Origin of the sequence: Azohydromonas australica DSM 1124 (genome assembly GCF_000430725.1) — a bacterium.
Lineage (GTDB): Bacteria > Pseudomonadota > Gammaproteobacteria > Burkholderiales > Burkholderiaceae_C > Azohydromonas > Azohydromonas australica.
This window is the reverse complement of record NZ_KE387206.1, coordinates 5,613-63,283: the sequence shown is the minus strand read 5'-3', so window position 1 is coordinate 63,283 and position 57,671 is coordinate 5,613. Positions and strand designations below refer to the sequence as shown.

The 57,671-nt window shown below is 69.2% G+C and carries 48 protein-coding genes (1 of these 48 only partly in view); 12 read left to right on the top strand and 36 right to left on the bottom strand.

Going from position 1 to position 57,671, the window contains the following annotated elements; translation table 11 throughout:
* The 7 genes from H537_RS0126105 to H537_RS53405 all read left to right on the top strand — a co-directional run.
* Positions 1-207, top strand: the 3' portion of a protein-coding gene (locus H537_RS0126105; RefSeq protein WP_029000206.1) for an acyl carrier protein. It extends 45 nt beyond the left edge of the window; the window shows 207 of its 252 coding nt (coding positions 46-252); the start codon falls outside the window, past its left edge; it ends in the stop codon at positions 205-207.
* Positions 208-227: 20 nt separating this feature from the next.
* Positions 228-1,088 (top strand): hydrolase 2, exosortase A system-associated, encoded by an 861-nt coding sequence (locus H537_RS0126100; protein WP_238446800.1) that lies wholly within the window; start codon positions 228-230, stop codon positions 1,086-1,088.
* Positions 1,085-2,116: a hydrolase 1, exosortase A system-associated gene (locus H537_RS45600; RefSeq protein WP_064736050.1), complete on the top strand. Its 1,032-nt coding sequence runs from the start codon at positions 1,085-1,087 to the stop codon at positions 2,114-2,116. The genes H537_RS0126100 and H537_RS45600 overlap by 4 nt, the downstream gene beginning before the upstream one ends.
* Positions 2,113-3,093, top strand: coding sequence for a glycosyltransferase (locus H537_RS49710; RefSeq protein ID WP_051243277.1), 981 nt, complete (start codon positions 2,113-2,115; stop codon positions 3,091-3,093). The genes H537_RS45600 and H537_RS49710 overlap by 4 nt, the downstream gene beginning before the upstream one ends.
* Positions 3,090-4,583 carry a lipopolysaccharide biosynthesis protein gene (locus H537_RS45590; RefSeq protein WP_051243276.1) on the top strand — a complete coding sequence of 498 codons (1,494 nt, stop codon included), beginning with the start codon at positions 3,090-3,092 and terminating at the stop codon, positions 4,581-4,583. The genes H537_RS49710 and H537_RS45590 overlap by 4 nt, the downstream gene beginning before the upstream one ends.
* A 20-nt stretch (positions 4,584-4,603) precedes the next feature.
* Entirely contained in the window at positions 4,604-5,536 is a 933-nt protein-coding gene (locus H537_RS45585) for a polysaccharide pyruvyl transferase family protein (protein ID WP_051243275.1), read from the top strand.
* Positions 5,537-5,667: 131 nt separating this feature from the next.
* Positions 5,668-6,681, top strand: a complete 1,014-nt coding sequence (locus H537_RS53405; protein WP_156901947.1) for a hypothetical protein — start codon at positions 5,668-5,670, stop codon at positions 6,679-6,681.
* Positions 6,682-6,788: 107 nt separating this feature from the next.
* Here the strand turns inward: H537_RS53405 and H537_RS53400 are convergent, their stop codons facing one another.
* The 23 genes from H537_RS53400 to H537_RS0125965 all read right to left on the bottom strand — a co-directional run bounded on the left by H537_RS53400 (position 6,789) and on the right by H537_RS0125965 (position 37,321).
* On the bottom strand, positions 6,789-8,900 hold the full coding sequence (locus tag H537_RS53400) for a hypothetical protein (protein WP_156901946.1): 2,112 nt from the start codon (positions 8,898-8,900) through the stop codon (positions 6,789-6,791).
* A gap of 83 nt (positions 8,901-8,983) precedes the next feature.
* The gene (locus tag H537_RS45575; RefSeq protein WP_064736049.1) at positions 8,984-9,997 is read right to left on the bottom strand and encodes a polysaccharide deacetylase family protein; all 1,014 of its coding nucleotides are present in this window, start codon (positions 9,995-9,997) and stop codon (positions 8,984-8,986) included.
* 2 nt (positions 9,998-9,999) lie between these two features.
* Complete coding sequence (locus tag H537_RS0126065) at positions 10,000-11,337, bottom strand: putative O-glycosylation ligase, exosortase A system-associated (protein WP_029000204.1); 1,338 nt, start codon at positions 11,335-11,337, stop codon at positions 10,000-10,002.
* A 12-nt stretch (positions 11,338-11,349) separates the two neighbouring features.
* Complete coding sequence (locus H537_RS0126060; RefSeq protein WP_029000203.1) at positions 11,350-12,696, bottom strand: phenylacetate--CoA ligase family protein; 1,347 nt, start codon at positions 12,694-12,696, stop codon at positions 11,350-11,352.
* Between the two features lie 13 nt (positions 12,697-12,709).
* Complete coding sequence (locus H537_RS0126055) at positions 12,710-13,963, bottom strand: glycosyltransferase (RefSeq protein WP_029000202.1); 1,254 nt, start codon at positions 13,961-13,963, stop codon at positions 12,710-12,712.
* Positions 13,960-15,306, bottom strand: coding sequence for a UDP-glucose dehydrogenase family protein (locus H537_RS0126050; RefSeq protein WP_029000201.1), 1,347 nt, complete (start codon positions 15,304-15,306; stop codon positions 13,960-13,962). The genes H537_RS0126055 and H537_RS0126050 overlap by 4 nt, the downstream gene beginning before the upstream one ends.
* 47 nt (positions 15,307-15,353) lie before the next feature.
* Positions 15,354-16,571, bottom strand: a complete 1,218-nt coding sequence (locus tag H537_RS0126045; RefSeq protein ID WP_029000200.1) for a TIGR04063 family PEP-CTERM/XrtA system glycosyltransferase — start codon at positions 16,569-16,571, stop codon at positions 15,354-15,356.
* 63 nt (positions 16,572-16,634) lie between these two features.
* The gene (locus H537_RS0126040) at positions 16,635-17,915 is read right to left on the bottom strand and encodes a nucleotide sugar dehydrogenase (RefSeq protein ID WP_029000199.1); all 1,281 of its coding nucleotides are present in this window, start codon (positions 17,913-17,915) and stop codon (positions 16,635-16,637) included.
* Between the two features lie 110 nt (positions 17,916-18,025).
* Complete coding sequence (locus H537_RS0126035; protein ID WP_029000198.1) at positions 18,026-19,969, bottom strand: XrtA/PEP-CTERM system amidotransferase; 1,944 nt, start codon at positions 19,967-19,969, stop codon at positions 18,026-18,028.
* A 3-nt stretch (positions 19,970-19,972) separates the two neighbouring features.
* A complete protein-coding gene (locus tag H537_RS0126030; protein WP_310733029.1) occupies positions 19,973-21,172 on the bottom strand; it encodes a TIGR03088 family PEP-CTERM/XrtA system glycosyltransferase in 1,200 nt (399 codons plus the stop codon).
* Between the two features lie 319 nt (positions 21,173-21,491).
* Positions 21,492-22,637, bottom strand: coding sequence for a GNAT family N-acetyltransferase (locus tag H537_RS49705; protein WP_156901945.1), 1,146 nt, complete (start codon positions 22,635-22,637; stop codon positions 21,492-21,494).
* Positions 22,627-23,658, bottom strand: a complete 1,032-nt coding sequence (locus H537_RS0126020; RefSeq protein WP_156901944.1) for a hypothetical protein — start codon at positions 23,656-23,658, stop codon at positions 22,627-22,629. The genes H537_RS49705 and H537_RS0126020 overlap by 11 nt, the downstream gene beginning before the upstream one ends.
* Positions 23,659-23,671: 13 nt before the next feature.
* Positions 23,672-25,156, bottom strand: coding sequence for an MBOAT family O-acyltransferase (locus H537_RS0126015; RefSeq protein ID WP_029000195.1), 1,485 nt, complete (start codon positions 25,154-25,156; stop codon positions 23,672-23,674).
* Positions 25,157-25,339: 183 nt separating this feature from the next.
* Positions 25,340-26,902 carry an exosortase A gene (gene xrtA / locus H537_RS0126010; protein ID WP_051243272.1) on the bottom strand — a complete coding sequence of 521 codons (1,563 nt, stop codon included), beginning with the start codon at positions 26,900-26,902 and terminating at the stop codon, positions 25,340-25,342.
* 8 nt (positions 26,903-26,910) lie between these two features.
* Complete coding sequence (locus H537_RS0126005; RefSeq protein ID WP_029000193.1) at positions 26,911-28,137, bottom strand: TIGR03087 family PEP-CTERM/XrtA system glycosyltransferase; 1,227 nt, start codon at positions 28,135-28,137, stop codon at positions 26,911-26,913.
* 4 nt (positions 28,138-28,141) lie between these two features.
* Complete coding sequence (locus tag H537_RS0126000; RefSeq protein WP_051243271.1) at positions 28,142-29,179, bottom strand: FemAB family XrtA/PEP-CTERM system-associated protein; 1,038 nt, start codon at positions 29,177-29,179, stop codon at positions 28,142-28,144.
* Entirely contained in the window at positions 29,176-30,036 is an 861-nt protein-coding gene (locus H537_RS0125995; RefSeq protein ID WP_029000191.1) for an XrtA system polysaccharide deacetylase, read from the bottom strand. The genes H537_RS0126000 and H537_RS0125995 overlap by 4 nt, the downstream gene beginning before the upstream one ends.
* A 14-nt stretch (positions 30,037-30,050) precedes the next feature.
* Positions 30,051-31,178 carry a non-hydrolyzing UDP-N-acetylglucosamine 2-epimerase gene (gene wecB, locus H537_RS0125990; protein WP_029000190.1) on the bottom strand — a complete coding sequence of 376 codons (1,128 nt, stop codon included), beginning with the start codon at positions 31,176-31,178 and terminating at the stop codon, positions 30,051-30,053.
* Positions 31,178-32,233, bottom strand: a complete 1,056-nt coding sequence (locus H537_RS0125985) for an XrtA/PEP-CTERM system-associated ATPase (protein WP_029000189.1) — start codon at positions 32,231-32,233, stop codon at positions 31,178-31,180. Before H537_RS0125985 ends, wecB begins: the two co-directional genes overlap by 1 nt.
* 9 nt (positions 32,234-32,242) lie before the next feature.
* Positions 32,243-33,820, bottom strand: coding sequence for a TIGR03016 family PEP-CTERM system-associated outer membrane protein (locus tag H537_RS0125980; protein WP_029000188.1), 1,578 nt, complete (start codon positions 33,818-33,820; stop codon positions 32,243-32,245).
* Between the two features lie 30 nt (positions 33,821-33,850).
* Positions 33,851-35,101, bottom strand: coding sequence for an XrtA-associated tyrosine autokinase (locus tag H537_RS56580; RefSeq protein WP_051243270.1), 1,251 nt, complete (start codon positions 35,099-35,101; stop codon positions 33,851-33,853).
* 4 nt (positions 35,102-35,105) lie between these two features.
* Entirely contained in the window at positions 35,106-36,677 is a 1,572-nt protein-coding gene (locus tag H537_RS0125970; protein ID WP_029000187.1) for an XrtA system polysaccharide chain length determinant, read from the bottom strand.
* A 77-nt stretch (positions 36,678-36,754) separates the two neighbouring features.
* Positions 36,755-37,321: an XrtA/PEP-CTERM system exopolysaccharide export protein gene (locus H537_RS0125965; RefSeq protein ID WP_375136338.1), complete on the bottom strand. Its 567-nt coding sequence runs from the start codon at positions 37,319-37,321 to the stop codon at positions 36,755-36,757.
* A 129-nt stretch (positions 37,322-37,450) separates the two neighbouring features.
* Here H537_RS0125965 and H537_RS53395 point away from each other — a divergent pair, with 129 nt between their 5' ends.
* On the top strand, positions 37,451-37,624 hold the full coding sequence (locus tag H537_RS53395; RefSeq protein WP_156901943.1) for a hypothetical protein: 174 nt from the start codon (positions 37,451-37,453) through the stop codon (positions 37,622-37,624).
* Positions 37,625-37,943: 319 nt separating this feature from the next.
* Complete coding sequence (locus H537_RS0125960) at positions 37,944-38,951, top strand: NAD-dependent epimerase (RefSeq protein ID WP_029000185.1); 1,008 nt, start codon at positions 37,944-37,946, stop codon at positions 38,949-38,951.
* Between the two features lie 36 nt (positions 38,952-38,987).
* On the opposite strand, the gene prsR is transcribed toward H537_RS0125960, so the two are convergent.
* The 13 genes from prsR to H537_RS0125895 all read right to left on the bottom strand — a co-directional run bounded on the left by prsR (position 38,988) and on the right by H537_RS0125895 (position 54,797).
* Entirely contained in the window at positions 38,988-40,340 is a 1,353-nt protein-coding gene (prsR, locus tag H537_RS0125955; protein ID WP_029000184.1) for a PEP-CTERM-box response regulator transcription factor, read from the bottom strand.
* The gene (prsK, locus tag H537_RS0125950; RefSeq protein ID WP_029000183.1) at positions 40,337-42,409 is read right to left on the bottom strand and encodes an XrtA/PEP-CTERM system histidine kinase PrsK; all 2,073 of its coding nucleotides are present in this window, start codon (positions 42,407-42,409) and stop codon (positions 40,337-40,339) included. Before prsK ends, prsR begins: the two co-directional genes overlap by 4 nt.
* Before the next feature lie 52 nt (positions 42,410-42,461).
* The gene (locus H537_RS0125945; RefSeq protein WP_156901942.1) at positions 42,462-43,853 is read right to left on the bottom strand and encodes a TIGR03013 family XrtA/PEP-CTERM system glycosyltransferase; all 1,392 of its coding nucleotides are present in this window, start codon (positions 43,851-43,853) and stop codon (positions 42,462-42,464) included.
* Positions 43,854-44,394: 541 nt separating this feature from the next.
* On the bottom strand, positions 44,395-45,891 hold the full coding sequence (ntrC, locus tag H537_RS0125940; protein ID WP_029000181.1) for a nitrogen regulation protein NR(I): 1,497 nt from the start codon (positions 45,889-45,891) through the stop codon (positions 44,395-44,397).
* Between the two features lie 19 nt (positions 45,892-45,910).
* Positions 45,911-46,990: a nitrogen regulation protein NR(II) gene (gene glnL, locus H537_RS0125935; protein WP_029000180.1), complete on the bottom strand. Its 1,080-nt coding sequence runs from the start codon at positions 46,988-46,990 to the stop codon at positions 45,911-45,913.
* Positions 46,987-47,541: a hypothetical protein gene (locus H537_RS0125930; protein ID WP_029000179.1), complete on the bottom strand. Its 555-nt coding sequence runs from the start codon at positions 47,539-47,541 to the stop codon at positions 46,987-46,989. Before H537_RS0125930 ends, glnL begins: the two co-directional genes overlap by 4 nt.
* A 125-nt stretch (positions 47,542-47,666) precedes the next feature.
* Entirely contained in the window at positions 47,667-49,082 is a 1,416-nt protein-coding gene (gene glnA / locus H537_RS0125925; protein ID WP_029000178.1) for a type I glutamate--ammonia ligase, read from the bottom strand.
* Positions 49,083-49,326: 244 nt separating this feature from the next.
* On the bottom strand, positions 49,327-50,121 hold the full coding sequence (locus H537_RS0125920) for a competence/damage-inducible protein A (protein WP_029000177.1): 795 nt from the start codon (positions 50,119-50,121) through the stop codon (positions 49,327-49,329).
* Positions 50,118-51,011, bottom strand: coding sequence for an EI24 domain-containing protein (locus tag H537_RS0125915; RefSeq protein WP_029000176.1), 894 nt, complete (start codon positions 51,009-51,011; stop codon positions 50,118-50,120). The genes H537_RS0125920 and H537_RS0125915 overlap by 4 nt, the downstream gene beginning before the upstream one ends.
* Positions 51,012-51,104: 93 nt before the next feature.
* Positions 51,105-52,049, bottom strand: coding sequence for a sterol desaturase family protein (locus H537_RS0125910; RefSeq protein ID WP_029000175.1), 945 nt, complete (start codon positions 52,047-52,049; stop codon positions 51,105-51,107).
* A gap of 6 nt (positions 52,050-52,055) precedes the next feature.
* Entirely contained in the window at positions 52,056-52,826 is a 771-nt protein-coding gene (locus tag H537_RS0125905) for a polysaccharide deacetylase family protein (protein ID WP_029000174.1), read from the bottom strand.
* The gene (locus H537_RS0125900) at positions 52,810-53,829 is read right to left on the bottom strand and encodes a YncE family protein (protein WP_029000173.1); all 1,020 of its coding nucleotides are present in this window, start codon (positions 53,827-53,829) and stop codon (positions 52,810-52,812) included. Before H537_RS0125900 ends, H537_RS0125905 begins: the two co-directional genes overlap by 17 nt.
* A gap of 143 nt (positions 53,830-53,972) precedes the next feature.
* Positions 53,973-54,797 carry a TIGR00266 family protein gene (locus H537_RS0125895; protein ID WP_029000172.1) on the bottom strand — a complete coding sequence of 275 codons (825 nt, stop codon included), beginning with the start codon at positions 54,795-54,797 and terminating at the stop codon, positions 53,973-53,975.
* A gap of 185 nt (positions 54,798-54,982) precedes the next feature.
* On the opposite strand from H537_RS0125895, the gene H537_RS0125890 reads away from it, so the two are divergent.
* From H537_RS0125890 to H537_RS51550, 3 genes are all read left to right on the top strand, one after another.
* Positions 54,983-56,200, top strand: coding sequence for a diguanylate cyclase domain-containing protein (locus tag H537_RS0125890; RefSeq protein ID WP_029000171.1), 1,218 nt, complete (start codon positions 54,983-54,985; stop codon positions 56,198-56,200).
* A 61-nt stretch (positions 56,201-56,261) separates the two neighbouring features.
* Entirely contained in the window at positions 56,262-57,272 is a 1,011-nt protein-coding gene (locus H537_RS0125885) for a metal-dependent hydrolase (protein ID WP_029000170.1), read from the top strand.
* Positions 57,273-57,380: 108 nt separating this feature from the next.
* The coding region (locus H537_RS51550) for a thiolase family protein (RefSeq protein WP_502527949.1) at positions 57,381-57,671 on the top strand (291 nt) is incomplete at its 3' end.

Genomic DNA, 57,671 nt, shown 5'->3' with positions numbered 1-57,671 from the left:
GGTCTGGGCGGACGCACGGCCGAATTCGCCCGCGACACCCCGCTGCTGGGCGCGCTGCCCGAGCTCGACTCGATGGGCGTGGTGGCGCTGCTGGGCGGCCTGGAGGAGCGCTTCGGGCTGGTCCTGGCGGACGACGAGATCGAAGGCGCCGCCTTCGCCACCGTGGGGACGCTGACGGACTTCGTCGCCGCCCGCCTCGCCGCCTGAGTGTCGACCGCCACGCCGCCTTGTCCTCCTCCCGTCTCGTGACCACGCCGTTGCACGAAGCCGCTCACCCGTTCTTCATGGGCCGCGACGAGGGCCGGCGCTTCTGTCTGCACCACCGCGCCGCAGGCGGGCAGCCGCGCGCGCGCGTGCTGTACCTGCACCCGCTGGCCGAGGAGATGAACCGCAGCCGCCGCATGGCCGCGCTGCAGGCGCGGGCCCTGGCCAGCGCGGGCTTTGAAGTGCTGCAGATCGACCTGCACGGCTGCGGCGACAGCGCGGGCGACTTCGGCGACGCCTCCTGGCAGGGCTGGCTCGATGACGCGCTGCTGGCATGCGAATGGCTGCGTGCTCAACCCGGCGAGGTGCCGCTGTGGATTTGGGGCCTGCGCGCGGGCGCGTTGCTGGCCGTGGAGGCCGCGCACGCGCTGCCGAAGCCGTGCAACCTGCTGCTGTGGCAGCCCCCGGCCAGTGGCGCGGCGGTGCTGCAGCAGTTCCTGCGCCTGCGGCTGGCCGAGGGCCTGGTCCAGGGCCAGGCCGGCGCGCTGATGAAGTCGCTACGCGAGCGGCTGGAGGCCGGCCAGCCCGTAGAAGCCGCGGGCTACACGATGTCCCCCGCGCTGGCGTACGGGCTGCAGTCGGCCCTTCTCGTGCTCCCGCCCCCGCGCGCGGGCTGCCTGGCTTGGCTGGAGCTCGGCGGCACCGAGCCGGGAGCGCCCTCCCCGGGTGCGCAGCCCGTGCTCGAGGCTTGGCGCCGCGGCGGCTGGCAGGTGCACGCGCAACGTATGCCCGGCCCGGCCTTCTGGACCACCGCCGAAACCGAGACCGCGCCCGCGCTGCTGCAGGCCACGCTGCAGGCGCTGGGTGGCGAGGTGCTCGCGTGAGCACAACGCCGTGGCACGAGCACGTCCTGGCCTTTGAATGCCAGGGCGTGCAGCTTGTAGGCGTGCTGGCAGAGCCGGCACAGGTCCCACTCTCCGACACCGGCGTGGTGATCGTCACCGGCGGGCCGCAGTACCGCGCCGGCGCGCACCGCTTGTTCGTGCGCCTGGCCCGCGCACTGGCCGGCGCGGGGCATCCGGCGCTGCGCTTCGACCTGCGCGGCATGGGCGACAGCGAGGGCGAATCCCCCGGCTTCGAGCACACCGCGCCCGACATCGGTGCGGCCATCGCAGCGCTGCTCGCGCGCTGTGCGAACTTGCGCCACATCATGCTCTGGGGGCTGTGCGACGGTGCGTCCGCGGCGCTGCTGTACCTGCATGCCACGCACGACGCGCGCGTGCGCGGCCTGTGCCTGGCCAACCCCTGGGTGCGCTCGGCGCGCGGCTTGGCGCGCACCCGTGTCAAGCATTACTACACGCGGCGGCTGCTGCAGCGCGAGTTCTGGCTCAAGCTGCTGCGCGGTGGCGTCGGCCTGGGCGCCGTGCGCGGCCTGCTCACCAACCTTGGCACGGTGCTGTGCAGGCGCCGCGCCCAGGCCGGGTCGCCCCTTGGCTTCGAGCAGCGCATGGCCCAAGCCTGGCAGATCTTCGACGGCGAGCTGTTGCTGCTGCTCAGCGGCAACGACTTGGCGGCCAAGGAGTTCCTGGACCGCTGCGCCGACGATGCCGCTTGGCACGCGGCGCTGCAGCATCCGCAGCTACGCCAAGCCGGGTTCGCACAGGCCGACCACACCTTCTCGGGCCACGCCGCCAGTGCCTGGGTATTGGCGCAAACCGTCCAGTGGCTGCAAGGCCTGCCGACGCCCCGCACCGCCCCGGAATCCGACCTCATCTTGCGCACATCTCCACCCATGAACAACCGTCCTGATCATCAGCGGCCGCGCAACGCGACGACACACCCCCGACCCGATCTCCCGGGGCTGCGAGCATCCCGCCCAGGCCAGACGCGTGCAGCGGAGCAGCAGCCATGACAGGCACCAGCAACACGGCACGGCGCCCGCTTGTGAGCGCCATCATCCCCGCCTACAACAGCGAGCGCTTCCTGCCGCTGGCCATCACCAGCGTGCTGGCCCAGACCTACGCGCCCATGGAGTGCATCGTGGTGGACGACGGCTCCAGCGACGGCACAGCCCGCGTCGTGGCCTCGTTCGGCGACCGCGTGCGCTACATCCACCAAACCAATGCCGGCGCGTCGGCCGCGCGCAACACCGGCATCGCCGCTGCCCGCGGCGAGTACATCGCCTTCCTCGACAGCGATGACTACTGGGTTGCCACCAGGGTCGAGAACCAGATGGAGGCGATCGCCCGCGAGCCCGGGTTGGTGCTGTTGGCGAGCAGCTTCGTCGCGGAGCCGCTGGTGGAACAGGACAGCCTGCACGTCCCGCACGGCGAAGCTTTTCGCGCCGATGCGCTGGAGGTGTTCAACGGCCTCACGGAGCTGCTGCGCGACTCTTACCTGGGCACCTCGACCGTCATCGCGCGCACCGATGCGTTGTGCGCCATCGGGGGTTTCGACGTCACGTTGCCCATCGCCGAAGACCTGGACTTGTACTTCCGGCTGTGTAGGAACAGTCGATATGGACTGCTGCGCCAGCCGCTGGTGGGCAAGCGGCTGCGCGCGGACAGCCTGAGCACCAATCTGCGAGGCTACAGCGACAACCTGTGCGTGATGGACAGGGTGGAGCAGCTGTTGCAGCCCGAGCAGCACGTCGAGCACGAGCTGCTGCGCGCTCAACGGCTGCGGGTCTATGACAGCTGGGTTTCGGACCTGCTCATGCGCGGCGATGGCCAAAACGCACGACAGGTGCTGCGCATGAGCCGCAGGGTCGGCCGCATCCAGCACTACTACCCCTTCCTGATCAAGTCACTGATTGCTCCGGTGCTGCCAGGGCTGCGTTCCGTGCGCGCGACGCTGCTCATGCACTCCCGCCGCACCATGTCCCGATGAACGCACCTCTGAGCAGCGTCAACCGCAGCATCGCCACGGGCGCACTCTGGCTGGTCGTCTTCAAATTCGCCGAGCGCGGCATCGGGCTGGTTTCGACCCTGATCCTGGCCCGGCTGCTCCTGCCGGCCGATTTCGGTCTGGTGGCCATGGCGATGACGCTGCTGGCCGTGCTGGAGCTGATAGGCAATTTCGGATTCGACCACGCCATCATCCGTAAACCCGATGCCGACCGCCTCCACTACGACACGGCATGGACCCTGACGGTCATGCACGGCCTGCTGTCCGGACTGGTGCTGGTGGCACTGGCCATACCACTGGCCGGGTTCTTCAATGAGCCGCGCCTGAAGTCGGTCATCTACGTCCTCGCTCTCATCGCGGCGGTGCAAGGCCTGCAGAACATCGGCTTGGTGATGTTCCGCAAGCAAATGCAGTTTCGGCAGGACGTCACCTTTTTCTTGGTAAAAAAAGTCGTGGCTTTTGTGGCGACGATGTGGCTGGCATTCACGTTTCGCAATTACTGGGCACTGGTGGGCGGCACGCTGGTGTCCCGGGTCACGGGTGTAGTGATCAGCTTCATGATGCATCCCTACCGGCCGCGGCTGTGCTTCAAGGCCACGCGCGATCTTTTGGGCTTCTCCCGATGGATCATGGTCAATGGTCTGCTGGGCTACCTCATCGAGCGAGGCCCTGATTACCTCATCGGCCGCCTGGCAGGCGCCACGTCGCTGGGCGTGTTCCGCGTCGCCCACGAGGTGTCGCAACTGCCGACATCGGAGCTGCTGTTTCCTATCATGCGGGCAGCCTATCCGGGCTACAGCTTGGTCGCACGCGATGCCGAAAAGCTCAAGGCGACCTACCTGTCAGTGCAAGAGGCCGTATTGCTGTTGACCTTGCCTGCTGCCGTCGGCGTGATCGTGCTGGCCGAGCCCTTGGTACTGGCGCTGCTGGGTCCGAAATGGATCGATGCCATCCCGGTGGTACGCGTGCTCGGCGTCTATGGCGCAATCAAGATGTTTCAAAGCACCAATAACGCCATTTTTAACGTGCTGGGCAAGCCCTACGTCAACACGGTGCTGGCCGCGTTGGAATGCGTCATAGTTCTGCCGCTGCTGGCACTGCTGCTCAGCCATGGACTGGCCACGGCAGCATGGTCCTATCTCGCAGCGCTGGCGGTCGCAGTGCCCACCGCGATGGCGTTGCTGTCTAGGCAACTGGGCTTGCGCGCCGCGGAGAGAGTGCGCGTGACATGGCGCCCGCTGCTTGCAACTGGCGTCATGGCCGCGGCACTCGAAATGGCGCAGCCCGCATTGGGCCTCGTGAGCAGTACAAGCAATGCAGTGATTGCGCTGGCGACATTGATACCTGGCGGAGCCATCGTGTACGCAGGAACGGTATTCGTGCTTTGGTACGCAGCCGGCAAGCCTCCCAGCGCCGAATACCGCTTCATCACTGCGACAACGGCCCGCGTGCGCCGCATGCGACCTATGTAACCTTTTTCGCCAACTCCCCTATGAAGCTCTGGTACTTCAAAGACCCCCTCGGCAATTTCGGCGACGACCTCAACCCCTGGCTGTGGGACCGGTTGCTGCCCGGTTTTCTCGACGCAGATGAGTCCGAATGGTTTGTCGGCATTGGCACGCTTTTAAACCACCGGCTGCCAGTCAGCGGTGTCAAGCATGTTTTTGGTTCGGGCTACGGTTACGGCTCGCCACCCGACTTCAGCAAGGGCGGATATGCCTTCCACGCGGTGCGCGGGCCGGCAACCGCCAAACTGCTCGGGCTGGATGCCGATACGGCCATCACCGACGCGGCCGTATTGCTAGCCAGGGTGGAACTGTCCCCCGTTGAGCGGGTTCGCGGAAGGATCGGATTCATCCCCCACTGCGTGAGCAGCCGGCATTACGACTGGAGCACCGTATGCCGCGACCTGGGCTTTACCTACATCTATGCCGGATGGGATGTCGAAATTGTGCTGCAACAGCTGCGCAGCTGCGAGTTGGTTCTGTGCGAGGCCATGCACGGCGCTATCGCGGCCGACACGCTGCGCGTGCCCTGGATTCCCGTGACCTGTTATCCCTATATTGACGCCTTCAAGTGGAATGATTGGCTCTCCACGCTGAGTCTTTCCTATGCACCACATAAGGTGCATGCACTCTACGCATCTGCCCAAGATTCAAGCCTGACGCAGCAGTTGAAGGACCATGCCAAGCGGACATTGCATGCCATGGGCTTGTGGAGGCCTCACTGGACGGCTCCTGGGCCACGGCAAAGCAACAGCGCCGATCACGCCGCCGCCGTGGCCCAACTGTTGAGTGCCTCGAAACAACGTCCGATGCTCAGTGACGCATCCGTCATCGATTCGCACATCAACCGTTACCTGGAACGGCTGGAGAAGCTGCGCCATGGTTCCGGTCGCCACCACGCCGCCAAACTGGCAACGTGATATCTGTAAAAGCCTCGACCGCCGCAGGACACACCGCCGCCTGTCTGTCACCGTATTCATTGCCATACCTGGCGAAAGCGTTCACGACGCCATGACCGCTCCAGTAAACGGCAACCGGGCTAGCCGCAACGGTGAAAACATCAGACTTGGCAGGACGGCGTGCCCGCCAATCCTCTCCGCCCGGCGACAAGGGCAACTTCGTTACTGAACCAGGTGAAAAAATGACATTGATTGCCGACAGCAGGCCTTGGCTGATTGAATCGGAACAGGTTCAAACCTCAGCAGGCATCGGTAATTGGGAGGCTTTTCATCCATCACCTTTTACTGTCCACGACATACTTGCAGCGAGTGCCGAATGGAAGGAGGCGCTGGCTGGCGTCGAAAAGCCCTGGTTGTGCTGGAATGTGGACGAAGAATGGTGCCTGGTCCAGCAACAACTCGTACGAGCCGTTGGCTGGACGCCTGTAGTGGGTTTCGACCCGCGTGTCGGCAAGCCTGCACTGGTACCCGGTGCGATCTGCATAGATTTCAATCGCCAGTTCGGATTCCGGACCATGTACCCGCACTTTCCGCTGGAATTTGCTTTTGCATTTGCACCGCGGTTGGCGTTCTGGCATTCAGACCTGCTGGTACCGCTGGATCAACTCAGGCGCTACGCCGAGCGGTTCGAACGGCTCAACGACAGGCAGATCGTCGCCGTCGAACCGGCGCGCCCGTTCAAGGACCGGTTACTGCGCCTGAACAACCACCGTGCTTGGGAACTCATTGGCTGCGTCAGCCGGGGAGGCAGCCATGACAATTTCATGACCGGCTGCGGGTGGTGGGCATGCTTCTACCTGCATCCCATGCACCATGGACATGCCGAACGCCAACGCAAGGTCAGGCACTATTGGGACCACGGGACCGGTATCATGTATTGGCGCAATCACTGTGGCGGCGACCTCGACTTGATCCCGGAAATGGAAGTGGACCCTGGTCATTTCACGCGCCTTCGACGTCGAGCGACTTATAAGGTTGCTGGCCACGATGACTGGCGGCGCGACTTGGGCAATGAACTGTCCGTGAATTTCTCGCTCAGGGCAGTTTGTGCGTCCATGGGCTTGGGAGAAATTTACGAGCAGACCCTGCATCACGCCCAAAGGTAGCACACGAACACGACCACCTGGACTTCAGGCTCGCGTTTGCGCAACCGCCATGCATCAAGGCGCCTTTCACACGGCAAACATGGAACCCCCGGGTGCTTGCCGTCCCGTCACTTCGGCACGGTATGGGGCCATACGCTCCATACCGGAGCATCGTCGAAGCGAACAGCCAAGGCCGGGTAGTTTGAAGCCGACGTCATAAGCAACCAAGCCCGCTTGCCGCCTTTTGCGTTATGGTCCACGGCATAGGCCAACGCCGGCGCCAAATTACCCCAGTAGCTCGTGGGATCGTTAGGATAACCCACCGCCAAGGCGCTGCCCGGTTCGCCGTTAGTGGGAATCTCCATGGACCTTGCAACCGCACCCCAAGAACTGTACCAAGGCCCTTCGCCACCAGCCCAATCGACACGGCCGCTTGGCGCATAATTCACAGTATATTGAGCAGCATAAGGATACGCGAACTCCGCAACACCACTGCCGCCTAAACGACCAACAACAGCACGATATTTCCAAGCCAAGAAGGCGTCAAGCTTGGACTGCAGTGCGGCACTATGGACCTCCAAGTCCTTGAGATAACCAAACGAAGCCGTAAAGAAGTCGTCCATCCAAATCTGGAATTTCAACGGAATGTTTGGATTAAAGCTGCCGTACGGCTGCACCAACCCCAATGGGTTATGGGATTTGGCAACGTAGTGGCCATGGTAGTACTCGATATTGGCATCGACACTGGCCGAAAACTGTGCATGCAATGGATCATCGTCCGGCGTGATGGCCGCAGCCTGTGCCAGTGAACGCTCAGCCCATGCCGCACCACGCGGCGTCAGTGCCGCCGAGTAGGACAACATGACACCGCGGCTCTTTTGTCGATTGGTATCGCCCTGCTTCAAATAATTGGTTGTGGCCACAAACTGGTTTTCCTCCATGAAGTAATTCCAGCCGGTCACCAGGTATGCCATGTAACCGAGCGAGGGATGATGGGAAGTGGCAAATCGGGGCGGCGTTGCGCCGGACGGCACGGGCGTGACTTGGTTGGAACTGGACGTTCCAATATCGGAAACGCCGGAACCGTATGACATCACAAGGTTTGGATGACTGGCGAAAGACAGCGGACGATTGGTACGCTCGTCGCGATAATGAATACCATAGCGGCCTGCAGCGTAGCCATTGACCAGCACAGCGGCGTAGGCTCGGGGATCCGCACCTGAGCTCAAATAAGCCACATCCCATTCTGGAAGCAAGCCGATGGAAGAATGGTAACCGGCCATGCCCATGCCAGGAGCATGATTCGCTACTGCCAAGGGTTCGTAGGTGGTGACCAGACGATCGAAAATTCGGCTCCTGGAATGGGTGTTCGCCTGATAATTGGGCACCAGTCTGGTGGCCATGAAATATTTGACATCGTGCCGCGGGGTCACCTGAGGATCAGCGTACAACCAGTGTGTAAGTGCGCTTCCCTCCGCCAGCACCACCCGCTGATGGTTGAGGAGTGTGAGAGGCCGAGAAAAACGCTCCGTGCCGCCCAGGGTGAAGGTTGCAATCCCACTTTTTTCATTAGGACCCGGCACGGTGAGATAGCCGTTCTCAACCCATGGCAGCACTTCGATGTGTCCGCCCTTGTAGGCGCGCACCTCAAGCCAAGCCACCAGGTGAGGATCCGGGCCGATGGGCTTGCGGTATATCCAGGAACTCATCTGCGGGCCCGCCACCCACTGTTGAAACGGCCTGTCCCAGTCAAGCACGGACCAGCGAGCGGTGCCAAATGCGCCGAACTGCACGCTGGCGGTCATGCCTGCCGCCTTGAGAACTCCGGTGCTCAGTACGGAACTTGCGGAAACCGGGCTCGAGCTCAACTGCAGGCTTCGGAACTTGCCGGCGACCATGTCAACACGGCCTGAGCAAATCGCAAATTTAGCGCTGCCGTCGGGCCAGCGGTTTTTTATTACACACTGAAATTCGGGAACGTCTGCAACGATGCCCCATTTCGCGGGCACCGCGCCTTGAATCAACGGCTGGCCGACCGTGAAGGGCAACAAAGATCCACTGGTGGGACTGACGACGCCCAACTTCGCGATCGGTACCGGGCCACCATGGATCTGCGCAGTTTCCTTCGCCGCGCCTAGCCGGTCCAAACCACTTGTTTCACCGCCCATGGCAGGCAATACAGTCATGAGTGAGGCAAAGACAAAACTGCCAATTGCAAGAAACCGCGCGATTGGGTTCATGGATTTCTACAGGATGTTAGCAAAGCTACGAACATGGTTTACAGTCAGGACGCAAGCCAAAGCCCAATCCCGGACCAGTTCGGCTACCGCGACGTTGGCATCATATTCTGGGAGTCACATCCGGCCATTGCTGCAGACTTGCCGCCGTGCCGGTGCAAATTGGCTGCCATGCGCAGCCCGAACCGCAACCGGGTACGGTCCCAGGGCATGAAGCGTGGAATCAGGAAGGGGTCGGTGTGGCGATTGGCGCTACCCCAGTCGGTGGTAACGGCGGCATTGAAGCCTGCCTCGCGCACGATGTGGATCGCCTGCAGATCGAAATCCTGGCCCTGCCTGCCATTGGGATAGGCGAACAGTTCCACCGGGGCATCCAGTATCGACTGCAGGTGCTGCTTGCTGCGGCCCACCTCGGCGCGCACCTGCTCCGCCGGCAGCCCCGCCAGGATCGGGTGCGAGACGGTGTGCGCGCCAATCTGCATGCCGGCGCGGTACATCCGGCGCACCTGTTCGGAACTCATCATTAGGTCCGAAGGGGGCTTCACGCCGGCGCGCGCCACGACCTCCTGCGCCAGCACCTGGCGCTGCTCCTGAGGCAGGTACTTGAGCCACCGCTTGATGCGCTCGCAGGCTTCGTGCTTGCGCTGCGTGCTGCCGATGTCGCATTGCTGCAGCGCGTCGATGCCCAGGCCGCGCAGGTCCAGCACAGCGGATGGCGCCAAGCGCACCGCCTCGTCCACCAGGTCGTTCCACATGCAACCGCCATCCAGCGAACCCGTCGTGATGAAAAAGGTCGCGCACAGACCGTGGCGCTGCAGGATCGGCAACGCCACGTCGTGGCAGTCAGCGTAGCCGTCGTCGAAGCTGATGCTCAACGCGCGCGCTGGCAGCGTGCCCGCAGACAGGCGCCGCACGGCCTCATCCAGCGGCAGCACGTTGAACAACTGCGCCAGCCACCCGCACACGCGGTTGAAGGCCATGGCGTCGAGGTCGTCCGGATGCAGCGGGTCCGCCACCAGGTGCACACGATGCAGCACCAGCACGCTCAAGCGTCCTCGATCACCGGCGGGCGACAGCCAGCCCAGCAGCCTGCGCAGCATGCTCAGAACCTCCCGGCCCGACCTTGCGCGCGCCGCTTGCCCGGCTTGGCATCCTTGCCCGGCTTGGCGCCCTTTTCCGGCGGGGACACGGGTTCGCGCTCCCAGCCTTTGGTCAGGACCCACTGGCGCGCCAGCACCACCAGCACCGTCAGGTTGTAGGGCAGGTCGAAGTAGGCCAAGCTCAGGAACGATCCGCCCACCAGATAAGCGATGAACGACACCTGCACGTACGTGCCCAGCTCCGCCGCCCAGCGGGCCTGCTCGATGTGGGCGGCGTTCTTGCGCAGCCACCCCGCCATGCGGCAGGTGGAGAACCACAGGACGAGGAACAACGCCAGCCCAATGTAGCCGTGGCTGCCCAACACCTGGAAGTAGATGCTGTGCGCCGCATGCACGTCCTCCGGGTGGGGCGCATAGATCGCGAAATGCTCTGGCGTCCAGGTCACGAAGCCCAGGCCGAACAGATGGTGCGGTGCCGCGTTCCAGGCCATGATCCAGGCGTTGAAGCGACCTTGCGCGGAGGCATCCTGGTCATGGTCCTTGATGGAGTTCATGCGCTCCATCCAGGCATCGGGCATGACGCTGACCAGCAGCACGGGCAGGAGCAAGAGCACGACGCCACCCACCAGCCGCTTCTTGCTGCGCCACCACATCATCAGAGCCATCCCCGTCAACGACAGCAGCGCGCCGCGGGAGTAGCTGCCCAGGGCCGCAATCGCCGTCAGCAGCATGACGAGGCCCACGCCCCGGCGCTGCCAGCACGCCGCCTCGGGCAGCTGCAGCTGCAGGAAGCGCAACAGCGGCACGGTCATGGCCAGCGCCGTGGCAAAGTGGTTGTTGTCGCTGATGAAGGACTCCGGCGGGCCAAAGACCTTGTGGCCGCCGGCCGTGGCTATGACGAAGGCCCCCCCCTTGGCGCCCAGCAGCGCCAGCGACATCGTCGCCACCCAGGCCAGCGCCATGATGTGCTTCTTGCTGTGCATCACGGCCAGTGCGACAAGCATGAAGCCATCGATCTTCATGACCTTGCTCCACGATTCGTAATCTCGTTCCGGTCCCGTGCCGAGGTAGCGTGACAGCGTCATCCAAAGCATGAAGAGCGCTAGCCAGACCACCGGCGCACCCTTGAACGGCGAAGAGCGATCACGCGTCAGCATCAGGCCCAGCAGCGTGCAGCCCGCGGCGATGGCCGCCAGCGGCGCGCTGTAGGCAAAGCCGTAGGTCAGGCGGTTCGGGGACATGAGGCTCAGCCACGTCCAGACGAGGATGCCGATCCAGGGCTGCTTGATCCCGTAGAGCGATCCCAGGACCGCGGGCAGGACGACCAGCAAATCGCGCATGCGCTGGCAGGCCTACGCGACGTGGCTGACGATGTAGCGGAACTTGCCGGATTTCTCCGGGGCGATGTGCTGCACGAGCTCCACGTCCACGTGCACCTGCGCGCCCAGCCGCCGCTTGAAGCCCGCCACGATGCTGTCGATGCCCACCCGGTCGAATGCGCCGCTGACCACCAGTTGCACGCTGGTGTGTTCACGGCTGTGCTGCACGACCTTGAAGCTCTCCACGCCGGGAAGGTCGCGCACGACATACACCAGCGCCAGTCCATGCATCACGGTGCCGTCGGCCGCCACCACGAAGTCGGTGCTGCGGCCCTGGATTTCCTTGAGCAGGGGCAGGCCACGGCCACAGGCGCAGCGCTGCGGGTCCATCACGGCAATGTCGCCCGTGCGGTAGCGGATGAAGGGGAAATCGCGCGTGGCCAGGTGCGTGACGACGATTTCACCCGCTGTGCCCGGTGCCACCACCCGGCCGTCGCGGTCCACCAGCTCGACCACAACGTCCTCGGCCGTGACGTGCATGCCGCCCGAGGGGCACTCGTGCGCGATGAAGCCCGCGTCGCGGCTGCCGTAGCCGTTGGCGACCTTGCAGCCGAACACGCGCGCGATGTCCCGGCGCTGGTCGTCGTACAGCCGCTCGGAAGTCACAAACGCGACCTTGATGCCCAGATCGTCCATCGCGATGCCCTGCTTCTCGGCATGGCGCGCGATATGGCTGAGCGCGGACGGATAGCCGAACAGCATCTTCGGCCGCCGCTGCCTGATGTGGGCAACGAAGCCGTCAAGCTTGGCCTGCGACATCTCGAAGGCCGGCAGCAGCGAAGTGCGCATGAGCGCGTCGCGCCACAAGCGCACGCGATCCTGGGCGCCCAGCTCGATCGGGGAGCCCCACACCACCACTTCCGGATCGCCGATGTCCACGTCCCACCAGCGCGTGGCGCGCCACTTGGAAGCCACGTCGTGGCTGACCCGCTCGCGGCCGATGAAGAAGATCAGCGGCTCGCCCGACGAACCGCCTGTGTTAAAGCGCGCCAGTCCCTGCGCCTGGGGATGCTTGAGCGCCTCCGTATGGGAGCGGATCAGCGACTTGGTGAGGAACGGCAGGCCTTGCAGGTCCTGCACGCTGCGCACGGCCGCGGGATCGAAGCGGTGCCGTGCGAACAGGTCGCGGTAGTACGGTACGTGGGCGGCGTTCGGCAGCAACGCGCGCAGGCGCCGCAGCTGCAAGGCGGCCACCCGGTCGGGGTCCCACCATTGCGACTGCTCCATGTCGCGGCGCGCGGCCACCGTGCTGTGGCGCTTGAGCCGCTCCTGCAGCGGAAACACGACGTTGGCGGTCAGCCAGGTGTACGGACTCGTCATAAATCTGTTTTGCTCAACGCGTCGCGGTGGATGCGCACGACGCGGCATCCCCTGCAAGCGCATGAAAGGCCTCGAACCGCTCCACCAGCGTGTCCACACGGCGGTCCCAGGTGTTGGCCTGGGCATAGGCCATGATGGCCTGGCTGTCCCAGCGCCGGGTCAGCGCGTCCTCAAGCGCACCACCCAGGGCCTGCGCATCGCCAAAAGGCACCACGGTGCCCAACTCCTGCCGGCACACGACCTCGGCGTTGCCGCCGACATCGGTCGTCACTACCGGGAGCCCGCAGGCCATGGCCTCAAGGAACACGTTGGCCCAGCCCTCGTTGCGCGTGGCCAGCACGAAGACGTCGGCGGCGGACAGCGGCTCGCGAATGCGATCGGGCGGCAGCGGCCCCAAAAAATGCACTGCCGCCTCCAGGCCAAGCGCAGCCACCTGTTCGCGAAGCGCGGCGCTCATGTCGCCTTCCGGACTAGGACCGCCGACCACGAGATACCTCAGGTCGGGAAAGCGCTGCCGCAGCCGCGGCAACAACTCGATCACGCGATGGAAGCCCTTGCGCTCCACCAGGCCGCCCACGCTGACCAACACCGGCCCCCCTTCAGGCACCCCCAGGGCACGGCGCGCCTGGGCGCGCGCGATGGGTGAGAAGCGGCGCAGGTCCACGCCGTTGCCCACGACCTGCACCTTGTCCGCCGGCGTGCCCAGGCCGATGGCCACTTGGCGCAGTGACTCGGACACGGCGAACACCTGCGTGGCGTCCCGCAGGGCCCGCGCCAGCAGCGGCGCCAGCACAGGGTCGCATGCATGGCGCGCCTCGCTGCCGCGCAGCGTGATCGTCACCGGCACCCGCAGCCAGCGCCCTAGCAGCACGGCCGCATAGCCGTCGGGATAGCCGAAATGGGCATCAATCAGGTCCAGCCGTCCCGCCGCCTTCAGCGCGCGCAACCTCGGCCACGCGCCCAGCGCCATGCACAGGCCGTCGAACCGCTTGAGCATGCCCGGCACGCTCGGAAAGGGCGGAAACCACACGTCCAGGCCCGACTGGAGCTCGTGCCGCGGCGCCCCGGGCCGGAAGGCCGGGCGCCAGCGCCGCACCAGGCCCTGCAGTGGGAACCAAGGTACGGGAGCCACCACGCTCAGCGGCAGCCGCTGGCCGACCCGGAACATGCGCTCGCGCACGAACAGCCCCGCGCCCGGCTGCACGCTGCTCGGGAACAAGCTGCTGAGCACGACCACGTGCGGACCGCCCTGAGCCTGCGCTGTCATAGGTGGCGCATCCCCTGTTCCCTGCCGCGGCCGATGCCCACGTACTCCAGGCCATGCGCTGCCACCACGGCAGAATCGAAAAGGTTGCGTCCGTCAATCACCAGGGGCTGCTTGAGTGCAGCGCGGATGGCGTCGAAGTCCGGGCTGCGGAACTCGCGCCACTCGGTGACGATCACCAGCGCGTCGGCGCCGGTGAGCGCCGCCATGGCGCTGTCGGCGAAGCTCACGCCCTCCACGCCCTGCAGCGCCACGCGGGCCTGCTCGGTGGCCACCGGGTCGTAGGCCTGCACGCGCGCGCCGCGGCGCACCAGGTCGTCGATCACCACCAGGCTGGGCGCCTCGCGCATGTCGTCCGTGTCGGGCTTGAAGGCCAGGCCCCACAGCGCGAAGGTGCGGCCGGCCAGGTCCTGGCCGAAGCGCGCCACCACCTTGTTGCCCAGCACGTGCTTCTGGCAGTCGTTGGCCGCCTCCACCGCCTCCAGCACCTGCAGCCGCACGCCGTTCTGGGCGCCCATGCGCACCAGCGCCTTGACGTCCTTGGGGAAGCACGAGCCGCCGTAGCCCGCGCCCGAGTACAGGAAGTGCGTGCCGATGCGCGGGTCGCTGCCGATGCCGCGGCGCACCATGTCGATGTCCGCGCCCACCTTTTCGGCCAGCAGCGCCAGCTCGTTCATGAAGCTGATGCGCGTGGCCAGCATGGCGTTGGCGGCGTACTTGGTGAACTCGGCGCTGCGCACGTCCATGAGCTGCAGCCGGTCGTGGTTGCGCGTGAACGTGGCGTAGAGCGCGCGCATGAGCAGCACCGCGCGCTCGTCGTCGGCGCCCACGATGATGCGGTCGGGCTTCATGAAGTCGCCCACCGCCGCGCCCTCCTTGAGGAACTCGGGGTTGGACACCACCGCGTACTCCACCTCCACGCCGCGGCGCTCCAGCTCCTGGCGCACCGCCTCGCGCACGCGGTCGGCCGTGCCCATGGGCACGGTGCTCTTGTCCACGATGACCTTGTAGTCGGTCATGTGCGCGCCGATGCTGCGCGCGGCCGCCAGCACGTGCTGCAGGTCCGCCGAGCCGTCCTCGCCCGGGGGCGTGCCCACGCCGATGAACTGCAGCGTGCCGTGCGACACCGCTTCGGCCACGTCGGTGGTGAACTGCAGCCGGCCCACGGCCACGTTGCGCTGCACGATGGCCTCCAGCCCCGGCTCGTGGATGGGAATGCCGCCGTCCTTGAGCACGCGGATCTTGCGCTCGTCCACGTCCAGGCACACGACGTGGTTGCCCATCTCGGCCAGGCACGCGCCGGTCACCAGACCCACGTACCCGGTACCAATCACAGTGACTTTCATCTCTCAGCCTTCCAAATGCATGTGAGGGTGGTCCGCCGCGCGCGGCCTCAGCCGCGCTGGCACAACGCCTCGTAGACCTTGCGGTAGTTGCCCACGGACACGCGCCAGTTGCGTTCGAGCTCCACGAACTCGCGGCCCGCGCGGCGCAGCTGCGGCCAGCGCTCGCGCTGCGCGAGCATCTGCAGCACCGCCTGCGCCAGCGCCTCGGGGCTGCCGGCCTTGAACAGCATGCCCGTCTCGTTGTAGCGGATGAGCTCCTTGTGGCCGCCGACGTCGGAGGCCACCAGCAGCCGGCCCTGCGCCATCGCCTCCAGCGGCTTGAGCGGCGTGACCAGCTCGGTCAGCCGCATCGAGTGGCGCGGGTAGGCCAGCACGTCGACCAGGTCGTAGTAGCGCTGCACGTCCTTGTGCGGCACGCGCCCGGTGAAGACCACCTTGTCGGCCAGGCCCAGCGAGTGGGCCTGCGCCTTGAGCGCGGCGTCCTGCGGGCCGCCGCCCACCAGCAGCACGCGCGCGCCGGGGCGCTGCGCCAGGATCGCCGGCAGCGACTGCAGCAGCAGGTCCAGGCCCTCGTAGGCGTAGAACGAGCCGATGAAGCCCACCACGTCGCAGCCGGCCAGGCCCAGCTGCGCCTTGAGCGCCTGGTCGGGCTCGCCGCCCACGTCGAAGGCGTCGATGTCCACGGCGTTGGGGATGACGGTGACCTTCTGCGCCGGGATGCCGCGCGCCACGATGTCGCCGCGCAGCCCCTCGCAGATCGTGAACACGTGGTCCGCGTTGCGCAGCGCGTGCGTCTCCAGCCGCCGCGTGAGGCGGTAGCGCAGGCTGCCCTCGGTGGTGGTGCCATGGTCCACCGCGGCGTCCTCCCAGAAGGCGCGCACCTCGTACACCACCGGGATGCCCAGGCGCCGGCCCACGCGCAGCGCGGGAATGGCGTCGAGCACCGGCGAGTGCGCGTGCAGCACGCTGGGCCGCACCTGCTGCGCCACCTCCAGCAGCCGCTGCTCCAGGCTGCGCATGAGCGCGATCTCGCCCAGCCCGGGCAGGCGCGCTCCGCTGCGGGGCGCCATGGGCGTGCGGAAGAAGTGCAGCCCGTCCACGTCCTCCTCCAGCCCCTTGGGCTCCAGATGCTTGGGGCTGGTGAGGTGAAAGGTCTCCCAGCCCAGGCGGCGCTGCTCGCGCAGGATCGACTGAGTGCGAAAGGTGTAGCCGCTGTGCAGCGGGATCGAATGGTCCAGGACGTGCAGGATTCGGGGCGTCGTCATCTCAAGCTTTCTTCAGCGGCCCGCGGCGCGGGCGGCGCTGCGGTCGGCGGGACGGGGACGGCCTCAGAGGCGCCAGAGTCGGAAGCCCGCGCCCTGCACGGCGGCGGCGTCGAAGGCGGCCTTGACGTCGATGAACACGCCATTGCGCACCAGCTTGCGCGCGAGCTCCTCCAGCGGCATCGAGGCGAACTCGCGGTGCGACACCGCGGCCACGATGCCGTCGGCGCGCGGCAGCTCGTCCCAGGGCACCAGCTTCACGCCGTACTCGTGCAGCGCCTCGGCCGGATCGGCCCAGGGGTCGGTCACGCTGACCTCCAAGCCGTAGCTCTGGAGCTCGTGAATGATGTCCACGACCTTGGAGTTGCGCAGGTCGGCGCAGTTCTCCTTGAAGGTCAGGCCCAGCACGTTCACGCGCGCGCCCTTGATGTAGCTGCCCGCGGCGATCAGGTTCTTGATCGTCTGCTCGGCGATGAACTTGGCCATGCCGTCGTTGATGCGCCGCCCGGCTAGGATCACCTGCGGGTGGTAGCCCAGCATGTCGGCCTTGTGCGTGAGGTAGTACGGGTCCACGCCGATGCAGTGGCCGCCCACCAGGCCCGGCTTGAACTTCAGGAAGTTCCACTTCGTGCCGGCGGCTTCGAGCACCTCGGTGGTGTCGATGCCGATCTTGTCGAAGATGATGGCCAGCTCGTTCATCAGCGCGATGTTGAGGTCGCGCTGGGTGTTCTCGATCACCTTGGCGGCCTCGGCGGCCTTGATGGAGCTGGCGCGGTGCACGCCGGGCTCGACGATGCGCTCGTAGAGCTGGGCTACGCGCTCCAGCGTCTCGGCGGTGTCGCCGGAGACGATCTTCACGATTTTGGTCAGCGTGTGCTCGCGGTCGCCGGGGTTGATGCGCTCGGGGCTGTAGCCGACGAAGAAGTCCTGCTTCCACTTCATGCCCGATTCGCGCTCCAGCACCGGGATGCCCACCTCCTCGGTGGCGCCGGGGTAGACGGTGGACTCGTACACCACGGTGGCGCCACGCTTCATGTGCTTGCCGGCGCTCTTGCTGGCGCCCACGAGCGGGCCGAAGTCCGGGATGTGCGCCTCGTCCACCGGCGTGGGCACGGCCACGATGATGATGTCGGCCTCGCCGAGGATGGCCGGATCGCTGGAATACACCGCGTGCGTTGCCACGGCCATCTCCGCGTCGGGCAGCTCGCGCGACGGGTCGGTGCCACGCAGGCAGGCGTCCACCTTGTCCTGGGAGATGTCGAAACCGATGGTGCGGCTCTTCTTGCCAAACTCCACCACCAGCGGCAGGCCCACGTAGCCCAGGCCGATGACTGCAACCACACTCACACTCGTTCTCCTGTTGGCCGTGCGGCCCGCGGAAGTCGCGGGTACGGCGCGTGAAAGATTGATGACGCAACCGGCATGGCCGGGCCTCTGGCCTTGAGGGCCTGCATGGCTCAGGCCTCCGCCAACGCCTGCGCCGGTGCCGGTGCCGCCGGTGAGGAGCCCTCGCCCACGACGTTGCGCAGGAAGGCGTCGAACATCAGCAGCGTCCACAGCGCGGTGCTGTGATCGTGCGCGCCGGACTCATGCTGGTCCACCAGGCGGCCCATGAGGCGCACGTCGAACCAGCCGGTGTCGGCCATCGCGCCGCCCAGCAGCGACTCGCGCAGGCGCTGCCGCAGCGGTCCGCGGAACCAGCGCGCCAGCGGCACCGAGAAGCCCATCTTGGGCCGGTACAGCACGTCATGCGGCAGCCGCGGCTCCAGCGCCTTCTTGAAGACGTGCTTGCCCTCGCCGGCACTGACCTTCAGCGACGACGGCAGCGTGGCGGCCCACTCCACCAGCTCGTGGTCCATCAGCGGTTCGCGCACCTCTAGGCCATGCTCCATGCTGGCGCGGTCCACCTTGGCGTTGATGTCGTCGATGAGCCAGGTCTTGAGGTCGATGTACTGGACCAGCGCCAGCGGGTCATCCGTGCCGGCGCGGCGCGCATGACGCTCGAACACTTCCAGCGCCGAGTAGCCGCCAAGCTCCCGCTTGAGCGCGCCGGTGAAAAGCCTGTCCCGAAGCGGCTGGCGAAGGCGCGCCATGCTGTGGAAGTAGGCCTGCGCCGCGGTGCGCGACATGCCCTCGAAGGTCGTCTTGGCGCGCAGCACCTGCGGCGCCCAGTCGGCCTTGGGATAGAGCCGGCCCAGCGTGCCGAACAGCGGCCGGCGCAGCGCCAGCGGCAGCGCCGAGCGCATGCGCTCCTCCATCATGTGCATGCGGTAGCGGCGGTAGCCGCCAAAGGCCTCATCGCCGCCATCGCCCGACAGCGCCACCTTCACGTGCGTGCGCGCGAGCTGGCACACGCGGTAGGTGGGCACCGCCGAGGAGTCGGCGTAGGGCTCGTCGTACATCGCCGCGAGCGTGTCCACCAGGCCGAAGTCGTCGCTGTCCACCATGTCCACGAAGTGGTTGGTGCGGTAGCGGTCGGCCACCATCCGGGCGAACTCGGCCTCGTTGAAGGCCGGATCGGCGAAGGCCATGGAGCAGGTGTTCACCGGCCCCTGAGACAGCTCGGCCATGTGCGACACCACGGCGCTGGAATCCACGCCGCCGGAAAGGAAGGCGCCCAGCGGCACGTCGGCGATCATGCGCAGCCGCACCGACTCGTGCACCCGCGCGTCGAGCTCGGCGCACGCGTCCTGCAGCCCGATCTTGCGGTCCAGCGTGAAGCGCAGATCCCAGTACTGCTGCGGCTCGGCCAGCGGCTGGCCGCGGCGCAGCAGCAGCATGTGGCCGGCCGGGAGCTTGCGCGCCTGGCGGAAGATGCAGCGCGGCTCGGCCACGTAGCCCAGCGCGAAGTACTCCTCCACCGCCAGCGGGTCGATGTCGCGCCTGAGCCCGCCGTGCGCCAGCAGCGTCTTGAGCTCCGAGCCGAAGACCAGCGTGCCGTCATCGAGCAGCGCGTAGTGCATCGGCTTGACGCCCAGGCGGTCGCGCGCCATGAAGAAGGTCTGCTGGTTGCGGTCCCACAGCGCGAAGGCGAACATGCCGCGCAGCCGCTGCACGCACGCCGAGCCCCAGGACTCCCAGGCGTGCACGATGACTTCGGTGTCGCTGTGCGTGCGGAACACGTGCCCCAGCGCCTGCAGCTCGGGCACGAGCTCCTGGTAGTTGTAGATCTCGCCGTTGAAGACGATGACCACCGAGCCGTCCTCGTTGAACAGGGGCTGCTGCCCGGTGGCCAGGTCGATGATCGACAGCCGCCGGTGGCCCAGGCCGACGCCGGGCTCCAGGTGCAGGTCGCCCCCGTCCGGGCCACGGTGGTGCTGCGCCTCGTTCATGCGCTGCAGCGTCGCGCGCTCGAAGTTGCGCGCGCCACGGGTATCGAACAATCCGGTAATGCCGCACATGGATCAGTTGCTCCGCTTTGCCTGGTGGCGGTCGTACAGGCGCTGGTAGGCGCCGACCATGCCTTCCTGGCTGTAGTCCTTGCACACGCGCTCGCGCGCCGTGCGTCCCATGCGCAGCGCCTGCGCCGGGTCGGCGGCCACGCGCGCCAGCGCGTCGCCCAGGGCCTGCGGGTCGTTGGTCGGCACGATGGCGCCGGTGATCCCGTCGTGGATCAGGTCCACGTTGGCGCCCACGGCCGTGACCACCGCGGGCAACGCGCTGGACATGGCCTCCAGCAGCGTGTAGGACAGCCCCTCGGCCTTGGACGGCAGCGTGAAGCAGTGCAGCCCGCGCATCACGTCCGGCACGTCGCTGCGCTCGCCGGGCAGCCAGGCCAGGTCAGCCAGGCCCAGTTCCTGCAGCAGCGCCTGCGTGGGCGCGCGCAGCGGGCCGTCGCCCACCATCACCACGCGCATGCGCTCGCGCAGCGCGGGCTGCTGCCGCAGCGCATGGGCGAAGGCGCGCACGAGGTTGGGCTGGTCCTTCACCGCCTGCATGCGCCCCACAGTGCCCACCAGCCAGTGGCGGTCGGGCGTGAAGGGACAGCCCTCGATGCGCCCGGGCCGCCCGTCGGGCGCCGGGTGGAAGCGCGCGGTGTCCACGGCGTTGGGAATGTGGCTCACGCGCTGCGGCGGCACGTGCACCTTGTCCAGCAGGTAGCGGTTCAGGTCGGCCGAGACCGCGATGTAGTGCGACACGAAGGGACGGTAGAACCGGCGCACCTGCTGGTAGCGGCGGTTGCTGCCGTCCAGGTCCGACACGTCCCAGCCGTGCTCGCTGTGGACGCGCAGCGGCACGCCCGCGGCCCACGCGGGCAGCGCACATTCCAGCGCGGCCAGGTTGTTGGTGTGCACCACCGCCGGACGGAGCTGCCGGAACAGCCGGTACATCCGCGGATAGAGCTTGAAGGCATGGCCCGGCCCCTTGTGCAGGGCGATGAACTCCACGTCCTCGCGCTGCACGCGGCGGCTGAACCCCGTCACCTCGGTGAGCGAGAGCACGGCGTGCCGGTAGGCCTGGGCGGGCAGGTGGTTGATGAGATTCACGATCCCGTTTTCCAGCCCGCCCGTGTCGAAGCGGTAAACCACGTGCAGCACCAGCGGGGCGTCCCGCGTGCAGGCCGCACCGGAGCGCGAGGGTTCGATGGACTTCAGGGCCGCCACTGCCCTGCCCTTTCGGACCGGCACATGGGGCTCGGACCGCTCACTGCCGCCACTTCCACGATTCCTCCGATTCACTGTGCAACCCGCCCGAGAAAGGTACGGACGGAACTTGTCTGGATCGCCAACAACAGAAGGCCTCGTGCAGTCCGGTCCGTTCAATGCCCCTAGCACCTTGAAAACCATGATTCTATTTTGTAACCTTGCTGATACAGACCGGCCAAAGCGATCAAAGTCAAAGGAACGCGTGAAAGATTGCGCCCCCTCAAGGCGCAACTTGTAACCGTCTCGCTTACATCCGGGCCCGCACGGCACGCCGACCTCACGGCGGCGGCGGGCGCCGCAAGGGCGGCAGCAGCCGCGCAGCGGCCTCGCGCGCCGCGGCCAGCAGCCCGCGCGGGGTGCGCGGGTTGCACGCGCGCAGGCCCCGGCGCTCGCGCCGGTGGCTCATCCAGTCGCGCTTGTAGGCGTCGTCGCCCATGAGGTAGTCCACCTCCGCGACGCCGTCGCGCTCCAGCACGTGCCGCATCAGCCGCGCCGTCAGCACAGTGCCCGAGCCCAGCGCCTTGAAGGCCTCGTCGTAGGCCAGCTTGTAGATCGCGGCCTTGCCGTGCGCGACGATCCACAGCTGCGCCGCCACCGGTTGCTCCTGCAACCATACCATGCCCAGCCGCAGCCAGCCCTGCCGCGCGCAGCTGCGGATGAGGCCGGGCATGAAGGCCGGGTGCGGCTCGGGCTCCTTCCAGCTCGCGGCATAGACGCGGGCGTAGGCCTGCGCCACCGCCTCCACGCGCTCGCCGCCGCTGACGATCTCCACGCGCCCACCCGCGCGCTCCAGCCGCTTCTCGGCGCGCCGCAGGGTGTTGCGCAACGTCCCTGGGCGCGCGGCCAGGTACGCTTCCCAGCCCTCGAAGGCATCGGCGCGCAGGTACCAGTTGCCGAAGGCCAGGTAGTCCCACGCCGGCAGCCCGGCGTCGCGCAGCGCCCCGCGCAGCACGGTCCAGGCGCGGGAGCCGGGGTCCATGGGCGCGAAGTCCAGGGTGTGCAGCGGCGCGTGCCGGCGCAGCAGCCCGCGCAGCAGCGGCGCCAGCTCCGGGGCCGTGAGCGAGTCGTCCAGCGCTGGCGCCCACAGCGCGCTGTAGTAGTTGGCCAGCGCCTGCGCGCAGCCGGGCCGCACCCCGTCCTCGCCGCCCACCAGCAGCGGCAGCACCGCCACCGCGCGCCCGTCGCGGCGCAGCACGTGGAAGCGGGCGCCGTCCCTGAAGCCCGGCAGCGTGGCGAGGAAGTTGCGGTACCACGCCGGGCCCAGCTCGATGCCCGCGCACTCGGCCCGGCACAGCAGCGCCAGCGCGTCGGGCGGCAGCGCGTCCGGATGGCGGTACACCGACAACGCGGGGCCGGTGTCCGCCTCGGGCCGGCCCCTCAACGCGTCGGAGGGTGGCGCCCCGGCGCCCGCGTCACGGCGCATCGCCCAGCAGCGCCCGGGCCGCGGCCTGCGCCAGCAGCTCCACGCCCAGGGGGTTGAGGTGGCCGTCGTAGGGACCGACGTCGAGCGACAGGCTGGAGTGCCCGAAGTGCTGCCGCAGCAGCGGTTCGGCGTCGACGACGACGGCGCCCGCGGCGCGCGCCAGCCGGATGAAGTGGTCCCGGTCCGGGTCGTCGGGGGCCTGGCCGCGCGCCAAGCGCTGGCGGTCGCTGTCCACCACCAGCACCAGGCGGCCCGCCACGTGCGGCCCGATGCGCGCGAAGAACTCGCTCGCCACCGCCTCGGCCAGCGCTTGCGGACCGCCGGGCGGCCACTTGGACCCCGCCTGGCCGCCGCCGGCGGGCGCGGGCAGCAGCTCCGGAAACGCCTGGGCCGGCAGCCGCCGGAAATCCACCTTGAGCTGGCTGACGAGGTACTGCGCCAGGGCGGAGTGCCGCAGCCAGCGCTTGAGCGCCGAGGGCGGCGGCTGCAGCTCGGTGCGCGGCTGCAGGCTGTGCCGGTCCAAGCAGCGCGCGTGCACGTTGCCCGAGCCGCAAAGCGCCTGGCGCACGTCGCCGCGCTCGAGCAGCACGACGAAGTCGCGCACGCCCCAGCGCTCATGCGCCAGCCGGATGCGCTCGGCGTAGTCCAGCAGCGACGACCCCGGGCCGCCCATGGCGTAGACCCGGCGCTGGCCGCCCAGCGAGCGCTCCAACTGCGCCGCCGGCCGCGCGGCCAGGGGCAGCATCGACGCCTCGACGTAGCTGTCGCCGACCAGGGCCACCGCCTGGGGATCGGGCACGACGTCGTGCTCGGCCGCGAACCCGGCGTTGTTGGCGCGCATGCGCTGCGGGTTGTACAAGGCCCAGCCGGTGGACATCTGCCACTCGTGGCGCGGCGGATAGTTCAGCACCATCGGATCGATGCGGTAGCCGCTGTCGGTGGGGCTGCTCACCGGCAGCATCCGCAGCAGCGCTTCGCTCAGCAGCAGGAAGACCAGCACGCCTAGCAGGACGTGAAGCACGCGGCGCGCCATGTCAGAAGTTGAAGTAGATGAAGGCGCTGACCGCGTCGCGCGCCGTGTTGAGAAGCACCAGCATCAGTGCCGCGCATGCCACGAAGCTGCCCGCGCCCACGTGCGTGGCGGGGTAGCGGCGGGCGTTGTCCAGCAGCCGTTCGCCGATGCGGTTGCTGTTGGGCGCCAGCACGGCCAGCGCCCCCAGGGCCAGGCACCACAGCGCCCCGGTGGACGGCTGCAGGCCGGCGTTCCACAGCAGCGCTTGCAGCGCGGAAGCGTCCCCGGCGCCGGCCATGGCACGCAGCATCGCCAGCGCGCCGTCGAGCGTGGCGGCGCGGAAGAACACCCACGCCACCACCACGCACAGCATCGTCAGCGCCCAGGACGCCAGCATGAAGGCGCGGTTGCCCTGCAGCCGCCGCGACAGCGCCTCGCCGCACAGCGCGCGGAAGCCGTGGTTGACCATCAGGTACGCGCCGTGCAGCGCACCCCACAGCACGAAGGCCCAGCTCGCGCCGTGCCACAGGCCGCCCAGCACCATCGTGGCGGCCAGGTTGACGTAGCGCCGCAGCGCGCCGTGGCGGTTGCCCCCCAGCGCGATGTAGAGGTAGTCGCGCAGGAAGGTGGACAGCGAGATGTGCCAGCGGCGCCAGAAGTCGCTGATGTTGGTCGCCTGGTACGGCGAGTTGAAGTTGTAGGGCAGCCGGATGTTGAACATCCACGACAGGCCGATCGCCATGTCGGAGTAGCCCGAGAAGTCGAAGTACAGCTGCAGCGTGTAGGCCAGCGCCGCGATCCAGGCCTCGTGCGTGCCGGGCACGGCGCCGGCATCGGCGGGGTTGAAGACGGCATCGGCATAGGGCGCGATCCCGTCGGCCAGCACCACCTTCTTGAACAGGCCGATGGCGAAGATGGCCAGCCCGGCGCTGAAGTTGGCGCCGTCGAAGCGGTAGGTGGTTGCGCGCGCAAACTGCGGCATCATCTGCGCGTGGTGCAGCACCGGCCCCGCCACCAGGTGCGGGAAGTAGGTGACGAACAGCCCGTAGTGCACCAGCTGGAACTCGCGCACCTTGCCGTGCCAGGTGTCCACCAGGAAGGCGATCTGCGTGAAGCTGTAGAACGAGATGCCGATAGGCAGCACCACGCCCGCAAGCGTCCAGTGCGTGCCCGCCAGTGCGTTGACGTTGTCCAGGAAGAAGTTGGCGTACTTGAAGTAGCCCAGCAGCAGCAGGTTGAACGCCACGCCCAGCGCAAGCCAGCGCCGCGCCGCGCCCTGGCCCTGCGCGTCCACCACGCGCGCGATGCGCAGGCCCAGGCTGAAGTTGATGCCGATCGACGCCAGCAGCAGCAGCGTGAATTTGGGCATCCACCAGCCGTAGAAGAACAGCGACACCCCGAACAGCCACGCCGCGGCGGCGCGCTGGGAGCGGCGTCCCAGCACGAAGAAGCCCGCGAGCGCCGCCGGGAGGAACAGCAGTACGAAAGTGGCGGTAGTGAAAAGCATGTTGAGTTCAGGCCCCAGGCGCGCGCCCCGGCCTGGCCAGGGCGATGGCCAGGTCGTGCGGGTTCATGGCGACCGGCGTGCAAGGCGTGGGTATCGTGACCTCGTTGCGCGGTCTTGTCGGTGACGTACTACCGCTGCGGGCGTGCCGTGTAGCGGCCGGGCCGCGGCCGTGGCCCCTGGCGCTCAGGGCGCCGCGTCGCGGGCGCGCCGCAACTGCTCGTCGAGCGCGGACAGGTGCTCGCGCGCGAACGCTTCCAGCACCGCCTCGGCCTGCCCCGGCCCGGCCTTGACTGCATAGAGCATCAGCACCGCGCCGTCGCCGCCGCGGCCCAGGAGCTGGTTGAGCGCCAGCAGCGCCTTGGCCTGGAAGTCGCTGGCGGTGGTGAGCACGCCGTTGATCCAGTAGGCCCGCCACACCACCAGCCGCGTCGCGCTGCTGTCCTTGGCGTCGGCGTTGCCGCTGCGCAGCTCGGCCGTGCGCCACGTCAGCGACCGGTCCGGCAGCTGCATCTCTCGGCGGTCCTGGCCCACCAGCGCCCAGGGGCCCAGGCGGCCCTGCACCAGGGCGTTGCTGGAGCTCACGAGCTTGCTGTCGGACGTCTCCGCGGCGTAGTAGGCCATCTGCAGCCCCACCCGCTGCTCACCCCGCGCGTAGTTGCGCTCCAGGCGCTGCGTGGGGTTGAGGTAGGCGTGGCGCCAGTCGGCCGGCGGCTGCGCGGCCAGGCTCCAGCCCGCGGCGGGCGTGCCCACCGCGTCCAGGTTCGAGAGCATCGGCCGGGCCATCGAGCCCACCCGCGCCAGCAGGCCGTGCGGCAGCGCCAGCACCCCCAGCGCCAGGACGGCCGCGCTCAGCGGCGCCAGCGCGGCGGCGCGCCCCGGCCGGCCGGCGGCCGGCGCCTCGGCCGCCAGCTCGGCCTCGGGCTGCGACCACATCGCGCCGACGGCCAGCATCAGCAGGATCACGACGCCGAAGAACACCCAGCCGTAGACGAGGTGGTCCGCGCCGGTGGCCAGCTCGTTGCCGCTGAGGTGGCCGACCAGCACGATTAGGTACGCCCGCACCCAGTTGGCCAGGATCGGCACCAGGATCGACACGCCCACGAACACCCAGCGCCGCAGCATCGAGCTGTAGTTGAGGTAGGCGAAGAGCACGCCCACCATCAGCGAGGCCATCAGGTAGCGGATGCCGCTGCAGGCCGCCTCCACCGACCAGTGGCCCGTCGGGATGGTGAACTGCAGCCCGTCGCGCAGCACCGGGATGCCCGAGCGCTGCAGCGCCCACACGGTGAAGTCCGCCGTCCAGTCCATCAGCTGCGGCATCAGGAACTCGCCGAAAGGCACGGCGAAGTACAGGAACAGCAGCGGGAAGCGGATGGCGCCGGCGACCTGCCAGCCCAGCACCGCGGGCACGCTCAGCACCAGCAGCGTCACCAGGGCGAACTGCGTGACAGCGTTGACCGCCACCAGGTGCCCCATCAGCCAGGCCAGCGCCACCGCCGCCATGGGCAGCAGCAGCCAGGGCACGGGCCGCGGCGCCAGCTGCGCGAGCTGCGCGCGCCGGCGCCAGATCAGCCACAGCGAGATCGGCGGCACCGTGAAGGCATGCGTGAAGGTCTCCGAGCGCAGCCAGATGCCCACCATGCCCAGCGCCGTGTCGCGGTACAGCCACAGCAGCGCGGCCAGCAGCAGCGCGAGCGCCGCGAGCGCGCGCGGCCAGCCCGGGTGCGCCTGCGGCGGCATGGGCATGGCCGCGCTCATGCCGCTGCAGGCGCAGCAGGCGCCGCCTCGTGCGAGGGCAGGTGCGGGTCGATGCCCGAGAGGTGCGCGTCCCAGCTGTAGTTGCGCAGCACGCGCTGGCGCCCGGCTTGGCCGATGGCCGCGGCGCGGTCCGGGCTCGCCAGCAGCGCGTTGATCTGCTGCACGTAGTCCTCCACCTCCAGCGCCGGCAGCAGCTCGGTGCCGGGCTGCGCGTCGATGCCGCGCGTGCACGTCAGCGAAGCCACCACCGGGCGCGCCATCGCCATGGCCTCCAGGATCTTGTTCTGCACCCCGCGCGCCAGCCGCAGCGGCGCCACCACCGCCGCGGCATGCTGCAGGTACGGCCGCACGTCGGGCACCGTGCCGGTGACGTTCACGTGCGGCCCGGCCAGCGCCTGCACCGCCGCCGTGGGGCTGCGCCCCACGATGTGCAGCCGCAGCCCCGGCCAGCGCGGCAGCAGCTGCGGCAGCACCTCGCGCGCGAACCAGCACACCGCGTCCACGTTGGGCCAGTAGTCCATGGCGCCGGTGAACACCAGCGGATACGGCTCCGCGCCGAAGGGCGAGGCGCGCCCTTCGGCAGGCGCGAAGTACTCGGCGTCCACGCCGTTGCCGATGGGCTCGACGCTGCGCGCGCACTCGGGCGCGAGCTGGCGGAACAGCGCCGACTCGGCCTCCGTGACGAAGAAGGAACGCAGCGCGCGCGCGGCCACCTCGCGCTCGTAGGCCAACAGCCGCCGGCCCTCGCGCGCGTACAGCCACGACATGGGCCAGCGGTGCGCGTCGGCGTACTGCGTCCACTTGGCCGAGTCCACATCCACGAAGTCCACCAGCATCGGCAGCCCGGGCAGCTCGTCCACGTACTGCGCCATCGAGGAGCTGAACACCACCGCCGCGTCGAGCTTGCAGCGCGCGCCGAGCGCGCGCACCCAGCGCCGCAGCCCCGCGTCGTCGTAGTAGCTCAGCGTCAGCGCCCGGCCCAGCGGCAGCGCGCGCAGGCTCGCGACCCTGGCCAGCCTGGGCTGCAGCCGCGCCACGTGCATCTCGGCGCAGTACGGGCGCAGGTTCTGCACGAAGGCCTCGTCCTCGAGGTCGTCCACGAAGGTGCCCAGGAACACGCGGTGGCGTGCCGCCAGGTGCTTGAGCAGGTGGAACGAGCGCACCTTGTCGCCCTTGTTGGGCGGGTACGGCAGCCGGTGCACCAGGTACAGCAGGTCGGCCATCGCGTCACCCCAGGCTGCGAACGACCAGGGGCCCCAGCCGGTTGGCCAGCCCGATGGGCATGCGCCGCCAGGCCTCGATGAACAGCTTGTACTTGGCGTTGGACGGGTTGTTCTGCGGCACCGTCTCGCGCTTGTAGAGCCGGTACTCGTAGTGCAACGGCGTGGGCTCGAAGCCCCAGTTCTTCTTGAACGAGTAGGAGCCCGTGCCCTGCTTGCTGCGCCCGTAGTCGAAGACCTTGCAGCCGCGCGCCAGCGCGTGGCGCATGAGCTCCCAGTACTTGAAGTCGTTGGCCGCGAGGTCGCGCGCGGCCACGGCGTCGCCCGCGTAGTACGGCAGGATCTCGTCGCGGAAGTAGAAGCTCAGCACGGCGCTCAGCGGCTGGCCGTCGGGGCTGTCCACCGCCATGAGCTCCAGCGCGTCGCCGAACTCGTCCTGCAGCAGCTCGAAGTAGCGCCGCGGCATCGCCGGCGTGCCGTGGCGGTGCACGTTGTCGGCGTACAGCGCGAAGAAGCGGCCCACGTCCCGGTGCACGCTGCTGGTCAGGCCGTTCTTGATGCCTTTGCGCACCATCGCGCGCTGCTTGCGCGGGATGGCCAGCATGTTGGCCTCCTCGTCCTCCAGCAGCTCCTTGTGGAAGGTGACGTAGAGGTCCTGCTCGGGCCAGTCGGCGTGGCGCCGCGTGGTGTGGCGCAGCTCCAGGTGCTGCACGCCGAGCTTGCGGCCGAGCTGGTCGGCATGCGCCTCCAGCGCCTGCACGGCATCGGCGCTGGTGGCGGCCACGCCGCCGTAGACGGCAAAGGGCAGGCTCGTGAGCGAGCTGCCGAAGAGCCAGCTGCGCACGTGTGCCAGCGGCAGCACGCCCTCGATGGCGCCGGCGCGGCGCGCGAGCAGGAAATGCGTCTGGTGCCCGAAGGCTTCGCGCAGCACGCGCTGCCAGCCGGCGCGGTGGAAAAACGTGGCTTCGGGACAGGCGAGGACGAACTCGTCCCATTGCGCCGCGGCACGCTGGTCGTCCGCGGCGAGCAGTTCTATCTGGATCATGCGTTGAGGGAGGTCCCGCCCAGGAAAATGCGGTCCATGCGGCCCCAGCGGAAATCGCTCAGCAGCCGCTCCAGCCGCGATTCCATGCGCTGCAGGTTCAGGTAATGTCGAAAGCGCGCCTTGGCGCTTGCGCCGGCCACGCGCGGTTGCCCGGGATCGATTTCCCAGGGGTGGAAGTAAAAGATCGCCGATTGCTGCTCGGCCTGGTTGACGTGCCTCAACATCCAGCGCGAGAGCCCGTAGGGCAGCAGCCGGAAGTAGCCCCCGCCGCTGGAAGGCAGGTTGCGCGAGAACACGCGCAGCGTCGTGGGCGGCACCTCGATGAAGCCGCTGCCGCCCGTGGGCTTGAAGGCGAAGCGCGGCGCCTCGGGCATGCCGTAGTGGTCATGCACGATCGGGTAGACGCTGGAGCTGTAGCGGTAGCCCGCGCGCTGGAGCTCGTCGAAGGCCCAGGGGTTGGTGCGGCCGATGGAGAAGCTCGGCGCGCGGTAGCCCAGCACGCTCACACCCCCCAGGTCCTCCAGCAGCGCCTTGGCGCGGTACACGTCCTCGTAGAACGCCTGCGGCGTGAGGTCGCTGGCGCGCTCGTGGTTGCAGCCGTGGCTGGCGAGCTCGTGGCCCTCGGCCACGATGTCGCGCACCACCTGCGGGTAGCGCTGCGCGATCCAGCCCAGCGTGAAGAACGTGGCCTGCACCTGATGACGGCGCAACATCTGCAGGATGCGCTCGACGTTGCGCTCGACCCGGCACTCGCGCGCGTCCCACTGGCTGCGCGAAATGAACGGCGCGAAGGCGGAGACCTGGAAGTAGTCCTCCACGTCGATGGTGAAGGCGTTGATGACCGAAGGGGACAGCATGGGATGGTTATCGGTCAGGACGCGCGGTTCCTGAGCCACTGCCACAGGTCGGCGGCGATGCGCTCGGCGGCATGGCCGTCCCACAGCTCGGGCACGCGCCCGCGCTTGCCCTGCCCGGACAGCACCTGCTCCACGCTCTGCAGGATGGCCTGGCGGTCGCGGCCCACCAGCGTGTTGGTGCCCTGCTCCACCGTGATGGGGCGCTCGGTGTTCTCGCGCAGCGTCAGGCACGGCACGCCCAGCGCGGTGCTCTCCTCCTGCAGCCCGCCGGAGTCGGTCAGCATCAGCGTGGCGCGGCTCATGAGGCCCAGCATCTCCAGGTAGCCCTGCGGCGGCAGCAGCGCGGTGCGGCGCGCGTCCAGCAGCGCATCCAGGCCGAAGCGCTCGATGTTGCCCCGCGTGCGCGGATGCAGCGCGAACACCAGCGGCAGCTTCTGCGCCACCTCGCCCAGCGTGCGCAGCAGCGCTTCGAGCGTGGCTGGGTCGTCGACGTTGGAGGGCCGGTGCATCGTCACCACGCCGTAGCCCAGCGCCAGCAGCGCCGGATCCAGGCCGTGCGCGGCCAGCGTCTGCGCCGGGTCGCGCGCGGCCTCGCGGCTGGACAGCAGCGAGTCGATCATGACGTTGCCGGTAAAGCACACGCGCTCGGCCGCGACGCCCTCGCGCGCCAGGTTGTCGGCCGCGCTGCGCTCAGTGGTGTAGAGCCGGTCGGCCACCTGGTCGGTGAGCACGCGGTTGATCTCCTCGGGCATCAGGCGGTCGCCGCTGCGCAGCCCCGCCTCCACATGCACCACCGGCACGTGCTTCTTCACCGCTACCAGCGTGCACGCCAGCGTGGAGTTGACGTCGCCCACCACGATCACGCAGCTGGGATGGTGCTCGTCGAGCAGCGGCTCGAAGCGGCGCATGACCTCGGCGGTCTGCACCGCGTGGCTGCCCGAGCCCACTTCCAGGTTGATGTCCGGGCGCGGCAGCTTCAGGTCGCGGAAGAGCTGGTCGCTCATCTGCTCGTCGTAGTGCTGGCCGGTGTGAACCAGCAGCACCGGGATGGGCGGCTCGTGCGCGGCCAGCGCGCGCAGGATGGGGGCCATCTTCATGAAGTTGGGCCGCGCACCCACCACGCACAACACCGGACCGTTCATCATGTTTCGTTCTCCTTGGGCTCATGGGCGCCGTCCGCTCCCGCGGCGCCCAGCAGGCGCTGCAGCAGCGCCAGCGTCTGCAAATTGATGTGCTCCAGCCGCAGCAGGCTCTGCTCCAGCCGCTGCAGCCGGTCGTCGTTGTGCTGCTCGATCAGCCGCGACACCTCGTGCGCCGCGGGCCGGCCCTGCAGCAGCAGCGGCATGTCCTCGGGCAGCACCGCGGCGGTGCCGTTGGGCAGCGCGGCCTCGCTGGCGAGCTCGCCGATTACCTGCTCGACGTGGTCCAGCGTCAGCCGCGTGCTGCCGCTGAGGTAGCCCAGCAGCAGCAGCCGGTCGCACAGCGCGTTGATGCGCCGCGGGATGCCGCCGCTGGCCTGGTGCACGCGCTCGAACACGCCTTGCTCGAACTCGGGCTTGCCCGGCGTGGCGCCGGCGCACTGCAGCCGGTGCTCGATGTAGTGCTGCGTGTCCTCCAGGTCCATCGGGCCGATGTGGCAGGTCGCGGCCACGCGCTGGCGGAACTGCTCCATCTCCGGGCGCTGCAGGATGCGGCGGAACTCGGGCTGCCCCAGCAGGAAGCTCTGCAGCAGCGAGTGGTTGCCGAGCTGGTAGTTGGAGAGCATGCGCAGCTCCTCGACCGCGCGCATGGTCAGGTTCTGCGCCTCGTCCACGATCAGCAGGCAGCGCTTGCCCTCCTGGGCCACGCTCAGCAGGAACGCTTCCAGCGCGATGAGCAGCTCCGACTTGGGCACGTCCTTGACGCGCAGCCCGAAGGCCGCGCCCACCATGCGCAGCGTGTCTTCGGCGTCGAGCTGCGTCGTCACGAGCTGGCCCACCACCACCTGCTTGTGGTTGATGCTTTCGAGCAGCCCGCGCAGCACGGTGGTCTTGCCCGCGCCGATCTCGCCGGTGATGACGATGAAGCCCTCGTTGCGCATCACGCCGTAGTCCAGGTAGGCCTTGGCGCGGCGGTGCTGCTTGCTGGCGAAGTAGAAGGCCGGGTCAGGATTGAGCTGGAACGGCTTGCAGCCCAGCCCGTAGAAGTCTTCGTACATGTTCGATGCTCAGAAGGTCGTCGCCAACGTACCCACCAGGGCCGACTCGCTGTAGGGCGCGGAGGGGCTGGTGAAGCGCGAATGCCGGCCCAGCAGGGAGAACTTGGCGCGCGTGTTGAGCTGCGTGGACCATGCGGCCGTCATCGTGCGCAGCCGGGTTTCGAGCTCACCGCCGGAAGTCTCGCGCTGCGTGAGACCCAGCGAGAGCGTGGACAGGGCCGTGAGCCGGTGCGCCAGCGTGAGCGAATAGCCGCGCTGCTGGATGTTGCTGAAGGAGGAGAACACGTCGCTGCCGGCCACCACGGTGCTGATGCGGCGGCCGTCGCTTTGCTGCAGCGTGAAGGTGATGGTGTCGCGCTGCAGCAGCCAGGCGAAGGAGAGCTGCTGCTGACGGCTCACGGTCACGCCCGAGCTCAGGAACGCCTGCAGCACCTCGGGATTGGCGGTGATGTTGTACTGGCTGAGGTAGTCCCTCACCAGCGCATCGCGTTCGGCCGGGTTCGTCACGCTGGAGGGAATCGACTTGTCGAGCACGTTGTACCAAGTGCCCTCCGTGACCGTGCTCGGCTGCCCCACCCCGTTGGAGAGGCTGCGCACGTCGGTGTAGGACAGCACCGCGCGCGGCAGCCGGTAGAAGAAGCTGACGTTGTGCGCGTTGCCGAAGAAGCGCCGCTCCACCTCGGCGTTGAGCCGCGCACGCTCGCTGGGCACCCAGTTCAGGCGCAGGCCGTAGTTCGTGCGGTTCTGCTTGGTGCTGGAGGCGATGTCGGTGGACTCCCAGCCGGCGATCACGCCGGTGCTGAGCTCGGGGTTGATGCGGTAGTCCAGCACGCCGCGCACGGTGTCCTGCGCGGTGCTGCGCCCGCTGCTGAAGCTGCGCGCGATGTGCGAGGCCTGCAGCGACCAGCGCAGCGCCGTGAGCGCCTCGCCGTTGCCCAGGCGCGCCTGCGTGGTCGTGGACGAGAAGCTCGGGGCGTTGGCGGACGTGGAGTGGCTGGTCTGGTAGCCCAGGCTCGCATCCCACTGCGCCACGTCGCCGAGCCGGCCCTGCACGCGCGGCGTCAGGTTCAGGGTACGCACCTCGGTGCGGTTGCGGCGGCCGACCTGGTCGTCGGTGGACTGGGCGTCCAGCGGGTTGATCGATTGCTGCGAGATCACGGCCTGCGCGTCAAGGTAGGCATGCCGCTCCAGCAACTCGGCCGTGGCATTGCTCGCGAGCGCGTTGCGCAGGTCGGTGCTGTTGTCGCGCAGGTAGGTCAGCGTATTGAGCGAGTAGTCCACGAAGCCCCGCACGCGACCGGCACGGCTGACCCAGCGCAACCCGGGCGACAGCCGCGTGATGGCATCGGCGCGCTTGTCCGTATCGCTCAGGTCCACGTTGTTGGTGAAGGTCTGCATCACGCTCATGCGCAGCTCCAGCGGCGGCTGGGTGTTGGCCGCGCTGCCCCCGCCCTGCGTGTCCTGCTGAGCCTGCTGGGCCTGCTGGGCCTGCTGCATCGCCTGCTGCGCCCAGGCGGGCACCGCCGCCAACGTCAGCAGCCCCAGCGCGGGCCAGGCCGCGCGGCACGGTGTCCAGGGGTGCCTCATCGGCACGGGCTCCCGCGGCGCGTGCGCGCCTCAGCCCGGTTGCTGCTGAGCCTGCTCTTGTCCGTAGCCATAGCCATAGCCGTACTTGTATCCGGTTGAGTAGGTATCGAACTTGGAGCTGCGGGCCTGGTTGAGCACCAGCAGCTTGACGGGACAGAACTCGATGGTGCCCAGCGCAGCCTGCACGTCCGACTGGCTGGTGTGTCCGGCGCGCACCACCATGACGATCTGGCCCATGTGGCTGGCCAGGGCGCGGGCCTCGGTGGTCAGCAGCAGCGGCGGCGAGTCGAAGATGATGATGCGGTCGTCGTAGCGCTGCGCGACTTCCTGCAGCAGCGACTGCATGCCGTCGCTGGCGAGCACCTCGGTGGCGCGGTCGTGCAGCGTGCCGGCGGACAGCAGCGTGAGCTTGTCGATGTTGGTGCGCAGCAGCACCTCGGGCATGGTGGCGCGCCCTTCGAGCACGTCCAGCAGTCCGGGCCCCGGCGCCAGGCCCAGCGTCTTGAGCACCGAGGGCCGGCCGACGTCGGCGTCCACCAGCATCACCGTGGTGTCGAGCTCGGCGGCGATGCTCAGCGCCAAGTTCACCGCCGTGAAGGTCTTGCCCTCGCCCGGCAGCGCGCTGGTGACCATGATGCGGTTGCCGTGCGCCACCGGCGCGGCGCCCTTGCCCAGCGCGTTGGCGATCAGCGGACGCTTGATGACGCGGTACTGGTCGGCAATGCGGCTACGCGGCGCACCGGGCGTGACGAAGTTGGCCGCCGCCAGCCGCTGCAGGTCCAGCTCCACGCGGCGCGAGGTCGCCGCCATGGAACGCGGGGGCGCCGCCATGCCCATGCCATGGCCGTACATGGGCGGCTGGTAGCCGTAGTCGGGCTGGAAGCCGGCGCCCGCCTGGGACGGCGCCTCGTACGGGAAGCCCGCGGACAGCGGCGGCCGCGGCTCGGAGGGATGGAGCTCCGGCCCGTAGCTGGAAGCGAAGGGCGCGGACGGCTGCGGCTGGAACGGCGGGGGAAGCTCGGGCTGGAACGGCGGCGGCAGCTCCGGCGAGAGCTCCGGCGGCAGCGGCGGCACGTAGGCCGGGGGCAGCTCGGCGCGGAAGTCGGGCGGCACGCCGGGCTGGAAGGGCAGCGCCGGCAGCTCGGCCGGCGGTACCGGCAGGGCGTCGCGCTGCGGCGGCGGCACCGCCGCCTCGACGCCGGCGTCGGCCGGCGCCGGCGCCAGGCCCGAGTTGCGCAGCTGCGCCAGTCTCGCGGCGGCTTGTTCGATCAGGGTGCTCATGGCATCATTTCATGGACTTGAGCGCGGTCAGCGCCATGGCCGCCATCATCAGCAGCACCAGGCTGCCCAGGGCGCCAAGGAAGCGCAGGCGATCGACGCGCTCCTGGCGTATCTGCGCGTCCGTTAGCACCAGCGTGACCACGCCCAGCAGCGGCAGCTCCAGCTTCCGGCGCAGCTCGCCGCCCTGGTAGAAGACCGGGCGCAGGCGGCTCAGGGCGAAGGTCACGGCCACGCCCAGGCCCAGCGCCGCCACCAGCACCACCGGCAGCAGCATCAGCCGGTTGGGCGCGGAGGGCTTGGAAGGCACGCGCGGCGGGTCCACGAGGCGGAACTCGGCCACGCCCGCGTCCTCGAGCTGTCCGGAGATGGTGGCCGACTCGCGCCGGGACACGAGCATCTCGTAGTTCTTCTTGTGGATGTCGTAGTCGCGGTTGAGCTGCGCGGCCTCGGCCTCCAGCGCCGGCGCGCTCTTGAGCGCCTCGCGCGCGGTGGCGTAGCGGGCGGTGTACTCCTCCACGCGCGCGCGCAGCGAGGCCACCTGCACCTCGCTGGTGGCCAGCAGCCGCGTGATCTCCTGGTAGGCCAGGTTGGTGTTGCCGCTGCCGCTGAGCACCGCGCCGCTGGAGGCCGTGCGCCGCAGCTCCTCCACCTCGCGCTTCTTCTGCTCCTCCAGCTCCTTGAGCAGCCGCCGCGTCGCCAGCACCTCCGGGTGCTGGTCCGTGAAGCGCTGCAGCAGCCCGTCGAGGTGGCGGCGCTGCGCGTCCAGGCGCGCGTCGATCTCGGGCGTGGACACGGCCGCCGGCGTGTCCGACGCCGCACCCGCCGCCGGGGCCGGGCCGCTCAGGTTCCGCACGCCCGCCAGCTGCGCGCGGGCCGCGTCGCGCGCGGTCTCTGCTTCGCGCAGCTGCAGCCTGGCATCCTCCAGCTGCGAGCTCATGCCGCCCAGCCGCGAGGTGATGTCCTTGCCGTCGCCGGACTGCAGCTCGATGTTGCGCAGCCGGAATTCCTTGAGCCGCGACTCGGCCTCCTCCAGCTTGGAGCGGTAGGTCTTGATCTGCTCGTCCAGGAACTGCTTGGCGGAGTTGGTGTCCTGGCGGCTGGCGCCCAGGCTCGACTCCACGAAGATCGACACCAGCGACTGGATCACGCGGCGCGCCTTCTCCGGGTTGGAGTCCAGGTAGCTCAGCGTGTAGAAGTTGTCGCGCCCCACGCTCTTGATCGAGAGCTTGTGGGTCAGCGACTCGATCAGCGCCTCCTGCTCGGCGCTGGTGGCGCTCTTGAGATCGAGGTTGGCCATGTGGATGAGCTTTTCCACGTTGGGCCGGCTGATGAGCGTGCGGCTGAGCATCTGCAGCTGCTGGTCCACGTTGGGCTGCACGGCAAGGCCGGACATGAGCGGACGCAGGATGGACTGGGTATCGACGTAGATGCGCGCCGAGGCTTCGTAGCGGTCGGGCATGCGCCACACCACCACACCGCCGATCACCGCCACGATCCAGGCCACGATGAGCCCGTGCCAGCGGAAGCGCCACATGCCGCGCGCAATACCAGACAGCTGCTCAAGCAGCTCTTCCATCAGGATTCCTTCCAAGACTCCGTTGGGGCCCGCTCACCCGGGCCCCGGCCGCCGCGACAGTCCTGCGCTGCCGGCGGTCAGAAATAACTCTGGGGGATGATCAGGATGTCGCCAGGGCGCATCTCGACGTTGGCCGAGATGTCTCCCCGGTTGATCAGGTCCTTCAGACGCACCGAGTACTGCTTGTTGCCCTCGGAGGTGCGCAGGATCGTGGCGCTGTTGCCGGCGGCGAAGTCCGTGAGGCCGCCCACGGCGATCATCACGTCCAGCAGCGTCATCTTCTGCTTGTAGGGCAGGAACTGCGGCTTGGCCGCCTGGCCCACCACGCGCACCTGCTCGCTGTAGGGCCCGACGAAGCCGGTGACGATCACCGTCACCACCGGGTCGCGCACGTACTTGCCCAGCGCCTGCTCCAGCTCGCGCGCGAGCTGCTGCGGGTTCTTGCCCTGGGCCACCAGCTCGTCCACCAGCGGCGTGGCGAGCTTGCCGTCCGGGCGCACCGGCACCTGCATCGACAGCTCGGGGTTGCGCGAAACGATGATGTTGAGCGAATCGCCCGGGCCAATGATGTAGGAATAGTCGTCGCTGGCAGCCAGCGGCGGCGCCGGCGGAAAGTCCGGCGTGCTGGAACAGGCCCCCAGCAACGCCAGCACGACAGCGGCCAACAGGCCGCGACCAGAACGCGCGCTCAGATTCGAAATCGTGTTCAAGCTCTCCTCCCGTCCGTGCCGCCAACCATCCATGGACCCTCGCCCACGGATACCGTGATCCAAATGACGCTGATCAGCGTCATCATTCAGAAGACCAGCAATTTCTACAATTTTGCAAGATTTATCAGTGACAAATACGTGCATCGCCCCAGGCAACGCCCTAAATGGGTGGCTGAGGGCCGTAAAGCTGGCAACTTTGCACAGCGCCCCAGACTGGAATTGAATCTTCGTGGCTGACCCGACGGATTCAAGTGGCATCTGCTGAAGCTGGATGCCAAACTGCGCCATGTGAGAATTCACTGCGCTGGATACGAAATGCACTAGCAAAACGTGCAAGTCCTGCGCAGCCTAAAGCCCTGGCGCCGGTCTGTGTGAGGGCCATGGCCGCTGGAGCGGCGCTGGCGTGCAATGCGGCACGAAGCCGCCGCGGGTGTGGCGCGCGCCGCATGCGGCGCCGAGTCCGGCCGGACGTTGACTCAGCTCAAATAACACCGCGCTTGCGCAGGGACCGTTGACGGCCGCGGGCAAGCATTCCGTTCGAATTCCTGGGGAAAGTATGAAGGTACTGGTCACCGGCGCTGCCGGCTTCATTGGCATGGCCACGGTGCTGCGGCTGCTGGAGCGTGGCGACGAGGTCGTGGGCGTGGACAACCTCAACGATTACTACGACGTCAACCTGAAGCTGGCCCGGCTGCAGCAGCTCCAGCCGCACGCGGGCTTTCGCTTCCTCAAGCTCGACATTGCCGACCGCGCCGGCATGGAAACGCTGTTCAAGGCCGAGCGCTTCGACCGCGTGGTGCACCTGGCGGCGCAGGCCGGCGTGCGCTACTCGCTGCTCAACCCCAACGCCTACGTCGACAGCAACCTCGTGGGCTTCGTCAACGTGCTCGAAGGCTGCCGCCACACGCAGGTGCAGCACCTGGTCTACGCCTCCAGCTCAAGCGTCTACGGCGGCAACGTGAAGATGCCCTTCTCCGAGTCCGACGGCGTGGACCATCCGGTGAGCTTGTACGCGGCGACCAAGAAGGCCAACGAGCTCATGGCCCACACCTACAGCCACCTCTACAAGCTGCCGACCACCGGGCTGCGCTTCTTCACGGTGTACGGCCCCTGGGGCCGGCCCGACATGGCGCCCATCCTCTTCACCAAGGCCATCCTGGAGAACCGCCCCATCGACGTGTTCAACCAGGGCCGGATGCGGCGCGATTTCACCTACGTGGACGACATCGTCGAGGGCGTGATCCGGGTGCTGGACCGCGCCGCCACGCCCGACGAGGGCTTCGATCCGCACGCGCCCGATCCCGGCCGCAGCCACGCGCCCTACCGCGTCGTCAACATCGGCAACAACGAGCCCGTGTCGCTGATGGAGTTCATCGAGTGCATCGAGCAGGCCCTGGGGCGCCAAGCCGACAAGCGCATGCTGCCGATGCAGAACGGCGACGTGCCGGCCACCTACGCCGACGTGGACGCGCTCAAGGCCTGGGTGGACTTCGCGCCGCGCACGGGCATCCGCGAAGGCGTGGCGCGCTTCGTCGCCTGGTACCGCGCCCACTACGGCGTCTGAGCCCGCGCGCCGGCCACGCGCGGCCGGCCCGCTCCCTCAGCGCCCGACCTTGATGCCCAGGCGGTTGATCAGGTCGTACAGCGTGGGACGGCTCACGCCCAGCAGCTCCGCCGCCCGGGCCAGGTTGCCGTCGCAGCGCGCCAGCGCCGTCACCGCCGCGGCGCGCTCGGCGCGGTCGCGCACGGTGCGCAGGTCCAGCACCTCGGGCTCCCCGGCGCCGGGCAGGCCCAGGTCCTCCGCCGTAACCACCTGGCCGTCGGCCATGATCGAGGCGCGGCGCACCACGTTGATGAGCTCGCGCACGTTGCCCGGCCAGGCATGGGCCTCGATGGCGCTCAGCGCCTCGTCCGTGAAGCGCAGCGTGCGGCGCTGCTCCTCGGCGAAGCGGCGCAGGAAGGCATGCGCCAGCAGCACCGCGTCGCCGCGGCGCTGGCGCAGCGGCGGGATCTGCACCACGATCTCCGAGAGCCGGTAGTACAGGTCCTCGCGGAAGCGGCCCTCGCCGATAAGCGCCTGCAGGTCCTGGTGCGTCGCGCAGACGATGCGCGTGTCGATGGGAATCTCCTGGCGCCCGCCCAGGCGCTCGATGGTGCGCTCCTGCAGGAAGCGCAGCAGCTTGGCCTGCAGCGGGAGCGGCAGGTCGCCGATCTCGTCGAGCATCAGCGTGCCGCCATGGGCGGTCTCGATGCGGCCCACGGTGGTCTTGGTGGCGCCGGTGAAGGCGCCGCGCTCGAAGCCGAAGAGCTCGCTCTCCAGCAGCGTATCGGGAATGGCCGCGCAGTTGATGGCCACGAAGCGGCCGCTGCGCTTGGACGCCTCGTGCAGCGCCTGCGCCAGCACCTCCTTGCCGGTGCCGCTCTCGCCCAGCAGCATCACCGAGGCGTTGCTGGGGGCCACGCGCTCGATGGTGCGGCAGATGCGCAGCAGCCCCTCGTCGCGCGTGAGCACGCCGTGCGTGGCGTCGCTCTGGCTGAGCGCGCGCAGCCGCGCGTTCTCCGCCTGCAGCGCGTAGAGGCGGTAGGCGCGCTCCACGATCAGCCCCAGCACGTCCGGGTCGAAGGGCTTCTCCAGGAAGTCGTAGGCGCCGAGCTCGATGGCGCGCAGCGCATTGGAGCGGCCGTTCTGCCCGGTGATGACGATGACCTTGACCAGCGGGTCGATCTCCAGCAGCTGGTCCAGCAGCCTGAAGCCCTCGGACACCGAGTCCGGGTCCGGCGGCAGGCCCAGGTCCATCGTCACTACCGCTGGGCGGTGGCGGCGGCACTGGCGCAGCGCGCTCTCGCGGTCGCCCGCCTCAACGCTGGCATAGCCGTCCAGCGACCACTTGATCTGCTTTTGCAGCGCTACATCGTCCTCGACGATGAGCAGCGGGGGATTGGATGTCGTCATGCGGCACCAGCCATGAACGCGTCGGCGGGACGCTCGGTTTCGAACAGGGGGATCTGCATTGTGACCACCGTGCCGCGCCCGGGCTCGCTGTGCACCGAGATGCTGCCGCCGAGCTCCCGGAGATATTGCGCACTCTCGTAGGCCCCGATGCCCATACCGCCGGACTTGGTCGTGTTGAAGGGCTTGAAGAGACGATTGGCGATGAAGTCCGCCGACATGCCGCAGCCGTCGTCGCCGACGGTGACGCACGCCTGCCCCACGGCGCGCTCCACGCGCAGCCACACGCGCTTGTCCGCGGGCGTGGCGTCCAGGGCGTTCTGCACCACGTGGCCCACCACGCGCTCCAGCCGCTGCTCGTGGCCGCGCGCCTTCACCGGCTGCAGCACCTCCACGTCCAGCGTGCGACCGCGCGATTGCGCGCCGTGCTGCAGCCGCTGCGCCAGCGCGGCCAGGTCCACGCCGTGGCGCCCGCTGGCCGGGGCCTCGCCCTCGCGCAGCTGCAGCATGAGCTGGCGCATCTTCTCCAGCGCGTTGTCCACCGTGGCCAGCATGTCCTGCTGGAACTCCGGGTTGTGCTGCAGCCGCTTGGCGTTCTTCATCATCAGCGACAGCTGCGTCACGATGTTCTTGAGGTCGTGCACCACGAAGGCCGACATGCGGTTGAAGGCCTCGAACTTGCGCGCCTCCAGCAGCGCCTCGGCCGCGCGCATGCGCGCCAGGAAGATGCCGGCCTGGCGTCCGCCGGTCTTGAGCAGGTCGCGCACCTCCCAGTTCAACGGCAGCGGCGTGCGCGGATGCGCCAGCACCACGAAGCCGATGAGCTCGTGCGCCACCGGCAGCGGCACCACCGCCCAGGCCGTGGCATCTGAAGCCAGCCATGCCGGCATCGCCAGGCCGTCGTAGCGCTCCGGGCTCTCGCGCAGCTCCTGCACGTTCACCAGCCAGTCGCGCTCGCGCATGAAGTTGACGAAGGCGGAATCGGCCGCCTCGCGCGCCGACACGCGCGGGCTGTTCCAGTGCGCGGCCGCGACGAAGTGCGTGCCGTCGGCCGCTGCGGTCCACAGCGTGCCGCCCGGGCTCTCCACCATGTTGGCCAGCGCGCGCACCACCTGGCTGCCGAACTCGCCGTCGTCGGAGTTACCTGACAGCGCCACCGTGAAGCGCAGCCACTCGGTGCGGTAGTCGTAGTGGTAGCGGAAGAAATGCTTGCCCACGAACACGCGCAGGTGCGCCCGCACCGCGCCCGAGCTCAGCGCCAGCGCCAGCGCCGCCAGCGCCGCCACGCCGAAGCCCACCTGCAGCGCCTGGCCCCAGTCGCCGCCGAACTCGCGCACGTAGTAGCCGGCGCCGGAGATGATCAGCAGGTAGCTGCCCACCAGCAGCAGCGTCAGCGTGTGAAACGCCATCTGGTGCGACAGCTGCAGCGGGCGCGAGCGCAGCGCATGGCGGCGCAGCGCCACCATCAGCGCGGGTACCGCCAGCGAGTGCACCGCCGCGCGCACCACCAGCGTGTGCGGCTCGGACTGGCCGAACAGCACGCCGTGGGAGTGCAGGTACAGGTCGAACGCGAACACGCAGCCCAGGCCGATGCACATCGGCTTGGCCGCCCACAGCAGGTCCTCGGGCGCGTTGCGGTAGAGCTGCTCCAGCAGCAGCAGCCCCAGCACCGGCAGCCCCAGGGCCACGCCGGAAGCCAGGTTCGGCAGCGGCTGCCCGGCCAGCGCCAGCAGCGGCAGCAGCGCCGCCAGCAGCACCAGCACGCGCGCGAGCTCGCGCAGCCAGCGCCGCGGCTGCACCATCAGCACCAGCAGCGTGAACCACGCGCCGTAGCGCGCCGCGTCCAGCACCAGGGCCGCGCCGATCCAGCCCGGTTGCGGGCGCAGCTGTGTCACCAGCGCCACGCCGGCCCAGGCCGCCGTGCACAGCAGCGCGGCGCGCAGTGCGCGCGCCACCGGCGTGCCGCGCTCGGCCGCGGCCGCCGCCCGCTCCAGTCCCGCACCCAGCCACAGATGCGCGACGGCGGCCAGTGCGTAGCTCCCGATCGCGGCCTGTCCGAAGCTCAAGGCCACGGCGGTGCCGTCCTGGCGAACGCGGCGCGCATGGCGGGAATGCGCCGGGCGCTTAGCGAGCGCCCTTGCCCGTGAGCACCACGCCCACGGTCTCGGCCAGCACCAGCAGATCCAGCATCAGGTTGTGGTTCTTGATGTAGTAGAGGTCGTACTGCAGCTTCTGCAGCGAGTCCTCCACCGTCGCGCCGTAGGGATAGCGCACCTGCGCCCAGCCCGTGACGCCCGGCTTGATGCTGTGGCGCAGCGCGTAGTAGGGCAGCTCGCGCGTGAGCTGCTCGACGAAGAACGGCCGCTCGGGACGGGGCCCGATGATGCTCATGTCACCCAGCAGCACGTTGAAGATCTGCGGCAGCTCGTCGATGCGCAGCCGCCGGATGACGCGTCCCACGCGCGTGACGCGGTCGTCGTTGGACGTGGCCCAGCGCGGGCGCCCGTCCTTCTCGGCATCGGTGCGCATGCTGCGGAACTTGATGACGTCGAAATGGCGTCCGTTGAGCCCCACGCGCTGCTGCCGGTAGAGCACCGGGCCCGGGCTCTCCAGCTTGATCAGCAGCGTCGTGACCAGCATCACCGGCGCCGACGCCAGCAGCAGCAGCCCGGCGGAGGCCAGATCGCACAGCCGCTTGACGCCCCGGCGCAGCATGCCCTGGTCGAAGCCGCTGCCGAACACCAGCAGCGCCGGCTCGATGCAGTCCACGCGCAGCTGCCCCGCCGTGCGCTCGAAGTAGCCGGCAAGATCCAGCACGCGCACGCCCTGCGTGCGGCAGGCCAGCAGCTGGTCCATCGGAATGCCGGCGCCGCGCCGCTCGTCCGGGGCCACAATGAGCTCGCGCACCTTCAGGCGCTGCGTGAGCTGTCCCAGCGGCTCCTGGCTGGAGAGCAGCTGCTGCGCGGGCACCACCGGCGCATGCACGTGCTCGTTGGCGGTGGGGTAGAAGCCCACCAGCTCGGCGCCGTTGTCGGCCTCGAGCACCAGCTTGCCCACCATGGCCGCGCGCTCGCCCGCACCCAGGATGAGCACGCGCGGCCGCAGCCGGGCCGGCAGCACGGCATGCGTGGCCCAGACCCGGTGGCCCACCACCACCGCCGTGCCCAGGAAGGCAGCCATCGGCAGCGCGCCGGCCGGCAGCACGCTTACGGGCATCAGGTAGCCCACCAGGAAGGCCAGCGGCAACACCAGCAGAACGCACACCACGGCGCGAATGCAGGACTGGGCCAGCGAGCGCTTGTGCGCCGGCTCGTAGAAGCCCGAGGCCGTGGTGATGACGCACAGGAACGCTGCCAGCGACAGCCCCTGCGCCGCCACGCTGGGCATCAGCGTAGATACGGCCTCGCCTTGAGAAAGACCGAACAGGACCACGACCGCCGCGAGCACAGCAAAGTCAAAACCGACCTGGAACAACACCCGCTGGTGCACGTGGTGCTTGTAAACGCTGATCACCATCCCCCCTTGCCGTCCCACAGGACGAAATCGATCCGGCCCTTCATGGCTTCAGACAGCACAGGCGCATGCATCGTCAGAACCGGTTCCCCCTTGAGGCCCGTCAGGCCTCTCCCAGACGGCTTCCAAGAACTTGTTCACACCACTGGTGGAAACCCCGTCCTTCAGGCGGGCCGCAGTTGTAGCAGGGCGCTACGCGGTCTCTCCAGAAGACGAAACAGGTAGATACAGATTATGCAATTTCACAAACCTGGATTCTGACGGCCACAGCCCCCCAAACTCGTGACAGACGTTTGAAAGGTTGCGGCTTTCGCACGCAGGCGCCGTCCGCAGCGGCGATTCGCGGCGGACACGGGCCCAGGCCCGGCGCTTGGCCGCAGCCGGACCGCCCTGGGGGCTGGGCGGGGATCGTGGGTGCGGTTGGTGCGCCGCACGGCGGGTGGGAGCGAGGCGAGCCGCCGAGCGTGCGATGCGCCACTGCGGCGGCGGCGCCGGGCGCCCGCGCGCAGGGGCGCGGGCGGCGGGTGGTGGACGACGCGGGGCGTCAGTCGTCCAGGCCCAGGTCCTGGATCTTGCGGGTGATGGTGTTGCGCCCGATGCCCAGCTTGTGCGCGGCCTCGATGCGCCGCCCGCGCGTGAGCTCCAGCGCGGTGTGGATGAGCCGGCCTTCGAACTGCCGTGTGAGCGTGTCCCAGACCTCGGGCGATCCGGCTTCGAGCATGCCCCGCGCCTGGCGCTCCAGGTCGCGCAGCCAGTCGGCGTCCAGCGGCGCAGCCGTGGCGAGGGTGGCCGGGGCCGCTTCGGCCGCGGGCAGCGACGGCGCCTCGGGCTGCGCCAGGCCGGCGGCCGGGGCCGCGGCGGGCGCGGGCGCGTCGTAGCCCGGGGCACCGCCACCCATGAGCTCCGGCGGCAGGTCCTTGGGCTCGATCACCTGGGCCGGTGCCATCACGGTGAGCCAGTGGCAGATGTTCTCCAGCTGCCGCACGTTGCCGGGGAAATCGAAGGCCGCCAGGCGCTGCAGCGCCGCGTCGGTGATGCGCTTGGGCTCCACGCCGAGCTCGCGCGCGCTCTTGGACAGGAAGAAGCGCGCCAGCGCCGGCACGTCCTCGCGCCGCTCGCGCAGCGGCGGCAGGCGCAGCCGGATGACGTTGAGGCGGTGGAACAAGTCCTCGCGGAAGGCCCCTTCCCTGACGCGCTGCTCCAGGTTCTGGTGCGTGGCGGCGATCACGCGCACGTTGCTCTTGAGCGGCTGGTGGCCGCCCACGCGGTAGAACTGCCCGTCCGAGAGCACGCGCAGCAGTCGCGTCTGCAGGTCGAACGGCATGTCGCCGATCTCGTCGAGGAACAGCGTGCCGCCGTCGGCCTGCTCGAAGCGGCCGCGGCGCATGCTCTGCGCGCCGGTGAAGGCGCCACGCTCGTGGCCGAAGAGCTCGGACTCCAGCAGGTCCTTCGGAATGGCCGCGGTGTTGATGGCCACGAAGGGCCCGTTGCCGCGCGGGCTGTGCTTGTGTAGGGCGCGGGCCACGAGCTCCTTGCCCGAGCCGCTCTCGCCGGTGATGAGCACCGTGACGTTGCTCTGCGACAGGCGGCCGATGGCACGGAACACGTCCTGCATCGCCGGCGCCTGGCCCAGCATCTCGGGCATCTGCGCCATGCGCTCGCCCTGCACCTGCTCGCGCAGGCTCTCCTCCACCGCGCGGCGGATGAGCTCCACCGCCTTGGTCACGTCGAAGGGCTTGGGCAGGTACTCGAAGGCGCCGCCCTGGAACGCCGAGACGGCGCTGTCCAGGTCGGAATAGGCGGTCATCACGATCACCGGCAGCCCGGGCAGGCGCTGCTTGACCTTGGCCAGCAGGTCCAGACCGGAGCCGCCGGGCATGCGGATGTCGCTCACCAGGACCTGCGGCTCGTCGTCGTCCAGCGCCGTGAGCACGTCGCGCGGGCTGCCGAAGCTGCGCACCTGGAATTGCTCGCGCGCCAGCGCCTTTTCGAGCACGAAGCGGATGGATTGATCGTCGTCTACGACCCAGATCGGTTTCATGCTTGGGCGCTTACCTCTGTCAGGGCAATGGAATCAGGATTTTGAAAACGGTCTGGCCCGGCGTGCTGTCGCATTCGATGGTCCCCTGGTGCTGTTGCACGAAGGTCTGCGCCAGCGTCAGCCCCAAGCCCGACCCGCCCTCGCGCCCCGACACCAGCGGGTAGAAGATGCGATCGCGGATCGACTCGGGGACGCCCGGGCCGTTGTCCTCGATATGCAATTCCAATGCCAGTCTGTAGCGCGTCTTGCCGATCGTGACCTGCCGCGTCACGCGCGTGCGCAGCACGATGCGGGCGTCGCCGTCGGCGATGCGCTGCGTGAGCGCCTGCGCCGCGTTGTGCGCGATGTTGAGCACGGCCTGGATGAGCTGCTCGCGGTCGCCGCGGAACTCGGGCAGCGAGGTGTCGTAGTCGCGCTGCACCGACAGCCCGCGCGGGAACTCGGCCAGGATCAGCGCCCTCACCCGCTCGCACACCTCGTGGATGTTGACGTCGCCCACCACGTGCGGCTTGCGGTGCGGCGCCAGCAGCCGGTCCACCAGCGCCTGCAGCCGGTCGGCCTCCTGCACGATCACCTGCGTGTACTCGGTCAGCTCCCGGGACTGCAGCTCCATCTGCAGCAGCTGCGCCGCGCCACGGATGCCGCCCAGCGGGTTCTTGATCTCGTGCGCGAGGTTGCGAATGAGCTCCTTGTTGGCCTGCGCCTGGTCCAGCGCGCGCTCCTCGCGGTCCTGGCGCGTCTGCTGCTCGATCTCGATCATCTCCACGATCACGCGGTCGGGGCTGTCGGTCTGGTTGACGATCACGTGCACCGGCAGCGCCTCGGGCTGCGCGCCCGGCAGCCGCCGCAGCTGCGCGTCGAAGCGGCCGCTGGAGTAGTCGTTGCGCGCCACCGCGGCCAGCGTCTCCTGCAGCTGGCGCGGCAGCACGAACCACTGCGGCAGGTTGCCGCCCACCAGGCTGCGCCGCGACAGGCCGATCTGGTCCTCGAAGGCCGAGTTGACGAACAGGCACTGGCCCTGCGGCGAGACCACCGCCACCAGCGTGGCGAGGAGGTCGAAGTTGTCGTAGTTGGGCGTCGACGGGCGAAGGAGCTTCATGGGCGGGTGAGTCTGGCGAGCTCGCGCTGCAGCGCGGCGATGTCGGCGCTGCTGCGCTCGATGGAGGCCTTGAGCGCCGCCACGCGGTCGAGGTAGCGCTGGTAGTTGCGTTCATCGCCCCGGCGTTCGGGGCGGCCGTCGTTGTACTCGGCCAGCAGCTGCTGCAGCCGCGACTGCTCGCGCTGCAGCTCGGTCTGCAGGATGGCGCGCGCATCGCTGTCGCGCGCGCGCTGCTGCGCATCGCCGCCCCGCTCGGCGCCGCGCGGCGCCGACGACGCCACGGCAGCGGATGCCGGCTCGGCCGGGGCCGCGGGCGCCGGCGCGCCGGCGCCGCGCGAGCGCGGACCCTGGGGCACCGTCACCGGCATGGCCAGCATGGGCTGGCAGTCGAAGCCCCGTTCGCGCGACTGCCGCGCGCCCGCGGCGTCGGTGAAGAGCTGGGGCTGGCCGGGCCGGGCGCACTGGTAGACCGCGCCGTCCTGCGCCTGCACCTGCGCCGCCGCGCCGGCCAGCAGCAGCGTCGCGAGCGCCCGGGAGCTGATGTACTTCATGCGCTTGGGGGTCGTTGTCTGGTCCCGCGGATTGTGTCAAAGCGCGTTGGCGCGGCCTGCCTGGCCTGAAACGAAAAAGGGACGGCCCGCGGGCCGTCCCTTGCTGCTCTAGAGCCCTTGCGGGATCACAGGGCGTAGTACATGTCGAACTCGACCGGGTGCGTGGCCATGCGGAAACGCGTGACTTCCTGCATCTTCAGGTCGATGTAGGCGTCGATGTACGAGTCCGTGAACACGCCGCCCTTGGTCAGGAAGGCGCGGTCCTTGTCCAGCGCTTCCAGGGCCTGGTCCAGGCTGTGGCAGACGGTCGGGATCTTCGCGTCCTCTTCCGGCGGCAGGTGGTACAGGTCCTTGGTGGCAGCCTCGCCCGGGTGGATCTTGTTCTCCACGCCGTCCAGGCCGGCCATCAGCAGCGCGGCGAAGCCCAGGTACGGGTTCATCAGGGGATCCGGGAAGCGGGCTTCCACGCGACGGCCCTTCGGGTTGGCCACGTACGGGATGCGGATCGAGGCCGAGCGGTTCTTGGCCGAGTAGGCCAGCTTCACCGGGGCTTCGAAGCCGGGCACCAGGCGCTTGTAGCTGTTGGTGCCGGGGTTGGTGATCGCGTTCAGGGCACGGGCGTGCTTGATGATGCCGCCGATGTAGTACAGGGCGAAGTCCGACAGGCCCGCGTAGCCGTCACCGGCGAACAGGTTCTTGCCGTCCTTCCACACCGACTGGTGCACGTGCATGCCGCTGCCGTTGTCGCCGACGATGGGCTTGGGCATGAACGTGGCGGTCTTGCCGTAGGCGGCCGCGACGTTGTGGATCACGTACTTCTGCAACTGCACCCAGTCGGCGCGCTCGATCAGCGTGCTGAACTTGGTGCCGATTTCCATCTGGCCGGCGGTGGCCACTTCGTGGTGGTGCACTTCCACCGGAATGCCCAGCTGCTCCAGCAGCAGGCACATTTCCGAGCGCAGGTCCTGGCCCGAGTCGACCGGGGGCACCGGGAAGTAACCGCCCTTGACGGAGGGACGGAAGCCGGAGTTGCCGTGCTCGTATTCCTTGCCGGTGTTCCAGGCGGCTTCCTCGCTCTCGATCTTCGAGAAGCAGCCGGACATGTCGATGTTCCAGCGCACGCTGTCGAACACGAAGAACTCGGGCTCCGGACCGAAGAAGGCGGTGTCGCCCAGGCCGGAAGCGCGCATGTAGGCCTCGGCACGCTTGGCCAGCGAGCGCGGATCGCGCTCGTAGGGCTTGCCGTCGGCCGGATCGATGACGTCGCAGGTCAGGATCAGCGTCGGCTCTTCGAAGAACGGGTCGATGTTGGCCGTGTTCGGATCCGGCATCAGCAGCATGTCGGAGGCTTCGATGCCCTTCCAGCCAGCGATGGACGAGCCGTCGAAGGCGTGGCCCGACTGGAACTTGTCTTCATCGAAATGGGAGACGGGCACCGAAACGTGCTGCTCCTTGCCGCGGGTGTCGGTGAAGCGGAAGTCGACGAATTTGACTTCGTTCTCCTTCACGATCTTCATCACGTCGGCGACGGTCTTGGCCATCAAAAATCTCCTAGCGGGTGCTGTGCGAAGTCGGTTGATCCTGCTGATTCAAACAAAGGCCCGGTGCGGTGCCGGGCCTTCGAGAGAGCCCTGAAATCTAGCAGAAAGCATGCCGATTTCATCGATATGCGAAGTGCGTTGCGTCAACCCGGGGCAGCCCGAGGAGAAACAGGTCACGAAGAGGCTTTTGCGTGCACCAAATCAGTGCATTTGAGTGCACTGATTTGGTGAAATGACATTCCTGCTAACGCACCATTTCGGGGCCAAGTTGTACCTGCAACCGGGCCAGCCCCGCGCTCAGGTCTTCGAAGGCGGCATCGGCTGCCGCCGCCGGACCCTTGACGCCCAGCTCCACGTGGCGGCCCCACTGCGGGTGGTCGACGCTGGGCAGGCTGAACACGCGCACCTGCGCGTGCGCCGCCTCGATGGCCTCCATCAGCGGCGTAAGCGTGGCCTCCAGCGCGCCCATGACGATGAAGGAGCGCTCGCGCTGGCGCTGCGTGCCGTGCAGCGCCGCGTAGCGGGTGTCGAGCAGCCACTCCATCATCGGATGCGCCATCACCGGGAAGCCCGGCAGGAAGTGCACCTCGCCCACGCTGAAGCCCGGAATGCGGTTGTAGGGGTTGGGCACAATGGCCGCGCCGCGCGGGAACTCGCCCATGTGCAGCCGCTGCCGGTTGTCGGGGCTGTCCGGGTCGAAGGCGACGCCCTTCTCCGCCGCCATGTCGCGCATGCGCTGCGTGATCAGCTCCCGCGCCTCGGCGTGCAGCTCCAGCGGCACGCCCAGCGCCGAGGCCGCCGCCTGGCGCGTGTGGTCGTCGGGCGTGGCGCCGATGCCGCCGCAGCTGAACACCGCGTCGCCGCTGCGGAAGGCCTCGCGCAGCGCGGCGGCGATCTGCTCGCGCTCGTCGCCCAGGTAGCGCGCCCACGCCAGCCGCAGCCCGCGCGCGGCCAGCAGCTCGATGGCCTTGGCCAGGTGCCTGTCCTGGCGCTTGCCGGACAGGATCTCGTCGCCGATGACGATCAATCCGAAGTTCATGCCTGAGGTTCCCGGGGAAGTTGCAGCGTGGACGCAGGCGCCGGCATCTCGATGATCTCGCCGCCCGGCGGCGCCGCGCCGCCGGCCAGGGCCGCCTCCTGCGCGCGCAGCCGCTGCAGCGCCGCCAGCGAGAAGTGGGCGAACCACAGCGATGAGAAGACGAACACCAGCGTGTACAGCCACACCGAGGCCACCACCAGCACCGGCGCCAGGATCAGCACCGCCGCGCCGAAGGCCCACAGCAGCGAAGGCGCCGCGCCCAGGTAGCCGCTGACCACGCCCATGGCCAGCAGCGCCCAGCGCTGCTCGCGCAGGATGCGCCGCCGCTCCTCGCGCGTGGCGTGGTCGGAGAGCACGTCGAAAGCCACCATCTGGTAGGTCAGCCAGCCCCAGATCAGCGGTGGCAGCACCAGCACCAGCGGCGGCACCAGCCACAGCGGCACCGACAGCGCCAGGGCCAGCAGCGCCAGCAGCGAGCAGCCCACCGACCAGGCCGCGCTGTGCCAGAAGCCCGCCCCGTGCCGCCGCTCCAGCGCCGGGAAGCGCCGCTGCGCCACCATGGCCGTGAGCGCCGGCGTGGCCAGCACCGACACCAGCAGCAGCGACACCACCACCAGCACGGGCACCGCCAGCGACACCACCAGCAGCGGCGAGATCACGGAGCGCAGGCTCTGCCCGCCCATGGCGTCGAGCCAGCCCAGCATCGCCGCGGTGAGCGACCAGCGGTCGAGCACCTCGCGCACGCCGTCCACCGCGCTTTCCCAGTACAGCCAGCCCAGGCCCAGCGCCAGCGCCGCGGCGATGAGCAGCGGCGCCAGCGTCAGCAGCATCACCCGCGGGTGCAGGCAGTAGGCGCTGGCGCGCCAGAAGGCGTCCAGAAGGTCTTTCAAGGGGCGCATGGCACTCCCGCTTCAGGGCCGGCAAGCCCGGCCGTCAAGAGAAGGGAACGACGCCGCGGCAGGGCGCCGGCCCGGCGCGCCGCTTCAAGCACGCCCGGCCAGCCGCTTGAGCCCCAGCCACTGCTGGGCCCAGAAGCCCCGCCCCCAGTCGCGCCCGTCCTCGGGCAGCCCGGTGGGCAGGTAGCGGTCGCCGAAGTACGCGGTGCCGAACAGCCGGTCCCAGACCGGGAACAGCACCGAGAAGTTGTCGCCGCCCGGACGGCCATGGCCGTCCGCGACCTCGCCGTCACCGGTGCGGTGGTGCCAGCGGTGGTAGCGCGGGCTCACCAGCCAGCGCTCCAGCGGGCCGTAGGACAGCCGCAGGTTGGCGTGCGCCAGGCTCTCCACCAGCTGCGTGAGCGCCACCACCGCCACGAACTGCCCCGGCGGGATGCCCACCAGCAGGCCCACCACCACCAGCGCGCTGTCGCGGATGACGGCGTCCAGCAGGTGGTTGCGGTTGTCGCTCCACAGCGTCATCTGCCGCTGGCTGTGGTGCAGCCCGTGCAGCGCCCACCACCAGCGCCAGCGGTGCTGGCCGCGGTGCAGCAGGTAGTCCACGAAATCGAACAGCAGCAGGTACAGGACGAAGCTCACCAGCGCGACGTCGGTCACGCCCGGCCACAGCGCATCGATCTGGAAGGTCGGCAGCCCCGCCACGCGCAGCCGGCCGATGAGCGAGTCCCACAGCGGATCGAGCGTGAAGAACAGCGCCACGCGGAACAGCCCCAGGCGGTGGATGAGCGTGTAGAGCACGTCCACCCGCACCGCGGCGCGGTCCGTCACCGGCTCCACCGGGCGCCAGCGCTCCAGCGCGCGCATGAGCGTGAGCATCAGCGCGATCTGCACCAGCCCCACCAGCAGCCAGCCCGTGGCGACGAAGCCGTCCTCCATCACGCTGGCCAGGCCCAGCTCGAACAGCAGCGGCTGCACCACCTGCTCGAACAGCAGCTGCTGCGCCTGACCAAAGAAATCAACGAACCCTTGCATGCGTCTTCAACGTCCGGCCGTCGCGGCCGTGTACCGGGGATGTTCGCGCAGCGTGGCGAAGCAGAAGCCGCGCTGCTTGAGGCCTTCGATCAGCGGCTCCAGCGCCGCCGGTGCCCAGGGGTCCTTGCGCGACCAGATGCCCAGGTGCGCCAGCAGGATGTCGCCGGGGCGGATGTCGCGCAGCGCCTGCGCCAGCAGCTTGTCGTTCGGGTAGCGCTCGCTGGGCAGCTCGTCGCCCAGGAAGCCGGCCGGCGCCCAGCCCACGTGCGTGAAGCCGCAGTGCTGCGCCGCGGCCAGCAGCGCCGGCGAGGTCTTGCCGCCCGGCGCGCGGAACAGCGGCAGCATCTTCTGCCCCGTCATGGCCTCGAAGCGCTGCGAGGGCTTCCTCAGCTCCTCGCAGTAGCCGGCCCCGTCCAGCACGTAGCGCTGGCCGGCGCGCGGCCCGGCCGTGGGCTGCACGCGGAACTGCGCGCCTTCGTCGCCGCGCCACACCACGTGGCTCCAGGTGTGCGAGCCGAAAGCATGGCCCTCGGCGGCCCGCGCGCGCCACCACGGCGCCCAGTGGTCGTCGAGGCTGCTGCCGCCGTCGAGCGTGCGCTCGTCGGCCAGGAAGAAAGTGACCTTCACCTGCTGGCGCTGCAGCACCTGCGCCACCAGCGGCGCCACGCCCATGTGGCCGGTGTCGAACGTCAGATAGACCGGCTTGTCGCAGGCTGTCGCCGCGGCCCCGCCGGCCAGCAGCAGCGAAAGCGCCAGGGCCTCAGCGGCGCGAGGCATGGTCCAGCGTCCAGATGCCGTGCGGCGAGCGCCCCACGGCCACCTGCTGCACGACCTGCTTCTTCTCGGTGTCGATCACCGTGACCTTGCGCGCCCAGCGCGAGGACACCAGCAGCGTCTTGCCGTCGGAGAGCAGCTCCATGCAGTCCGGGCCGCCCGGCGCCGGGTAGTTCGCCACCACCGCCAGCGCCTGCGTGTCGATCAGGCTGATGGTGTTGGCCACGCGGTTGGAGACGAAGAGGTGCTTGCCGTCGCCACGCGAGCGGAAGGCGTGCGCGCCCTTGCCGGTGGGAATGCGCTTGATCAGCTTGGGCTGAGCGCCGCTGACGTCGTAGGCCTCGACCACCTCGTCGCCGGTCAGGCCCACCAGCAGCGTGCGGTCGTCGGGCGTGAGGTAGACGTCCGCGGGCATCTTGCCCACCGGGATGCGCCAGCGCGGCGCCTGCGTGTGCAGGTCGATGGCGATGAGCTCGTCGCTGTCCTGCAGCGAGCCGTAGACCACGCTGGAGCGGGTGTCGATGGCCAGGTGGCTGGGCGTCTTGCCCGCCGACACGCGCTTGGCCAGCTGCAGCGGCTGGGCCTGGTTGGCCGGGTCCCAGCGGTAGATGTCGATGTGGTCGAGCCGGTTGGCTGCGGTCACGAACCACTTCATGTCCGGCGAGAAGCGCAGGTGGTACGGGTCGGAGATGCCGGTGACCGTGCGCTGCACCTGTGCCGTCTTCGGGTCGATGAAGGTCAGCGAGTCGGCCAGCGCGTTGGCCACGATCACCGACTTCTCGTCCGGCGTCAGGTACAGGTGGTGCGGCTCCTTGCCGGTGGGGATGAGCGCCTTGGGCTGCATGGTGGCGCGGTCCAGGACGCTGACGTTGGCGTCCTGCGAGTTCAGCACGAACACCGGTGGCAGCGGCGCCGGCTGGGCGCCCGCCTGCGCCGCGGCCCACGACGCGGCCGCCAGGAAAAACACACCGGCGCCGGCGCGCGCCACCTTCGTCAACAGCTTCATGGATCACCACCTTTTGCGGGGCGTCAGTGTAGTCACGCCCCCCTGGCCCGGTGCCGTGGCGGGATGTTCAAACCTTGACCTCCGTCACGCTGCCGCCAAGCGCGTGCGCACCCGGCGCGCGCGGGCCCCGGCTTGGGCGAAGGTCAGTCGTCGCTGTCGCCGCCGCCGAACAGGCCGCCCAGCAGGCCTGCGCCGGCGGCCATGGGCAGGATCGAGCCCTCGTCGCGCCCGCCGCCGCCGGTCTGCGGCGCCGCGGCGAACACGCGCGAGGCCAGGCGCGAGAAGGGCAGGCTCTGCAGCCACACCGTGCCCGGGCCGGTGACGCGCGCGAAGAACAGGCCCTCGCCGCCGAACAGCGCCGTCTTGATCTTGCCGACGTACTGGATCTCGAAGTTCACGTTGGGCGTCATCGCCACCACGCAGCCGGTGTCGATGAGCAGCGTCTGCCCGGGCTGCAGCTCGCGCCGCACCACGGTGCCGCCGGCGTGCACGAAGGCCAGGCCGTCACCATCCAGGCGCTGCATGATGAAACCCTCGCCGCCGAAGAAGCCCACCGAGAGCTTCTGCTGCAGGTACACGCCCAGCGAGACGCCGCGCGCGGCGCACAGGAACGCGTCCTTCTGGCAGATCAGCGTGCCGCCGAGCTGGCGCAGGTCCATCGGCAGGATCTTGCCGGGGTACGGCGCGGCAAAGGCCACGCGCTGCTTGCCGTGCGCCTGGTTGGTGTAGACCGTGGTGAACAGCGACTCGCCCGTGATCAGCCGCTTGCCCGCGCCCAGCAGCTTGCCGAACAAGCCGCCGCCGCCCTGGCGCGCGCCGTCGCCGAAAACGGTGTCCATGGCGATGCCGCCGTCCATGAACATCAGGCTGCCGGCCTCGCCCACCGCGGCTTCGCCCGGATCCAGCTCGATCTCGACGAACTGCATTTCCGAGCCCTTGATCTCGTAATCGACGACGTCCATGGCCATGGAGAGAACCCCTGCGTGTTGAAAGCGGGGCGATGGTAACCAACCCCCCCAGCAGCGGAGGCTGCTGTATCCATGCGTCAGCCGCACCCGCGCACCGATGCACGCGGTTGCACGCACCACGCGGGCACTGGGACAGTCCAAGGCTGGCCGGGCCCGGGATACGGGCGGCTGGTGCAAGGCTGACGATGCAACCTGACCTTCCCACCCTGCTGCTGGCCGATCTGGTGCTGACCGCCGGCGTGGCGCTGCTGCTGGCGCTCTGGGGCCTGCTGCGCACCGTGCCGCGCGGCCACTGGGGCTGGGTCGCGGCGCCAGCGCTGGCCGCCGCCGGCGCGGGGCTGCAGCTCGCCGGCCCCAACTCTCCTCTGATGGGCGGATTGGGCATCTGGCTGCTGGCGCTGTGGCCGCTGGCGGCCCTGCAGGGCCTGCGGCGCTTCGAGGCGCGCTGGCGCCTGCCCGGCAGCGCCGGGGCCGACGCCCTGCTGGCCGGCCTGGCCGCACTGTGGGCCCTGGGCCTGGAGCTGCAGGACGACGCCCAGCGCGACGCGCACGCGGCGCTGATGTCGTCCGCGCTGCAGGCCTGCGTCGGCGTGCTGCTGGGACGCGCGCAGGCGCACCGGCTCAGCGCCGCGCTGCGCATCTCGGCGCTGGCCCTGGGCGGCGGCGCGCTGCTGCAGGCCCTGGCGGCCTGGCTCGCGCTGCGCGGCCAGGCCTGGGCCGCGCCGTCCGCGCTGCTGCTCAACGCGCTGCTGGCCGTGGCCGCCAGCGGCGTGGCGCCGCTGCTGGCCCAGGAGCGCGCCGAGAACGCGCTGCGCGAGTCGCGCCGGCGGCTGCGCCTGCTGGGCCGCAGCGAGCTGCTGGACCCGGGCAGCGCGCATTTCGACGTGCTGGCGCGGCGGGTGCTGCGGCGGGAGATGCGCACCTCGGCGGTGCTGCTGTTCGAGATCCAGCCCGCCGGCCGCGCCGATCCGGACCCGTCCCGCGCGCGCGCCCGCGAGCGCCTGGTGGCGCACGGCGTGCACGCCACGCTGCGCGGCCACGACATCGCCGGCCGCCACGGCCCGGCCTTCGTGCTGCTGCTGCCCGGCACCTCGCTGCGCAACGCCATGGCCGCGGCCATGCGCATCGCCACGCGCGTGCAGGCGCTGGCGCGGCTGGAGCCCTCCGTCGCGCTGAACCTGAGCTTCGGCATGGGCGAGCTGCGCGCGGGCGAGGCGCTGGCGCAGGGGCTGGAGCGCGCGCGGCTGGCGCTGGCCGAGGCGCGCCGCCAGGGGCCCGGGCGCGCCGTCAGCGCCGCCGCCGGCGAGCGCGAGCCGATGTTCGTGGAAAGCCGCAGCCTGGGCGTCACGCAGCCGCACGCCATGGACGCCCCGGCCCCGCACGGCGCAGGCGCCGGCGGCTGAGGCGCCCGGCGCCAGGCGCTGCCCGCGCCGGGGCCCGCGCGCGTCCTGGCAGCATCGGGGCATGGACTCCCTTACCCATGTCGTACTCGGCGCCGCCATCGGCGTGGCCGTGACCGGGCGCCGAGTCGCCCCCTGGAAAGCCGCCCTCTGGGGCGCCGCCTGCAACACCCTGCCGGACCTGGACGTGCTCATCGACCACGGCGACGCCGTGAGCAACATGGTTCTGCACCGCGGCCACAGCCACTCGCTGTTCTGGCTCACGCTCCTGGCGCCGCTGCTGGCGCTGGTGGCCTCGCGGCTCATCGGCGGCGTGGGCTGGCGGCGCTGGTGGCTCGCCACGGGGCTGGCGCTGGTGACGCACCCGCTGCTGGACCTGATGACCGTCTACGGCACGCAGCTGCTGCAGCCCTTCAGCGACCACCCCTACGCCCTCGGCTCGCTCTTCATCATCGACCCCGGCGTCACGCTGCCGCTGGTGGTGGGGCTGGTGGCGGTGCTGTGGCGGCGCAGCGAGCGCAGCCGGCGCTGGAACGCCACCGGGCTGGCGCTGGCCGTCGCCTACGTGGGCTGGAGCGCCGTGGCGCAGCAGCAGGTGCAGGGCCTGGCACTGGCCTCGGCGCGGGCACAGGGCCTGGCGCCGCAGCGCGTGCTGGTCACTCCCGCGCCGCTGAGCACGCTGCTGTGGCGCGTGGTGCTGGTGCAGGACGGCCGCTACCACGAGGGCTTCAGGTCGCTGCTCGACCCGGGCGAGCGCATCGAGTTCGAGCAGTTCGACCGCGGCGCGGCGCTGGCGCCGCTGCTGCACCCGGTGGAGGCGGCGCAGCGCATCCGCGACTTCAGCCACGGCTTCTACAAGCTCTCGCGCACGGGCGAGGAACTGCTGATCACGGATCTGCGCATGGGCCAGGAGCCCTACTACGTGTTCGGCTTCGTGGTGGCGCGCCAGGACGCCGACGGGCACGTGCGCCCGCTGCCGCGGCCCTGGCAGGTGGGCGGCAACATCGACGCCGGCCGCGGCCTGGCCTGGCTGCTGCCCCGCATTCTCGGCCGGCCCCTGCCGCCGCCGCGCTGAAGTACGTCATCTGACGACTCGGGGCAAGCCCGGAGACCCTGGGCTTTGTCAGGTTTGTGTGGGTTGCGACACCTACCGTGAACAAGTCCACACACGGAGACACCCCACATGACTCAGGAAGTGTTTGTTCTCTCGGCCATGCGCACGGCCATCGGCACCTTCGGCGGCTCGCTCAAGGAAGTGCCGCTGGCGGATCTGGCCACCACCGCCGTCAAGGCCGCGCTGGAGAAGAGCGGCGTGGAAGGCGCGCGCATCGGCCATCTGGCCATGGGCAACGTCATCCCGACCGAGGCGCGCGACGCCTACTTGAGCCGCGTCGCGGCCATCAGCGCGGGCTGCCCCAACGAGACGCCGGCCTTCAACGTCAACCGCCTGTGCGGCTCGGGCCTGCAGGCCATC

Coding starts and splice junctions, on each gene's coding strand:
- H537_RS49710 (WP_051243277.1), top strand. CDS start 2,113: ATGACAGGCACCAGCAACACGGCACGGCGCCCGCTTGTGAGCGCCATC.
- H537_RS45590 (WP_051243276.1), top strand. CDS start 3,090: ATGAACGCACCTCTGAGCAGCGTCAACCGCAGCATCGCCACGGGCGCA.
- H537_RS45585 (WP_051243275.1), top strand. CDS start 4,604: ATGAAGCTCTGGTACTTCAAAGACCCCCTCGGCAATTTCGGCGACGAC.
- H537_RS53400 (WP_156901946.1), bottom strand. CDS start 8,900: ATGAACCCAATCGCGCGGTTTCTTGCAATTGGCAGTTTTGTCTTTGCC.
- H537_RS45575 (WP_064736049.1), bottom strand. CDS start 9,997: ATGCTGCGCAGGCTGCTGGGCTGGCTGTCGCCCGCCGGTGATCGAGGA.
- H537_RS0126065 (WP_029000204.1), bottom strand. CDS start 11,337: ATGCGCGATTTGCTGGTCGTCCTGCCCGCGGTCCTGGGATCGCTCTAC.
- H537_RS0126060 (WP_029000203.1), bottom strand. CDS start 12,696: ATGACGAGTCCGTACACCTGGCTGACCGCCAACGTCGTGTTTCCGCTG.
- H537_RS0126055 (WP_029000202.1), bottom strand. CDS start 13,963: ATGACAGCGCAGGCTCAGGGCGGTCCGCACGTGGTCGTGCTCAGCAGC.
- H537_RS0126050 (WP_029000201.1), bottom strand. CDS start 15,306: ATGAAAGTCACTGTGATTGGTACCGGGTACGTGGGTCTGGTGACCGGC.
- H537_RS0126045 (WP_029000200.1), bottom strand. CDS start 16,571: ATGACGACGCCCCGAATCCTGCACGTCCTGGACCATTCGATCCCGCTG.
- H537_RS0126035 (WP_029000198.1), bottom strand. CDS start 19,969: ATGTGCGGCATTACCGGATTGTTCGATACCCGTGGCGCGCGCAACTTC.
- H537_RS49705 (WP_156901945.1), bottom strand. CDS start 22,637: ATGCGCCGTGACGCGGGCGCCGGGGCGCCACCCTCCGACGCGTTGAGG.
- H537_RS0126015 (WP_029000195.1), bottom strand. CDS start 25,156: ATGCTTTTCACTACCGCCACTTTCGTACTGCTGTTCCTCCCGGCGGCG.
- xrtA (WP_051243272.1), bottom strand. CDS start 26,902: ATGCCCATGCCGCCGCAGGCGCACCCGGGCTGGCCGCGCGCGCTCGCG.
- H537_RS0126005 (WP_029000193.1), bottom strand. CDS start 28,137: ATGGCCGACCTGCTGTACCTGGTGCACCGGCTGCCGTACCCGCCCAAC.
- H537_RS0126000 (WP_051243271.1), bottom strand. CDS start 29,179: ATGATCCAGATAGAACTGCTCGCCGCGGACGACCAGCGTGCCGCGGCG.
- H537_RS0125995 (WP_029000191.1), bottom strand. CDS start 30,036: ATGCTGTCCCCTTCGGTCATCAACGCCTTCACCATCGACGTGGAGGAC.
- wecB (WP_029000190.1), bottom strand. CDS start 31,178: ATGAACGGTCCGGTGTTGTGCGTGGTGGGTGCGCGGCCCAACTTCATG.
- H537_RS0125985 (WP_029000189.1), bottom strand. CDS start 32,233: ATGTACGAAGACTTCTACGGGCTGGGCTGCAAGCCGTTCCAGCTCAAT.
- H537_RS0125980 (WP_029000188.1), bottom strand. CDS start 33,820: ATGAGGCACCCCTGGACACCGTGCCGCGCGGCCTGGCCCGCGCTGGGG.
- H537_RS56580 (WP_051243270.1), bottom strand. CDS start 35,101: ATGAGCACCCTGATCGAACAAGCCGCCGCGAGACTGGCGCAGCTGCGC.
- H537_RS0125970 (WP_029000187.1), bottom strand. CDS start 36,677: ATGGAAGAGCTGCTTGAGCAGCTGTCTGGTATTGCGCGCGGCATGTGG.
- H537_RS53395 (WP_156901943.1), top strand. CDS start 37,451: ATGACGCTGATCAGCGTCATCATTCAGAAGACCAGCAATTTCTACAAT.
- H537_RS0125960 (WP_029000185.1), top strand. CDS start 37,944: ATGAAGGTACTGGTCACCGGCGCTGCCGGCTTCATTGGCATGGCCACG.
- prsR (WP_029000184.1), bottom strand. CDS start 40,340: ATGACGACATCCAATCCCCCGCTGCTCATCGTCGAGGACGATGTAGCG.
- H537_RS0125945 (WP_156901942.1), bottom strand. CDS start 43,853: ATGGTGATCAGCGTTTACAAGCACCACGTGCACCAGCGGGTGTTGTTC.
- ntrC (WP_029000181.1), bottom strand. CDS start 45,891: ATGAAACCGATCTGGGTCGTAGACGACGATCAATCCATCCGCTTCGTG.
- glnL (WP_029000180.1), bottom strand. CDS start 46,990: ATGAAGCTCCTTCGCCCGTCGACGCCCAACTACGACAACTTCGACCTC.
- H537_RS0125930 (WP_029000179.1), bottom strand. CDS start 47,541: ATGAAGTACATCAGCTCCCGGGCGCTCGCGACGCTGCTGCTGGCCGGC.
- glnA (WP_029000178.1), bottom strand. CDS start 49,082: ATGGCCAAGACCGTCGCCGACGTGATGAAGATCGTGAAGGAGAACGAA.
- H537_RS0125920 (WP_029000177.1), bottom strand. CDS start 50,121: ATGAACTTCGGATTGATCGTCATCGGCGACGAGATCCTGTCCGGCAAG.
- H537_RS0125910 (WP_029000175.1), bottom strand. CDS start 52,049: ATGCAAGGGTTCGTTGATTTCTTTGGTCAGGCGCAGCAGCTGCTGTTC.
- H537_RS0125905 (WP_029000174.1), bottom strand. CDS start 52,826: ATGCCTCGCGCCGCTGAGGCCCTGGCGCTTTCGCTGCTGCTGGCCGGC.
- H537_RS0125900 (WP_029000173.1), bottom strand. CDS start 53,829: ATGAAGCTGTTGACGAAGGTGGCGCGCGCCGGCGCCGGTGTGTTTTTC.
- H537_RS0125895 (WP_029000172.1), bottom strand. CDS start 54,797: ATGGCCATGGACGTCGTCGATTACGAGATCAAGGGCTCGGAAATGCAG.
- H537_RS0125890 (WP_029000171.1), top strand. CDS start 54,983: ATGCAACCTGACCTTCCCACCCTGCTGCTGGCCGATCTGGTGCTGACC.
- H537_RS0125885 (WP_029000170.1), top strand. CDS start 56,262: ATGGACTCCCTTACCCATGTCGTACTCGGCGCCGCCATCGGCGTGGCC.